At 47.5% G+C, this 57,671-nt stretch carries 53 protein-coding genes (2 of these 53 cut by a window edge); 44 read left to right on the top strand and 9 right to left on the bottom strand.

Going from position 1 to position 57,671, the window contains the following annotated elements; genetic code table 11:
* The 11 genes from AWB54_RS16690 to AWB54_RS08555 all read left to right on the top strand — a co-directional run.
* Nucleotides 1-383, top strand: partial view of a response regulator gene (locus AWB54_RS16690; RefSeq protein WP_082736105.1) — the 3' portion only. It extends 322 nt beyond the left edge of the window; the window shows 383 of its 705 coding nt (coding positions 323-705); its start codon lies off the left edge, out of view; it ends in the stop codon at nucleotides 381-383.
* 16 nt (nucleotides 384-399) lie between these two features.
* Nucleotides 400-963, top strand: coding sequence for a cob(I)yrinic acid a,c-diamide adenosyltransferase (locus AWB54_RS08600; RefSeq protein ID WP_061214201.1), 564 nt, complete (start codon nucleotides 400-402; stop codon nucleotides 961-963).
* 121 nt (nucleotides 964-1,084) lie between these two features.
* Nucleotides 1,085-1,375 carry a hypothetical protein gene (locus AWB54_RS08595; protein WP_061214200.1) on the top strand — a complete coding sequence of 97 codons (291 nt, stop codon included), beginning with the start codon at nucleotides 1,085-1,087 and terminating at the stop codon, nucleotides 1,373-1,375.
* Between the two features lie 205 nt (nucleotides 1,376-1,580).
* Complete coding sequence (trpD, locus tag AWB54_RS08590) at nucleotides 1,581-2,603, top strand: anthranilate phosphoribosyltransferase (RefSeq protein WP_061214199.1); 1,023 nt, start codon at nucleotides 1,581-1,583, stop codon at nucleotides 2,601-2,603.
* Nucleotides 2,597-3,379 carry an indole-3-glycerol phosphate synthase TrpC gene (gene trpC / locus AWB54_RS08585; RefSeq protein WP_061214198.1) on the top strand — a complete coding sequence of 261 codons (783 nt, stop codon included), beginning with the start codon at nucleotides 2,597-2,599 and terminating at the stop codon, nucleotides 3,377-3,379. Before trpD ends, trpC begins: the two co-directional genes overlap by 7 nt.
* Nucleotides 3,376-3,999, top strand: a complete 624-nt coding sequence (locus AWB54_RS08580; protein WP_061214197.1) for a phosphoribosylanthranilate isomerase — start codon at nucleotides 3,376-3,378, stop codon at nucleotides 3,997-3,999. The genes trpC and AWB54_RS08580 overlap by 4 nt, the downstream gene beginning before the upstream one ends.
* Nucleotides 4,000-4,358: 359 nt before the next feature.
* Entirely contained in the window at nucleotides 4,359-5,552 is a 1,194-nt protein-coding gene (trpB, locus tag AWB54_RS08575) for a tryptophan synthase subunit beta (RefSeq protein WP_061214209.1), read from the top strand.
* On the top strand, nucleotides 5,542-6,321 hold the full coding sequence (gene trpA, locus AWB54_RS08570; RefSeq protein WP_061214196.1) for a tryptophan synthase subunit alpha: 780 nt from the start codon (nucleotides 5,542-5,544) through the stop codon (nucleotides 6,319-6,321). The genes trpB and trpA overlap by 11 nt, the downstream gene beginning before the upstream one ends.
* A 111-nt stretch (nucleotides 6,322-6,432) precedes the next feature.
* Nucleotides 6,433-7,245: a 3-deoxy-7-phosphoheptulonate synthase gene (gene aroF / locus AWB54_RS08565; protein WP_061214195.1), complete on the top strand. Its 813-nt coding sequence runs from the start codon at nucleotides 6,433-6,435 to the stop codon at nucleotides 7,243-7,245.
* A 71-nt stretch (nucleotides 7,246-7,316) separates the two neighbouring features.
* Nucleotides 7,317-9,566 carry an anthranilate synthase component I gene (locus AWB54_RS08560; protein ID WP_061214194.1) on the top strand — a complete coding sequence of 750 codons (2,250 nt, stop codon included), beginning with the start codon at nucleotides 7,317-7,319 and terminating at the stop codon, nucleotides 9,564-9,566.
* 110 nt (nucleotides 9,567-9,676) lie between these two features.
* Entirely contained in the window at nucleotides 9,677-10,084 is a 408-nt protein-coding gene (locus AWB54_RS08555; RefSeq protein WP_061214208.1) for a putative ABC transporter permease, read from the top strand.
* Nucleotides 10,085-10,109: 25 nt separating this feature from the next.
* Here AWB54_RS08555 and AWB54_RS08550 read toward each other — a convergent pair whose 3' ends face one another.
* Nucleotides 10,110-10,508, bottom strand: coding sequence for a Smr/MutS family protein (locus tag AWB54_RS08550; protein WP_061214193.1), 399 nt, complete (start codon nucleotides 10,506-10,508; stop codon nucleotides 10,110-10,112).
* Between the two features lie 181 nt (nucleotides 10,509-10,689).
* Here AWB54_RS08550 and AWB54_RS08545 point away from each other — a divergent pair, with 181 nt between their 5' ends.
* From AWB54_RS08545 to metF, 11 genes are all read left to right on the top strand, one after another.
* Nucleotides 10,690-12,780 (top strand): ATP-dependent helicase, encoded by a 2,091-nt coding sequence (locus AWB54_RS08545; protein WP_061214192.1) that lies wholly within the window; start codon nucleotides 10,690-10,692, stop codon nucleotides 12,778-12,780.
* 173 nt (nucleotides 12,781-12,953) lie between these two features.
* Nucleotides 12,954-14,939 (top strand): NAD-dependent DNA ligase LigA, encoded by a 1,986-nt coding sequence (gene ligA, locus AWB54_RS08540; RefSeq protein ID WP_061214191.1) that lies wholly within the window; start codon nucleotides 12,954-12,956, stop codon nucleotides 14,937-14,939.
* 314 nt (nucleotides 14,940-15,253) lie between these two features.
* Nucleotides 15,254-15,961, top strand: coding sequence for a DUF554 domain-containing protein (locus AWB54_RS08535; RefSeq protein WP_235811134.1), 708 nt, complete (start codon nucleotides 15,254-15,256; stop codon nucleotides 15,959-15,961).
* Between the two features lie 109 nt (nucleotides 15,962-16,070).
* Entirely contained in the window at nucleotides 16,071-16,355 is a 285-nt protein-coding gene (gatC, locus tag AWB54_RS08530; RefSeq protein WP_061214189.1) for an Asp-tRNA(Asn)/Glu-tRNA(Gln) amidotransferase subunit GatC, read from the top strand.
* Between the two features lie 14 nt (nucleotides 16,356-16,369).
* A complete protein-coding gene (gene gatA / locus AWB54_RS08525) occupies nucleotides 16,370-17,833 on the top strand; it encodes an Asp-tRNA(Asn)/Glu-tRNA(Gln) amidotransferase subunit GatA (protein ID WP_061214188.1) in 1,464 nt (487 codons plus the stop codon).
* Nucleotides 17,826-19,268 carry an Asp-tRNA(Asn)/Glu-tRNA(Gln) amidotransferase subunit GatB gene (gatB, locus tag AWB54_RS08520; RefSeq protein ID WP_061214187.1) on the top strand — a complete coding sequence of 481 codons (1,443 nt, stop codon included), beginning with the start codon at nucleotides 17,826-17,828 and terminating at the stop codon, nucleotides 19,266-19,268. Before gatA ends, gatB begins: the two co-directional genes overlap by 8 nt.
* A 313-nt stretch (nucleotides 19,269-19,581) precedes the next feature.
* Nucleotides 19,582-20,754 carry a homocitrate synthase gene (gene nifV / locus AWB54_RS08515; RefSeq protein ID WP_082736102.1) on the top strand — a complete coding sequence of 391 codons (1,173 nt, stop codon included), beginning with the start codon at nucleotides 19,582-19,584 and terminating at the stop codon, nucleotides 20,752-20,754.
* Nucleotides 20,755-20,805: 51 nt separating this feature from the next.
* Entirely contained in the window at nucleotides 20,806-22,056 is a 1,251-nt protein-coding gene (locus AWB54_RS08510; protein ID WP_061214206.1) for a 3-isopropylmalate dehydratase large subunit, read from the top strand.
* Nucleotides 22,057-22,150: 94 nt separating this feature from the next.
* Entirely contained in the window at nucleotides 22,151-22,651 is a 501-nt protein-coding gene (locus tag AWB54_RS08505; protein ID WP_061214186.1) for a 3-isopropylmalate dehydratase small subunit, read from the top strand.
* Nucleotides 22,652-22,828: 177 nt separating this feature from the next.
* Nucleotides 22,829-24,097 carry an NADP-dependent isocitrate dehydrogenase gene (gene icd / locus AWB54_RS08500; protein WP_061214185.1) on the top strand — a complete coding sequence of 423 codons (1,269 nt, stop codon included), beginning with the start codon at nucleotides 22,829-22,831 and terminating at the stop codon, nucleotides 24,095-24,097.
* A 386-nt stretch (nucleotides 24,098-24,483) separates the two neighbouring features.
* Nucleotides 24,484-25,371, top strand: coding sequence for a methylenetetrahydrofolate reductase [NAD(P)H] (gene metF / locus AWB54_RS08495; RefSeq protein ID WP_061214184.1), 888 nt, complete (start codon nucleotides 24,484-24,486; stop codon nucleotides 25,369-25,371).
* Here metF and AWB54_RS08490 read toward each other — a convergent pair.
* A complete protein-coding gene (locus AWB54_RS08490) occupies nucleotides 25,368-26,861 on the bottom strand; it encodes an ATP-binding protein (RefSeq protein ID WP_061214183.1) in 1,494 nt (497 codons plus the stop codon). The genes metF and AWB54_RS08490 overlap by 4 nt on opposite strands.
* Nucleotides 26,862-27,166: 305 nt before the next feature.
* On the opposite strand from AWB54_RS08490, the gene AWB54_RS08485 reads away from it, so the two are divergent.
* Nucleotides 27,167-28,342 carry a stalk domain-containing protein gene (locus tag AWB54_RS08485; RefSeq protein ID WP_061214182.1) on the top strand — a complete coding sequence of 392 codons (1,176 nt, stop codon included), beginning with the start codon at nucleotides 27,167-27,169 and terminating at the stop codon, nucleotides 28,340-28,342.
* Nucleotides 28,343-28,462: 120 nt separating this feature from the next.
* On the opposite strand, the gene AWB54_RS08480 is transcribed toward AWB54_RS08485, so the two are convergent.
* Entirely contained in the window at nucleotides 28,463-29,113 is a 651-nt protein-coding gene (locus AWB54_RS08480; RefSeq protein WP_153014693.1) for an acetate uptake transporter, read from the bottom strand.
* A 629-nt stretch (nucleotides 29,114-29,742) separates the two neighbouring features.
* On the opposite strand from AWB54_RS08480, the gene AWB54_RS08475 reads away from it, so the two are divergent.
* Nucleotides 29,743-31,581: an acyl-CoA dehydrogenase gene (locus tag AWB54_RS08475; RefSeq protein WP_061214181.1), complete on the top strand. Its 1,839-nt coding sequence runs from the start codon at nucleotides 29,743-29,745 to the stop codon at nucleotides 31,579-31,581.
* Between the two features lie 420 nt (nucleotides 31,582-32,001).
* A complete protein-coding gene (locus tag AWB54_RS08470) occupies nucleotides 32,002-32,490 on the top strand; it encodes a MerR family transcriptional regulator (protein WP_061214180.1) in 489 nt (162 codons plus the stop codon).
* Between the two features lie 378 nt (nucleotides 32,491-32,868).
* On the opposite strand, the gene AWB54_RS08465 is transcribed toward AWB54_RS08470, so the two are convergent.
* From AWB54_RS08465 to AWB54_RS08450, 4 genes are all read right to left on the bottom strand, one after another.
* A complete protein-coding gene (locus AWB54_RS08465; protein WP_061214179.1) occupies nucleotides 32,869-34,590 on the bottom strand; it encodes an Hsp70 family protein in 1,722 nt (573 codons plus the stop codon).
* An 89-nt stretch (nucleotides 34,591-34,679) separates the two neighbouring features.
* Nucleotides 34,680-36,293, bottom strand: a complete 1,614-nt coding sequence (locus AWB54_RS08460; RefSeq protein WP_061214178.1) for a hypothetical protein — start codon at nucleotides 36,291-36,293, stop codon at nucleotides 34,680-34,682.
* A complete protein-coding gene (locus tag AWB54_RS08455; protein WP_153014692.1) occupies nucleotides 36,293-37,795 on the bottom strand; it encodes a hypothetical protein in 1,503 nt (500 codons plus the stop codon). The genes AWB54_RS08460 and AWB54_RS08455 overlap by 1 nt, the downstream gene beginning before the upstream one ends.
* A complete protein-coding gene (locus tag AWB54_RS08450) occupies nucleotides 37,792-38,475 on the bottom strand; it encodes a hypothetical protein (protein ID WP_160328933.1) in 684 nt (227 codons plus the stop codon). The genes AWB54_RS08455 and AWB54_RS08450 overlap by 4 nt, the downstream gene beginning before the upstream one ends.
* A gap of 317 nt (nucleotides 38,476-38,792) precedes the next feature.
* Here AWB54_RS08450 and AWB54_RS08440 point away from each other — a divergent pair, with 317 nt between their 5' ends.
* Nucleotides 38,793-39,422 (top strand): YiiX/YebB-like N1pC/P60 family cysteine hydrolase, encoded by a 630-nt coding sequence (locus tag AWB54_RS08440; RefSeq protein ID WP_061214174.1) that lies wholly within the window; start codon nucleotides 38,793-38,795, stop codon nucleotides 39,420-39,422.
* On the top strand, nucleotides 39,410-39,868 hold the full coding sequence (locus AWB54_RS08435) for a hypothetical protein (RefSeq protein WP_061214173.1): 459 nt from the start codon (nucleotides 39,410-39,412) through the stop codon (nucleotides 39,866-39,868). The genes AWB54_RS08440 and AWB54_RS08435 overlap by 13 nt, the downstream gene beginning before the upstream one ends.
* A gap of 256 nt (nucleotides 39,869-40,124) precedes the next feature.
* On the opposite strand, the gene AWB54_RS08430 is transcribed toward AWB54_RS08435, so the two are convergent.
* Both AWB54_RS08430 and AWB54_RS08425 read right to left on the bottom strand, forming a co-directional pair.
* Entirely contained in the window at nucleotides 40,125-40,391 is a 267-nt protein-coding gene (locus AWB54_RS08430; protein WP_061214172.1) for a Txe/YoeB family addiction module toxin, read from the bottom strand.
* Nucleotides 40,388-40,660, bottom strand: a complete 273-nt coding sequence (locus AWB54_RS08425) for a type II toxin-antitoxin system RelB/DinJ family antitoxin (protein ID WP_061214171.1) — start codon at nucleotides 40,658-40,660, stop codon at nucleotides 40,388-40,390. The genes AWB54_RS08430 and AWB54_RS08425 overlap by 4 nt, the downstream gene beginning before the upstream one ends.
* Nucleotides 40,661-41,087: 427 nt before the next feature.
* On the opposite strand from AWB54_RS08425, the gene AWB54_RS08420 reads away from it, so the two are divergent.
* The 17 genes from AWB54_RS08420 to AWB54_RS08335 form a co-directional block, all read left to right on the top strand.
* On the top strand, nucleotides 41,088-41,657 hold the full coding sequence (locus AWB54_RS08420) for a 4Fe-4S dicluster domain-containing protein (RefSeq protein ID WP_011639840.1): 570 nt from the start codon (nucleotides 41,088-41,090) through the stop codon (nucleotides 41,655-41,657).
* Between the two features lies 1 nt (nucleotide 41,658).
* Nucleotides 41,659-43,095 (top strand): CoB--CoM heterodisulfide reductase iron-sulfur subunit B family protein, encoded by a 1,437-nt coding sequence (locus tag AWB54_RS08415; RefSeq protein WP_061214170.1) that lies wholly within the window; start codon nucleotides 41,659-41,661, stop codon nucleotides 43,093-43,095.
* A gap of 24 nt (nucleotides 43,096-43,119) precedes the next feature.
* Nucleotides 43,120-45,105 carry a CoB--CoM heterodisulfide reductase iron-sulfur subunit A family protein gene (locus tag AWB54_RS08405; RefSeq protein ID WP_082736101.1) on the top strand — a complete coding sequence of 662 codons (1,986 nt, stop codon included), beginning with the start codon at nucleotides 43,120-43,122 and terminating at the stop codon, nucleotides 45,103-45,105.
* Nucleotides 45,096-45,527 carry a hydrogenase iron-sulfur subunit gene (locus AWB54_RS15330; protein WP_153014691.1) on the top strand — a complete coding sequence of 144 codons (432 nt, stop codon included), beginning with the start codon at nucleotides 45,096-45,098 and terminating at the stop codon, nucleotides 45,525-45,527. Before AWB54_RS08405 ends, AWB54_RS15330 begins: the two co-directional genes overlap by 10 nt.
* The gene (locus AWB54_RS08390; protein ID WP_235811133.1) at nucleotides 45,524-46,429 is read left to right on the top strand and encodes a 4Fe-4S dicluster domain-containing protein; all 906 of its coding nucleotides are present in this window, start codon (nucleotides 45,524-45,526) and stop codon (nucleotides 46,427-46,429) included. Before AWB54_RS15330 ends, AWB54_RS08390 begins: the two co-directional genes overlap by 4 nt.
* A gap of 12 nt (nucleotides 46,430-46,441) precedes the next feature.
* Nucleotides 46,442-47,461 carry a 4Fe-4S dicluster domain-containing protein gene (locus AWB54_RS08385; RefSeq protein ID WP_061214165.1) on the top strand — a complete coding sequence of 340 codons (1,020 nt, stop codon included), beginning with the start codon at nucleotides 46,442-46,444 and terminating at the stop codon, nucleotides 47,459-47,461.
* Nucleotides 47,454-48,287 (top strand): FAD/NAD(P)-binding protein, encoded by an 834-nt coding sequence (locus tag AWB54_RS08380; RefSeq protein WP_061214164.1) that lies wholly within the window; start codon nucleotides 47,454-47,456, stop codon nucleotides 48,285-48,287. The genes AWB54_RS08385 and AWB54_RS08380 overlap by 8 nt, the downstream gene beginning before the upstream one ends.
* 442 nt (nucleotides 48,288-48,729) lie before the next feature.
* The gene (locus AWB54_RS08375) at nucleotides 48,730-49,881 is read left to right on the top strand and encodes a DUF3798 domain-containing protein (protein WP_061214163.1); all 1,152 of its coding nucleotides are present in this window, start codon (nucleotides 48,730-48,732) and stop codon (nucleotides 49,879-49,881) included.
* Between the two features lie 97 nt (nucleotides 49,882-49,978).
* Nucleotides 49,979-51,565, top strand: coding sequence for a sugar ABC transporter ATP-binding protein (locus AWB54_RS08370; protein ID WP_061214162.1), 1,587 nt, complete (start codon nucleotides 49,979-49,981; stop codon nucleotides 51,563-51,565).
* Entirely contained in the window at nucleotides 51,552-52,583 is a 1,032-nt protein-coding gene (locus AWB54_RS08365; protein WP_061214161.1) for an ABC transporter permease subunit, read from the top strand. The genes AWB54_RS08370 and AWB54_RS08365 overlap by 14 nt, the downstream gene beginning before the upstream one ends.
* Complete coding sequence (locus AWB54_RS08360; RefSeq protein WP_235811132.1) at nucleotides 52,580-53,641, top strand: ABC transporter permease subunit; 1,062 nt, start codon at nucleotides 52,580-52,582, stop codon at nucleotides 53,639-53,641. The genes AWB54_RS08365 and AWB54_RS08360 overlap by 4 nt, the downstream gene beginning before the upstream one ends.
* A gap of 300 nt (nucleotides 53,642-53,941) precedes the next feature.
* Nucleotides 53,942-54,301, top strand: coding sequence for a BlaI/MecI/CopY family transcriptional regulator (locus tag AWB54_RS08355; RefSeq protein ID WP_061214160.1), 360 nt, complete (start codon nucleotides 53,942-53,944; stop codon nucleotides 54,299-54,301).
* A 10-nt stretch (nucleotides 54,302-54,311) separates the two neighbouring features.
* On the top strand, nucleotides 54,312-55,859 hold the full coding sequence (locus AWB54_RS08350; RefSeq protein WP_061214159.1) for a M56 family metallopeptidase: 1,548 nt from the start codon (nucleotides 54,312-54,314) through the stop codon (nucleotides 55,857-55,859).
* The gene (locus AWB54_RS15925; RefSeq protein ID WP_160328932.1) at nucleotides 55,847-56,002 is read left to right on the top strand and encodes a hypothetical protein; all 156 of its coding nucleotides are present in this window, start codon (nucleotides 55,847-55,849) and stop codon (nucleotides 56,000-56,002) included. The genes AWB54_RS08350 and AWB54_RS15925 overlap by 13 nt, the downstream gene beginning before the upstream one ends.
* Before the next feature lie 111 nt (nucleotides 56,003-56,113).
* Complete coding sequence (locus tag AWB54_RS08345; RefSeq protein WP_061214158.1) at nucleotides 56,114-56,320, top strand: type II toxin-antitoxin system HicB family antitoxin; 207 nt, start codon at nucleotides 56,114-56,116, stop codon at nucleotides 56,318-56,320.
* Entirely contained in the window at nucleotides 56,320-56,574 is a 255-nt protein-coding gene (locus tag AWB54_RS08340; RefSeq protein WP_061214157.1) for a type II toxin-antitoxin system HicA family toxin, read from the top strand. Before AWB54_RS08345 ends, AWB54_RS08340 begins: the two co-directional genes overlap by 1 nt.
* Before the next feature lie 538 nt (nucleotides 56,575-57,112).
* On the top strand, nucleotides 57,113-57,671 hold the 5' portion of the coding sequence (locus tag AWB54_RS08335) for a 3-hydroxyacyl-CoA dehydrogenase family protein (RefSeq protein WP_061214156.1). It continues 293 nt past the right edge of the window; 559 of the gene's 852 nt are visible here — the first part of the coding sequence; the start codon lies at nucleotides 57,113-57,115; the stop codon falls past the right edge of the window.

The following is a 57,671-nucleotide window of genomic DNA, read 5'->3' as shown; positions in this document are numbered from 1 at the left end:
ATAAGGTTGTTGCTGTTGTAAATGCGGCCCTGACCACTGGGGGCAAGGCTGTCGCGGCATCCCCGCAGCATTCTGCTCTGGAGGACAAACAGGTCTTGTATCCTTTTTATATAGAGGCTCATGATGCTAATGTTCGGGTAACCATAAAACAGAGTTTTGCCAGTGGTCATGTTAAACCTTTGCTAGACGCTCTACAGAGTTTTTTCAACAAAAAACCTTTACAAGTAACCTTTGATTTTGCTTCAGTCCAAATATATGAATACAGCTTGATTGACCAGTTGCTGGAGATAATGCAAATTATTAAAGATAACGAAGGAAAATTACGGGTAATGGCTGAAGATAAAAAAATAACCCGCTATCTGAAGAGCAAGGGGATAATGTAACAGGGGATGTCAGATTGTGCTGCAAATATATACCGGCGAAGGGAAAGGGAAAAGTACTGCCGCCTTCGGGTTGGCTATGCGCGCGGCCGGTCACGGTTGCCGGATTCGTGTTATTCAATTTTTAAAGGGTAATAGTTTTGCCGGCGAACTTCGCTCAGCTAAAAAATTGGGTATAGAGGTCTTTTCTTTCGGAAGAAGCTGTCCCCACGCTACTCTTATTAATGGCGGTTTTATGGAATGCGATGAATGTGCTGAATGCTGGGTTAATCCGGAGAAATTGACGGATAGCGATCGAAAAAAGGCAAGCATGGCCTGGCAACTGGCGCAGAACACAGTTCGGGAGGGCAGTATTGATATTCTCATTCTGGACGAAGTATTTGCTGCTCTGGAATTGGGGTTGCTTCCTTTTGAGGATTTCCTGAAATGGCTGGGAAACGCATCGAGCGGTATGGAAATAGTCTTAACCGGTAGAAACGCTCCGCCGGAAGTTATTGCCATGGCCCACTTGGTTTCCCGCATCGAAAAAATCAAACATCCTTTTGATATTAATGGCCACCCGCGGCGTGGAATTGAGTATTAAGCTAAGGAAGATGAGCTCTCGGTTCCAAAATTTACTTGACAAATTCTTGCCATTGAGCTGATAATATTATTTAGTGAAATCAATGAGATGAGATTAGATTAGTTGAGAAGAGAGTGACGAGATGAGCCGGTATAAGAATCTCTATGCCAGCACATTGTTCGGTGCTGGTTTTTATTTTCCTTTCTTAAAAACTATGAACAAAGGCAGAAGAAAAAACCGGGAATTTAGTTATTGCCGCAAGAGTTTCCGGGCTGCTTTTGCTCGTTCTTCCACCTTATCTCCAAGCGTATTTATGGCGGACAGCCTTCGCCTGCCTCAAGCATCCAGCATTTTGCCATTAGCCCTGCTTCCAATTATCTTTTGGCTGGCCAAGGATGGGCAGTATTGGCCTTCGGGCCATAAACTTGCTTGATCCGGTCAAACTAAAACCATTCATTTCATTCATTATCAGAATAGAATCAATCCCCTATGCCTTGTACTCGGCTATCTAATAAAGCATAAACAACTATGATGTAGAAATGCTAATGCTTGTGGGAATGGGGCAATAAGACGTAATAATAGCAGAGTAATGTAATAAAAGGGCAAAAGAAGAGAAGAGATGAGAGGAGAAGAGAATAATGTTTGATCGTTATTTGAAAAGCGTAGTGGAGGGGGATTATCTCAATAGCGAGGAGGCTTATTTAACCGCCAGGATGCTGTTGCATGAAGATATTCCCGAGATAAAGGCGGCAGCCTTTTTGAGTGCTCTGCGCACCCGTAAGGAGAGCCAGGAGGAATTGACGGGCTTTGTGCAGGCCCTCTATGAAGAAGCCAAAATAGTTGACTGTGAGATGGAAGTACTGGATACCTGCGGAACCGGGGGCGATGGGCTCGGCACTTTTAATATTTCTACGGCCAGCGCTCTGGTGGTGGCCTCCTGCGGAGTGGCGGTGGCCAAACACGGCAACCGGGCGGTTACAGGCAAGGTGGGCAGTGCTGATGTTTTGGAGGCACTGGGGGTAGAGGTACAGTTGGAACCGGATGAAGCCCGGCAGTTGCTGGACAAGGCAGGAATCACCTTCCTTTTTGCCCCGCATTACCATCCCATTCTCAAACAGGTGGGGGGCTTGCGGCGCGGTCTGGGCATTGCTACCATTTTCAACTTTTTGGGGCCATTGTTAAATCCCTGTCGCCCCCCTTACCAGGTTTTAGGAATATCTGACTCGAACCTACAGGAAGCAGTGGCCGGCACCCTTCAGCGGCTAGGGCGGAAGCGGGCTTTGGTGCTTCATGCTTTTAATGGGATGGATGAAATCAGCCCGGAAGGAAAAACCCGGGTATTTGATGTGGGTGAACATGGGTTGGAGGTTTTTGACATAGACCCGGATGAATTGGGAATAGGAGGCTTTTCATTGGATGCCATTCAGGGTGGCGATGCTGCTGCCAGTGCCCACCTACTTATGAGAGTTCTGCAGGGTGAGCCGGGGCCATATCGCGATACAGTAATCCTTAATACGGCAGCGGCTTTACTGACAGCAGGCCGGGCGAAAAATATGCAGGAGGGAATGCAAATGGCCGCCGAAGCCATTGATGCCGGAAAGAGTATGGAGACCCTGCAGAAGATGATTAGCTTCAGCCGGGATCGGGTCCTGGCATGCTAAAGACCATTGCTGAGGCGAAATTAAAGGAAGTGAAGCGGCTGCGGGAGTCCCTGGATATAGCGCAGGTAGAGGCCAGGTGTGAAACAAGCCGGCAAATCAGTTTAAGCCGGGACCCCGGGGGGAAGCTGCAGCTAATTGCGGAGATAAAAAAGACTTCACCCCTCAAAGGTCTCCTGTGCAGGGAATTCTCACCTCTGGAAATAGCCCGTTCTTATGAGGCCAATGGGGCTGCGGTGATATCGGTAATCACGGAGCAGGAATTCTTCGATGGCAGGAAAGAGTACCTGCCGCTGGTAAAAACCGGGGTGAAGCTGCCGCTCTTGCGCAAGGATTTTATAATCGATGAAGTGCAAGTTTATGAATCTTGGCAAATGGGAGCCGATTTATTGCTTTTAATAGCCGCCCTGCATGACTACGATAGCCTGCTGGCTCTGGTGGAAAAATGCTCAGCTCTGGACATGGAACCCCTGCTGGAAACCCATGGGCGGGATGAGATAAAAATGGCGTTGGACCTGCCGGTAAAAATTATTGGCATTAATAATCGCAATCTGCGGGACTTTTCCGTGGATATCAGAAGCAGTTTGGATTTGCTTCCCTTGATACCCGATTCATACCTGAAGGTGAGTGAAAGCGGCATCAAGGAAGCTGGCGACCTGCGCTTGCTGGAAAGTGCCGGCTGTGATTTTGCCCTGGTGGGGGAGGCCCTGGTAACGGCAGCGGATCCCGGAGCCAAACTGCGCGAACTTTTATCTTACCGGCAGGAGCAAGGTTTATGACCCGGGTTAAGATTTGCGGAATCCGCTGCTTGGAGGAGGCGATTGCGGCCAGAGAGGCTGGAGCCTGGGCCATAGGCCAGGTTTTTGCCCCTTCCCCCCGCAGGCTGGAAGTAGATGTGGCTGCAGCTATTAACCGGAAATTAGGGAGAACTATCCTGAAAATAGGGGTCTTTGTAAATGAGGAAGTAGAGGACCTGCGCCGTATTGCAGCCAGCTGCCGCCTGGATATGGTGCAGTTGCATGGAGATGAAGAACCCGCTTACCTGGAAGAGGTGAGCGTACCGGTTATTAAGTCTTTTCGCATGCGGGGCAGCTTGGAGCTAGAGCAGCTCAGGCGATGGCGTCCTTGGGCTTATCTCTTTGACAGCTATCGCCCCGGTGTTTACGGGGGTACGGGAGAGAGTTTCGACTGGTCTTTTTTGCAGGAAATAGCCAGGCAGGAAAGGATTATTCTGGCCGGGGGCCTGAATACGGAAAATGTAGGCCGGGCCATCCACCAGCTGCGACCCATGGCGGTGGATGTCTCCAGCGGGGTGGAATACCCCGGCGGGGGCAAAGATCCGGCTAAAATAAGGGAGTTTATAAATATAGTCCAGGAGCAAGCTGCTGAATATTTATAACCTTTTGCAGAAGCAAACATGACTCCACTGCAAAAACCCCTTTTTTTGCATAGGGTTGCATAAATATGCAAAGCGAGCGTTGGCGAAGCATGGATGCAACACCAGGCGAAGGCGAGCAGGCGAAAGGGGGCGAGCGACAGGACGTCGCGAGAACGCTACCTGACCATGGACGGGAGATTAGCGCGTACCCCTTGAGCCGCGAGATAAGCCGTTGGTGTTGCCCATGCATAGACTGCGAGCGGAATATTTATGCAAGCAAATGCATAATTATTACTTTTTGCAGTGACATCAAACATAAATTTTATTACTTTTTGTAGTGATAACACATGGGTAATTTAACTGAAGGAGGACTTGGAATGATGTACCCAGATGAACGGGGTTATTTTGGCCGCTACGGGGGAAGATTCGTACCGGAAACCCTGATACCGGCCTTGATGGAAACAGAACAGGCTTACCGGGAATTGGCCGGAGATGAGAAGTTCCGGCAAGAGCTGCAATTATATCTTAAGGACTATGCGGGCCGGGAGTCGCCCCTGTATTTTGCCTCCCGCCTGAGCGAAAACGCAGGGAAAGCCCGGATTTTTCTTAAGCGGGAGGATCTCAACCATACCGGGTCCCACAAGATTAATAATACCCTGGGGCAGGCCCTGCTAGCCCGCAAAATGGGCAAAAAAAGGCTGATAGCCGAGACCGGAGCCGGGCAGCATGGAGTGGCAACGGCAACGGCAGCGGCGGTTTTCGGCCTGGAATGTACGGTATATATGGGCAGCAAAGATATGGAAAGGCAAAGGCTGAATGTCTTTCGTATGCAGATGCTGGGAGCGGAGGTCCGGGGAGTAAAAAAAGGCAGTGAAACCCTGAAGGATGCTACCAATGAGGCTTTTCGCGATTTCATCCGTAGTTTTGAATATTCCCATATGGTAATAGGTTCGGTAGTAGGTCCTCATCCCTATCCCATGATGGTCCGGGATTTTCAAGCGGTGATTGGCCGGGAGCTGCGGCGGCAGTTCCAGGAACAGGAGGGGGGGCTTCCCGACTGCATTATAGCCTGTGTGGGCGGGGGCAGCAATGCCATGGGGATTTTTTATCCTTTCCTGGAGGACCCGGTAAAACTGCTGGGGGTGGAAGCCGGAGGCTGCGGTACGGCACCGGGTCAGCACTGCGCCACCCTTTCCCGGGGCAATGACGGGGTATTGCACGGGGCTTTCAGCCGTCTCCTGCAGGATGAATACGGGCAGGTGATGGACACCCATTCCATATCCGCCGGCCTGGATTACCCCGGGGTGGGGCCGGAACACGCCTCTTTGCGGGAAAGAGGAAGGGTGGACTATGTTCAGGTAAGCGACCGGGAGGCTCTGGATGCCTTTATGCAGCTCTGCCGGATGGAAGGAATAATCCCGGCATTGGAGAGTGCCCACGCGGTGGCTTATGCTTTGAAAATAGCAGCTGCCCTGGAAGAAGAAAAAAGCCTGGTCATAAATCTATCCGGCCGGGGAGACAAGGATGTGGAAGAAGTGGCTCGTTTGCTGGGAGGTGTTGGGAGTGAAAATTAGAAATAGATGGGATGAATTGAAAAAAAAGGAAGAGATGGCCCTGATAGCTTTTATTATGGCGGCGGTCCCTGATGAAGATTTATGCCTGGAATGTATCCGGGCCCTGGAGCAAGGGGGCTGTGATTTGCTGGAGTTGGGGGTACCTTTCACGGACCCGCTGGCTGATGGTGAAGTGATAGAAAGATTTCATCACCGGGGGGTAAGGCGGGGACTGAACCTGAAACGGGGGCTGGATTTTGCCGCCCGGGTGCGGGATGCCTGCCAGCTGCCTCTTATCCTTTTTTCCTATTACAACCCCATATTGCAGATGGGTTTGGACAAATTTGCCGGGGATTGCCGCTCAGCGGGGGTAGAGGCGGTTATAGTACCGGATCTGCCTTTGGATGAGTTAGGAAGACTGGCCGGCCAGGGCCTGGAGCTGATTCCTATGCTGGCTCCCAGCAGTACCTTATCGCGGGTACAGATGGCGGCGGAGTTAGACCCTGCTTTTATATATTGCGTTTCGGTGCGCGGAGTGACCGGGCTCAGGTCCCTGCCGGAGATGGAAATCAAGGATTACCTGCAAAAGGTAAGAAGAGTAAGCACGGCTCCCCTGGCCCTGGGTTTTGGCATATCCCAGCCCGAGCAGGTCAGGGCTTTCCGCGAGCAGGCAGACGGAGTAGTAATCGGGAGCGCCCTGGCCCAGATTATTGAAGAGTACGAGTCCCGCCCCGCCCTTCTGCCCGGAATATTGGAGAAGAGGTGCCAGGCACTTAAGTTGTTAAGTTAATGAAAAGTGAGGAGTGGGGGTAAGGGGCGGAAGATGGAAGACGGAAGGTGATTTCATTGCTGCTTGTTAGGAGTTAATGAGAGGTGCCGGGCACCTGGAAGGAGGATTATCATGCTGGCTTGTAAACTAGCGTCCCGTAGTCCTGATAGCAATAATAATACCATTATTAAAATCAAAACCGCCGGCAAGGAAATAAGTATAGGCGATGGAAACTGCACCATAATTGCCGGTCCCTGTTCGGTAGAGTCCCGGGAGCAATACCTGGAAATTGCCCTGATTTTAAAAGAAATGGGTGTGGATATACTGCGCGGGGGAGCCTTCAAGCCCCGCAGCTCCCCGTATTCTTTTGCTGGCCTGGGGACAGAGGGGCTAAAGATTCTGGCCCAAGCCCGGGAGCTCACCGGCTTGCCGGTGGTTTCAGAAGTTATGGATCCGCGCGATCTGGATCAGGTAGCTGCCCATTGTGACCTTATCCAAATCGGCAGCCGCAACATGCAGAATTTTTCCCTGCTTAAAGAGGCCGGGCGGGTAGACAAACCGGTGCTGCTTAAACGCGGTCTGGCCGCTACCATTGAGGAATGGCTCCTGGCCTGTGAGTATATAATGGATGCCGGTAACGAAAAAGTCATACTTTGCGAGCGGGGAATACGCACCTTTGAGCCTTTGACCCGAAATACGGTAGATATAGGGGCGGTGGCTCTGGTCAAGGAATTGTCTCACTTGCCGGTAATAGTGGATCCCAGCCATGCTACCGGGCGGCGCTCGCTGGTGGCTCCCGTAGCCCGGGCGGCGATGGCAGCCGGTGCCGATGGCCTGATGATTGAGGTACACCAGCATCCTGAAGAGGCTTTGTCCGATGGAGAACAATCCCTCACCCCGGAGCAATTTGCGGCTCTGACTGAGAGGATAAGAGCTATGGCTTGATTAGCTTTTTTTACCATGCAAAAGCTACCAAGATAAGACATTTCCTTGATACGAGAGAGGATGAAAGCTGAATGAATAATATCTCCCAGCATCTGGCGGGTTTTCGCTCCCTGCGCTACTCAAGCGAGGGGGGAGTCGATATAGAGCGCCGGGTGCGCAGCATTGAACTTAACGAGGCTACTGAGCCCATAATCCAGCAAATTGACCGGCAAAAGGGAGCCCTTTTTTCCAGCAGTTATGATTATCCCGGCAGGTATAGCCAGTGGGACATCGGATTTCTCAATCCTTGTCTGGAACTGCGCGCTCAGGGTAGGGATTTTTGCATTGAGGCTTTGAAAAGCAGTGGTCTGAAGTTGCTCTTTGGCTTGTATGCAGAGCTTCGCGGCCGGGAAGAATTTACTGCGTTGCTTCTTAAGCAGAATAAAATAGAGGGCAATATTAAAAAAAGTCCTGAGCTTTGCTGGGAAGAGGAGCGCAGCCGGCAGGCCAGTATTTTCTCGCTTATAAGGGTGATGCGAAGATACCTTTTTTATCCGGATGATTGTTTCCTTGGACTGTACGGGGCTTTTGGCTATGATCTGGTTTACCAGTTCGAACCCATGGAATTAAAGCGGCCCCGCCCCGAGGGGCAGTGCGATTTGCTGCTTTACCTGCCTGATGAGCTGACGGTGGTGGATCATCGTATGGCCCGGGCTTACCAGCTAAGCTACAGCTTTAGAAGCAGTGGGGAATCAATAAATATTCCGCAATACAGCCGGGAGGGTATTTACCCCTATGAAGTATTGAGCAGACAGCAGGAGCGGTCGCTGCCAGGCCATTACACCGCTCTGGTGAAAAAGGCTAAACAATCTTTCCAGCGGGGGGATTTGTTTGAAGTGGTGCCCTCCTATTCCCTGTTGGAGCCTTGCCCGATAGCCCCTTCGGAAGTGTTTAAAAACTTAAAAAGTATCAATCCCAGCCCTTATGGTTTTATCATAAATTTGGGCGATGAACAACTGGTGGGTGCCTCCCCGGAAATGTATCTGCGGGTGGAGGGAAAGCGGGTGGAAACCTGTCCCATTTCCGGTACTATCAAAAGGGGAAAAGATGCCATTGAAGATGCGCTGCAGATCAGAAAACTCCTCAATTCCGGCAAGGATGAAGCCGAGCTTACCATGTGCACGGATGTGGATCGTAACGATAAGTCCAGGATCTGTGAGCCAGGTTCGGTCAAGGTTATCGGACGGCGCCAGATAGAGCTTTACTCGCATTTAATCCATACCGTTGATCATGTTGAAGGAATACTGCGCCCGGATTTTGATGCCCTGGATGCTTTCCTTACCCATATGTGGGCGGTTACCGTAACCGGAGCCCCCAAGCGGGCTGCGATAAAGTGGCTGGAGGAAAATGAAGGGTCGCCGCGTGGCTGGTACGGGGGAGCGGTGGGCTACCTTTCCTTTAATGGTGATCTAAATACGGGGCTGACTTTACGTAGCATAAGGATTAAGAATAAGCTGGCGGAGATCCGAGTGGGGGCTACCCTCTTGATGGATTCGATACCGGAGGAGGAAGAGGCGGAAACTCTGGTCAAGGCGGCGGCCATGCTCAAGGCCATTCAGGGAGCTTCTGCTGACCGGCGGCCTTTAATTGTGCCGGATTTACAGCTGGAAAAACAAGCACCCCGGGTATTGCTGGTGGATCATGAAGACTCTTTTGTTCACACTCTGAGCAATTATTTAAAACAACTGGGGGCTGAGGTTTGGGTTACCCGGGCTCCTCTGGCCCGGGAACGCCTGCGCCAAGGGCAGGATTTCGACCTGCTGTTCCTATCCCCCGGCCCCGGCCGCCCGGATGATTTCCAGTTGCCAGAAACGATTGACCTGGCGATTAAACGATCTATTCCGGTTTTTGGGGTTTGTCTCGGGTTGCAGGGGGTAGTGGAGTATTTTGGGGGGAGGGTGGAGGAATTGCCTTATCCCTGCCATGGCCATGCTTCACTGCTGACGGTTTCGCAGTCTTCGCCCCTTTGGAGATCTTTGCCCCGGCAGTTCCGGGTGGGGCGTTACCACTCTCTTTATGCGGCCGTCTTGCCGGATTGTTTACAAGTAAGCGCAGTCAGTGAAGATGGGGTGGCAATGGCGGTTGAACATCGAGAAATGCCGGTGGCGGCAATCCAATTCCACCCGGAATCAATACTTACTGCCGACAATGGGAATGGGCTGCAAGTGCTGAAAAATGTACTGAATTACCTGGCCTTACCCCAAAAGCAGGCGGTTGCAGGCCGGGTTTTTTTGACTGACGGTGAAGAGCTCAAAGGCCGGTTGCCTTCGATTGCGCCATAAAGCACAAAAGCATCCTGTCTTTATTTGCTAGTTATAAGGGGTGGGCTTAATACGATATAATTTTGCATTGCAATTATCATAGTTCATTTTCAATTTCACATACTATAAACATGTTAAAGAGATTTTTGCTTTATGGAACCCTGGGATGGACTACGGAAATATTATTTACGGGAATGGGCTCTCTCTTGAACGCTTCATGGCGCTTGGGTGCCCATACCTACCTGTGGATGTTTCCCATATATGGACTGGCCGTTTTCCTGGAGCCTTTTCATGATCGTATTCGTTCTGCCCCCTGGCCGGTACGGGGCTTTATTTGGGCCTCCCTCATAATTGGGATTGAATACCTCTGTGGCTGGCTCTTGAAAATATCCCTGGGGTTTTGCCCCTGGGACTATAGCGGTGCTTCGTTTTTCAGCCTGGATGGCTTTGTGCGCCTGGATTATACTCCGTTTTGGTTTATTGCCGGACTGGCTTTTGAACAGATCCATGATTATATGGATAGAATAGGTATATCGTAGGGACCTACCCCTCACTTTCTCAATCTTATTTACTTCTTTTTTTCCGTTGTTTTCTTTCCTGCCGCCCTTCCGGTGAAAAAATCCGCTGCTTCTTCTCCTGCTCTTTCCAACCGCCGATATATTCCTTTTCTTTTCCGCGAGCAACTATCAGGGTGTGGCCTTCATCATAAGCCAGGGCTACCGGCAGGTTGGATTCCCCGTACACTACCTTGTAACCGAATTCCTTCAAGGAGGGTTCGGATTTAAGCATTCTCCTCAGTTCTTGTTTGAGTACGGAAAAGTTGCGGCTGCTATGATATCCTTTACCATGGTTTAAATCCAGCACATCCACCCCGTTTTGCATGCACCAGATCAAGTTTTGCCTGGTTTTTTGCCGGGCTTCTTCCAGGCTCAGACCGTGAAGATTAAGGCTTTGAACTTTCATTGGCTTACTCCCTCCCTTGCCGGTTAAAAATAATCACTTTTAATCTAGTATAGCTTCTCTTTCAAAAGATAGAGTAGTTTTGTGTTATTATTTAAAATATGGTTAGGAGTGGGGATACAAAAGAATGTGTTGAAACTGCTTAAGCAGTTTCTTCCGATACTTAAAAGGTGGTTTTTATTCTATGCAAAATATTTTCGCTGATCTTAATGAACAACAAAAAGAAGCCGTAGCTCATGTAGATGGTCCCTGTATGGTTTTAGCTGGTGCCGGTAGTGGCAAGACCAGGGTTCTAACCCGCCGTATTGTCCACCTGGTAAAGCAGGGAATTCCTCCTCACCGGATTATGGCCATTACTTTTACCAATAAGGCCGCTCAGGAGATGCGTTCCCGGGTGATTTCGATGCTTCCCGATTTTAACAGCCAGTGGATTCAAACTTTTCACTCCACCTGCAATCGCATATTGAGAATGGATATTCAGGAATTGGGTTTTGACAAATACTTCAGCATTATTGATGATACGGAAGCTAAATCACTTATCAAAACCCTACTTAGAGAAGAAAACGACTATGAAACCAAACCGGAAGAACTGCTCTATATCTTCAAACAGGCAAAAAACAGCTTGGAAAAACCGGAGAAGTATTTTTACAGCTTTGCTGTTCCCGATTTCATAAAGGAAAGGAATTGTAGGGTCTTCAGCCTTTATAATTCCCGCCTTAAAAACTTGAATGTGCTGGATTTTGAAGACCTTATTGTGCTCTGTATCCGCCTTTTCCAACAGAATCCGGCCATATTGGAAAAATACCAGGGATGGTTTCAATATATTATGGTTGATGAATACCAGGACACCAATTACTCGCAGTATTTCTGGGCCCGTTTGCTGGCTTCACGGCACCACAATATTTTCGTGGTTGGAGATCCCGACCAGTCCATATATAGCTGGAGGGGGGCCGAGCCCTATAATATCAAGCGTTTTCTCGGCGATTACCCGGATAGCCGGCTGATCAAGCTGGAAATGAACTACCGCTCCAGCGGCAATATTTTAAGCGCGGCCAATGCGGTGATTTGCAACAACGAGGAGCGGGAGGAAAAACAGCTATATACCCAAAAGGGGCAGGGAGAAAAGCTAGTACACTTCTGTGCCGGTGATAGTTTTCAGGAGTCCCGTTTCATAGCTGATGAAATAAACCAGCTGCTTCGAAGCGAAAATATGAATTTCCGGGACTTTGCCGTTTTTTACCGTACTCACGCACAATCCCGAGTTTTAGAAGAGGCTTTGCTCTATCGCAATATACCTTACCATATTGTGGGAGCGCGCAAGTTCTACGAACGCAAGGAGATAAAAGATATTCTGGCCTATTTACGCCTGGTTTCCAATAATAATGACCTCTTGAGTTTCGAACGGGTTATAAATGTTCCCCGCCGGGGGATAGGAGAAAAAACCCTGGGTAGGATTAAGGCTTATTCGGAGGAACGGGGGATTTCTTTGTTGGATGTACTGGCTGAGGCGGAATCCATTCCCGGAATTGGGCGGAAGATGCTGGCGGCTATGGAGGATTTTCATGGCATACTGAAGTATCTAACGGATTTGGTCTCATCAAGGGCTTCGTTGATGGAGCTTCTGGAGCAGGTAATTGAAGTTACGGGATATATCGAGGAGCTTAAGAAAAGCAAAGCGGCTGATGCTGAGGCGCGAATTGAGAATTTGCAGGAGTTGCGCTCCCTGGTAGTGGAATTTGAAAGAGAAGGGGGTCAGGGACTGGAGGAATTTCTGTCTCAGACGGCCCTGGTGCAGGAGAGCGACGAGCTTGACAATTCCGACCATGTCCTGCTCATGACCCTTCACGGGGCCAAAGGCCTGGAGTTCCCGGTGGTCTTTATTACCGGTCTGGAAGAAGGGGTTTTCCCTTCGTATCGCAGCCAGACGGTTGATGAGATGGAGGAAGAAAGAAGACTATGCTATGTGGGCATAACCCGGGCTCAGGAAAGGCTTTATCTTAGCCATGCTTTGAACCGCTTGCTCTATGGCTATGAACGCAGCAACCCTCCTTCGCGTTTTCTCTACGAAATTCCGGAAGAGCTCTTGCTCTCTCCCCAGCAAAAAAAGGTTGCCAAACCGGTATTTGGAGCCGGTGACCGGGTCCTGCATGCCAAATTCGGTATGGGAATAATAAGCGAACTGAATGAAGAGGAGCAGATTGCGGTGGTTGAATTTGTTCAGGCGGGAACCAGGATGCTGCGATTGGATATCGCTCCGCTGGAGAAAATAGATTAGAGACGGAAGACAGAAGACGGAGGACGGAAGACGGAAGGGTCGTTCGGTGATTATAAGGGGGTATTCCCCGCCACATCATACTTTCTAACTTATGGGTAAAAACGATTAGCAACCGTTCAACTATTGTTCAACTACCGTTCAACCATTGTTCAAAAAGGAAGGGGGGTAAAGGAATGGAGGTCAGTTCCCGGATAAAGGAGCTGAGGGAAGAGATTCAAAAGCATGATTACCACTATTATATTTTGGATGCCCCGCTAATAAGTGACGCCAGCTATGATCGCCTGATGCAGGAACTGAAAAAGCTGGAGGAGGAATGCCCGCAGTATATAACCGCTGATTCACCTACGCAGCGGGTGGCGGGTAAGGCTTCGGAAAAGTTCTCCCCGGTAAGGCACCGCTTTCCCCTCTTAAGCCTGGATAATGCCTTTTCCTATCAGGATTTACTGGAGTTTGACCGCCGGGTAGGCCGGGTCACCCGGACGCTGTCATATATGGCAGAACTTAAAATAGATGGGGTTTCTATTGCATTGGTTTATGAAAACGGGGTTTTACTGAATGCTGCCACCAGAGGGGATGGGCTGGTGGGAGAGGATGTAACAGCCAATATCAGGACAATAAAGACTATCCCGCTTCGCTTGCGCTATTCCCTGCCCCGGCTGGAAGTGCGCGGTGAAATATTTATGCCCAAACAGGAGTTTATTCGTCTCAATGAGGAAAAAGAAGAAAAAGGGGAAAGGGTTTTTGCCAATCCCCGCAATGCCGCTGCCGGTTCCCTGCGGCAGCTCGATCCCCGTATAACTGCCGGACGGGCTCTGTCTGCTTTCGTTTATGACATCATTTATATGGAAGGACAAAATCTAGCGGAACAGCAAGAGGCCTGGCATTTTATGCAGGAACTGGGCTTGCCGGTCAATCCGGAGGTACGCTTCTGCGCGGATATAAATGCTGTTCTGGCTTTTACCGAGGAATATGCGGAAAAGCGACATGAGCTTCCCTATGAGATTGATGGGGTGGTGGTCAAGCTCAATACCCTGGCCGAACGGGAGGAGTTGGGGGCAACCGCCAGGAGTCCCCGTTGGGCCATGGCCTACAAATTCCCCGCCGAAGAAAAGGAAACCCGGCTCCTGGGCGTAGAAATAAATGTGGGGCGTACCGGAATCATCGCTCCCACTGCTTTGCTGGAACCGGTATTCCTGGCTGGAACTACAGTTAGCCGGGCCAGTATGCACAACTTTGACCTGGTCAAGGAAAAGGATCTGCGTATCGGCGATATGGTTTTGCTGCATAAGGCGGGAGATATAATTCCTGAAATCATCGCTTCTCTCCCCGAAAAAAGAAGCGGGGAGGAGCGGGTGATAATGCCCCCGGAAAACTGTCCCGCTTGTGACAGCAAGGTGGCGCGTTTTGCCGGAGAAGTGGCTTATCGCTGCGAAAACATCAATTGCCCGGCCCGGCTCAAGGAAAGCCTTATCTTTTTTGCCTCACGCGGGGCCATGGATATAGATGGATTGGGTTCAGCTGTAATCGAACAGTTGGTAGACAAAGAGATGGTAAAACGAATTGACGACTTGTATCGCTTACGGGAAGAGGAGATCACTGCTTTGGAAAGAATGGGGCCAAAATCCGCCGCCAATTTAATCAAAGCCATTGATGAGAGCAAATCCCGTCCCCCCTCCCGCCTGCTTACCGCCTTGGGAATAAGGCATATAGGAGCCAGGAGCGCTAAAATTCTCAGCCGTCATATCCATGATATAGATGATTTTTATAAGCTGGGGGTAGAGAATCTAACCAGCATTCCGGAAATCGGACCCAAGATGGCCGAGTCTATTGTTAATTTTTTTGCTGAGCCCCGAAACCGGGAGACCATAGAAAATCTAAAAGCCCTGGGGGTCAATACCCGGGAGGAGGCCATCGAGGCCGGAGAGCAACTGCTGCAGGGAAAGACCTTCGTGCTTACCGGTACCCTGCCCAGCCTGACCCGCCAGCAGGCCAGCGAGATGATTGAAAGCCGGGGAGGAAAAGTGAGCAACAGTGTCAGCAAGAAAACCTCCTATGTAGTGGCTGGCGATGATCCGGGCAGCAAGCTGGACAAAGCACAGCAACTAGGTTTGACCATACTGGACGAGGCAGGTTTTTTAAACCTCTTGGGATTATCTTAGGCGCACCGGGAAAAGAAAAGTGAGGAGTGAGGGGTTCCACTACAAAAATCTCTTTTGTTGCATAAGGGTTGCATAAATATACAAAGCGAGCGTTGGCGAAGCATGGATGCAACACCCGGCGAAGGCGAGCAGGCGAAAGGGGGCGAGCGACAGGACGTCGCGAGAGCGCTATACGACCATGGACGGGAGGTTAGCGCGTACCCCTTGAGCCGCGAGACAAGCCGCAGGTGTTGCCCATGCGAAGACTGCGAGCGGTATATTTATACAAACCAATGAATATTTGTAACTTATTGCAGTAGAGTCAGTTTAATGTTGTGACGGGAGGAATTGCAGGTGAAGAAGCGGTGACCGGTACCTTAATAAATGCCGGGGCCATTGTAGCGGCGGGAGCTGTTGGTCTGCTGCTGCGCCGGGGAATACCGGAAAACATTTCCCGCTCCCTGCAGGATGCCATGGGCCTTCTAATCCTCATAATTGGGATTCAGTATGGGCTCAAGACCGAGAACCTGGTAGTTGTTGGTCTCAGCCTGGCTCTGGGGACGGTTTTCGGGGAATGGAGGAATTGGGAGGGCAAGCTGGAGAATACCGGGAAAAGGCTGGAAAGGCTGCTGGGGCAGGAAGAAAATCTCTTTGTAAAGGGCTTCGTTTCCGCCACCCTGGTCTTTTGTGTCGGCGCCATGGCCATCCTGGGAGCTTTGCAGGATGGTTTGACCCATAATTATGATATACTGCTGGTAAAATCCATGCTGGACGGGATAATGGCTATGATATTTGCGGCCAGTATGGGTGTAGGGGTACTTTTCTCCGCTCTTCCCCTCCTGCTTTATCAAGGAGCCATCAGCCTGGGAGCAGGGTTTTTGAAGCCTTTACTTACTGATCCCGTCATAAATAACCTGACCGGTCTGGGGGGAATTATCATAGCTGGGATAGGGCTCAACACCCTGGGCCTGGCCCGCATCCGTTTGGCGAACCTGCTACCCGGTCTTCTGCTGGTTCCGCTGCTGATGTTCTTGTTTAAATGAGGAGTATCCTTGTATACATGCCCTTTTACCAGTAAAATTATTAGGTTTAGACCAGGGCATTTGATATAATATTGAACATAAATGTTTTAAGCGACAAGGGGGTAGCTTGATGGCGCTTTCACCTGAAGAAGTAAATCATGTGGCTATGCTGGCTCGTCTGGCCTTAAGCGAAGATGAGAAAACCGCCTTTGCGGAGCAATTAAGTTTGATATTGGATTATGTGGAAAGACTGAACGAGCTTGACACCGGGGAGGTAGAGCCATTGATTCATATATTGCCTGTCTTTAATGTCCTGCGCCCGGATGAGGCCCTTCCCGGCTCCTCCCAGGAAGAAATTCTATCTAATGCTCCCCTGGTAGAAGATGGCCAGTACAAAGTCCCCAGGATAATATAGGGAGGTTTTCGCCAGTGGATTTATACAAGCTTACGGTACATGAATTGCAGGATAAACTGCTCGCCGGGGAAATATCTTCCGAGGATATTGTAAAGTCCCTTTTTTCCCGGATTGCTGTCGTGGAGGAAAAAGCGCAGGCTTTTATTACTTTATGTGAAGAAACGGCCTGGGAAAGCGCGCGCAGGATTGACCAGCAGGGTGAATATGGTGGAATTAAAGGTATTCCCTATGGGTTAAAAGACCTTTTCTGCACTCGGGGCATTAAAACCACCTGTGCTTCCAGGATGTTGGAAAATTTCGTACCCAGCTATGAATCAACCGCCAGCAAGCTCCTCAATGAAAAGGGCGGGATACTCTTGGGTAAATTGAATTTAGATGAGTTCGCCATGGGCTCTTCTACTGAGCAATCGGCCTTTTTCCCCAGTCGTAATCCCTGGGACTGGGAAAGGGTCCCTGGAGGCTCTTCCGGTGGTTGTGCCGCCGCCGTAGCTGCCGGGGAAATACCTTTTGCCCTGGCTAGCGATACCGGAGGCTCCATTCGCCAACCGGCGTCCTATTGCGGTATAGTTGGACTAAAACCGACCTATGGACGGGTTTCCCGCTGGGGGGTAGCGGCCTTTGCTTCTTCCCTGGACCAGGTAGGTATATTATCTCGTAATGTACGCGATTGCGCTTTAATACTTAAAATTATTGCCGGCAAGGATCTACTTGATGCTAGCAGCGCCGATATCGAAGTTCCCGATTACAGCGCTTTTTTGGATGGGGAAGTAAAGGGGATGAGAATAGCCTATCCCCGGGAGTACTTCCGGCAGGGGGTGACGGAAAGTATCCGGACAGCGGTGATGAAAGCCCTGCGGAAATTTGAAGAACTGGGGGCTATAGTGGAAGAAGTATCGCTCCCGCATAGCGAATATGCTCTGCCGGCCTATTTTATTGTGGCTCCGGCCGAGGCCAGCACCAACCTGGCCCGCTTTGATGGAGTCAGATACGGCTGGCGCGATGGTGAAGCCGCTAATGTGGCAGATATGTTTTCTCTATCCCGGGCCCAGGGCTTCGGGCCGGAAGTAAAAAGAAGGATAATGCTGGGAACTTATGCTTTGAGTTCAGGCTATTATGATGCCTATTACCTTAAAGCCATGAAAGTAAGAAGATTGATAGCCGCGGATTTTGCCGAGGTTTTCCGGGATTTTGACCTCATAGTATCACCAACTACTCCGACTACAGCTTTCCAATTGGGAGAGCAGATTGATGATACCCTGACCCTTTATATGAATGATGCTCTTACCGTTCCGGTAAACATGGCCGGACTACCCGGCATTTCGATTCCCTGTGCTTTGGATGATGGTTTGCCGGTGGGTATGCAGCTTATTGGCCGGGCCTTTGATGAGGCCACCCTGTTAAAAGCCGCCTATGCCTTTGAGCAAAACACTGATTATCACCGGCTTACACCGGTTCCGGGGGGTGGAATTAATGAGTAAGGAATTCGAGACGGTAATTGGACTGGAAGTACATGCGGAATTAAAGACCGAGTCCAAGATTTTTTGTTCCTGTTCCACAGCTTTCGGGGCGGAACCCAATAGCCAGGTTTGCCCGTTTTGTGCAGGTTTTCCCGGTGCTTTGCCGGTGCTGAATGAAAAGGTGTTGGAGCTGGCCATTAGAACGGGGATAGCTTTAAATTGTGAAATACCGGAATATTGCAAGTTTGACCGCAAGAACTATTTTTATCCCGATTTACCGGCGGCTTATCAGATTTCCCAGTTTGACCAGCCTGTTTGTAAAAACGGTTATCTGGAAATTGACCTGGATGGAGAAATCAAGAGAATAAGAATAAACCGGGCCCATATGGAAGAGGATGCGGGGAAACTGGTGCACCAGGGTGATATAACTACCACTCCCTTTTCCCTGGTGGATCTCAACCGTTGTGGCATAGGCCTGCTGGAGATAGTATCGGAACCGGATATGCGCAGTGCCCGTGAAGCCAGGGCCTACCTGGAAAAACTGCGGTCGATTTTATTATTTGCTGGGGTATCCGATTGCAAGATGCAGGAAGGTTCCCTGCGTTGTGACGCCAATATATCGGTACGACCGGCAGGACAAGAGGAACTTGGTACCAGAACCGAAATCAAGAATCTGAATTCCTTCCGTTCGCTGGAACGGGCTATTGAATATGAAGCCAGGAGGCATGTGGAAGCCATTGAAGATGGTGAGGAACTGCTGCAGGAAACCAGAACCTGGGATGAGGAGAAACAGCTCACCCGCTCCATGCGCAGCAAAGAGGAAGCCGATGACTACAGGTATTTTCCGGACCCCGATTTGCCCCCGCTTAGAATCAGCCGGGAAAGGATAGAAGAGATACGGCGACAAATGCCGGAACTGCCGGATGCGGCTCAGGAAAGACTGGTGGAGACTTATGGCCTCCCCCATTATGATGCGGCTATACTTACGACCACTCCTGATTACCTGGAATTCTTCGACCGGGTAATAAAAATCTATCCCGATGCCAAAGTGGTGTCCAACTGGATGATGAGCGAATTGAACAAGTATTTAAACCAGAGCAACCTGGAAATATCCGATTGTTTGCTTAAACCGGAGAAACTGGCGGAAATGCTCCAGCTTATTGATGACGGGACTATAAGCGGCAAGATGGCCAAAACTGTATTTGCAGAAATGTTTAATAGCGGCAAGAGCGCTCCGGAAGTGGTAAAGGAAAAGGGTATGGTACAGATATCGGATGAGAAGGCCCTTTCCGCTATTATTGAGAGTATTGTCAACGGCAACCCGAAAGTAGTGGAGGATTACCGCAACGGCAAGGAAAAAGCTTTTGGCTTTTTTGTCGGTCAGGTTATGAAGGCTACCCGGGGGCAGGCCAACCCCGCTGTGGTTAATAAATTATTGAAAGAAAAGTTAAAGTGACGAATTTCTTAACATAAATAAGCGCGATTCTATGGCAAAAACTCTTTTTGTTGCATGGGATTGCATAAATATGCAAAGCGAGCGTTGGCGAAGCATGGATGCTTCACCCTTCGGGTACCCCTTGAGCCGCGAGACAAGCCGTTGGTGTTGCCCATGCGTAGCGCCCTGTCGGGCACAACGGATGCTCCCTTCGGTTGCTATTAAGGACGCTGCGAGCGGAATATTTATGCAAGCTAATGCATAATTATTACTTTTTGCAGTGGAATCACAGTTACATTATATTTTTAATAGTGAATTCTGGGGAGGGGAATAAATGACGCGTTCAAGCATGAATAAAGATTGGTTCCTGGAGGAAGGCGCCCGGGTTAATATTGTGGATACCACCCTGCGGGATGGAGAACAGACAGCTGGTGTGGTTTTTACTAACGATGAAAAAGTTCAGATTGCCCGGTACCTGGATCAGATTGGAGTAGACCAGATAGAAGCCGGTATACCGGTTATGGGCGGGTTTGAGAAGGACTGCATCAAAGAGATAGTTGCTCTGGGTTTAAAATCCAGCATAATGGCCTGGAACCGGGCCGTAATCGCCGATATTAAAGAGTCTCTGGACTGCGGGGTGGATGCCGTGGCCATATCCATATCTACCTCGGATATTCATATCGAGCACAAGCTGCAAACCACGCGCCAGGATGTATTGAACCGGATGTCCGACGCCGTCAAATTCGCCAAGGATAAAGGGCTCTATATATCCGTAAATGCTGAGGATGCATCTCGTTCCGATATTGATTTCCTGACCGAGTTTGCCCTGCTGGCCAAACGATCAGGTGCTGACCGCCTGCGTTTTTGCGATACCGTAGGGACCTTGACCCCCCTTTCCGCATTTCGCTATATCAAAACCTTGATTGACGCCGTAGGTATCAACATAGAGATGCATACGCATAATGATTTTGGGATGGCTACCGCCAATGCCCTGGCCGGGGTTTATGCCGGTGCCAACTATGTCGGCGTTACTATCAATGGACTGGGAGAGAGAGCGGGTAATGCCTGCTTGCAGGAAACTATTATGGGACTCAAATACCTGATGAATGTAAATCTTCCCTATAACACCACCTTATTCCGGGAAGTAGCCGAATATGTAGCCCAGGCTTCAGGCCGGGCTTTATCCGTTAGCAAACCCATAGTGGGTTCCGGCATCTTCGCCCATGAATCTGGTATTCACGGTGATGGGGTATTGAAAAACCCGCTTACTTATGAAGTATTCAGCCCCGAAGAGGTTGGGCTGGAAAGACAGATTGTAATTGGCAAGCATTCAGGTACAGCCGCCGTCCGCTCGAAATTCACCCGTGAATACAGTATTGAGCTGGACGATACAGAGGCATCCCAAATTTTGGCCCGGGTTCGGGAAATGTCTATTGAATTGAAACGCTCCCTTTTTGACAAAGAGTTGATGTATATATACGAAGAGCTGCATGGGAAAACCAGATAGCACAGTGACATCTCAATTGTATATCAATAAATTTAGGAGGATTTGATTGCTTTGGGAAAAACAATTGCGGAAAAGATTTTATCCACCAGGAGCGGCCGGGATGTTAAAGCCAATGACATCGTAGTAGCCGAACTCGATTTCATCATGGGGCAGGATGGAACCTCGCCTCTGGCCATACAGGCTTTTCAAGAAATGCAGGCCAGGAGGGTATTTGACCCGGCCCGCATTGCCATGGTTATCGACCACAGCGCACCCAGTCCCCTGGAAGGCGTCTCCGAACTGCATCAGCAGATGCGGAGTTTTGCCGGTGAACAGGGGATATGTTTTTACGATATAGGAGACGGAGTATGCCACCAGCTCTTGCCTGAACAGGGACATGTAGTCCCCGGCGACCTGGTAATTGGGGCCGACTCCCACACCTGTACCTATGGAGCCATCAATGTCTTTTCTACCGGAGTAGGCTCCACTGACCTGGCTGCCGGCCTGATTTCCGGCAAGCTCTGGTTCAAGGTTCCTGAAACCTTCAAGTTTGTTTTAAACGGCCAGCTTCCTGCCGGCGTCTATTCCAAGGACCTTATTCTCCACCTGATTGGAGATGTTACGGCTGATGGCGCCACTTATATGGCGGCGGAATATGTCGGAGAAGCTATTGCCGGCTTGTCGGTGGAGGCCCGCTTTACTATCAGCAATATGGCTATCGAGATGGGAGCCAAAGCCGGCCTTATGGAAGCCGACCAGAAAACCCTGGATTGGGTCAAACAGCATAGTACAAAAAGTTTCACCCCGGTTAAAGCGGATGCTGATGCGGTCTATGCCCGGATAAAAGAATACGATGTTTCCCGGCTGGAACCGCAGGTGGCCAGGCCCCACACGGTGGATAATGTTGCCCCGATCGGGGAAGTGGCAGGTACTCCCATACAACAGGGAGTAATCGGCACCTGTACCAACGGCCGCATAGAAGACCTGCGTATTGCCGCGTCTATACTAAAGGGAAGAAAAGTCAAGAGCCGCTTGATAGTTGCCCCTTCTTCCCGGCAGGTAATGCTTCAGGCCATACGGGAGGGGCTTATAGAAATATTCCTCGAATCCGGGGCGGCAGTGGTAACCCCTGGTTGTGGACCCTGCGTAGGCACCCATAACGGTGTTCCCTCTGACGGGGAAAATGTAATATCCACTGCCAACCGCAATTTCAAAGGCCGGATGGGAAATAATCGTGCTTTTATTTACCTGGGCTCACCGGCTACAGTTGCCGCATCGGTAATTAAGGGAGAAATCGGCGACCCACGGGAATTTCTACGCTAACAGTCTGTGCTATAGTATTATCAAAAACAAAGGCTGGCGCATCAAAGTGGGTATAGAAATAGGCAACAAGGAGATTAGAAGGAGATGGAGAAGCATGGATTTAAAAGGACAGGTACACAAATTCGGAGATGATGTCAACACCGACTATATTATATCAGGCCGCCACAAGTTTAAAACCCTGGACATGAAGGAACTGGCCAAATATGTGATGGAAGACCTGGACCCCGAATTCTATAGTAAAGTTAAAGCCGGAGATTTCATAGTAGCCGGGAGCAATTTCGGTTGCGGCTCCTCACGGGAACAGGCGCCTTTGGCAATAATCAACGCTAATATCAGTGCGGTAGTGGCCAAATCCTTCGCCCGCATTTTTTACCGCAATTGTATCAACACCGGATTACCCCTGATTGAATGCGACACCGAGCAGATTGATGAAGGGGATGAGCTCGAAGTCGACCTGCAAAAAGGGGTCTTGTATAATCGCAGCAAAGGCATAGAGATTGCTGTTACCCCTTTGCCGGATGTAATGCTGAAAATCCTGTCTGATGGGGGCCTGGTAGAGCATTTTAAAAAATACGGAACCTTTAATTTTGACTAACCCCGCATGGCCGCAACCTTAATAGTGACACCCGCATGGTGAGGGCCATAACCAGCATGAAAAGTGATTTAGTAGGGGCTTGAATGGTAAGATGTAGCAGCAAATAAACTAAACTCCTCACTCCTCACTTTTCTTATTAATGAATTTTTACTATAAAATTAGGAGGAGATTCGAAAGATGCCAGTAGGAGAAAAAATCAGAGTTGAAGACGGAGTATTAAAGGTACCGGATCACCCTATTATTCCTTTTATTGAAGGTGATGGAACCGGTCCTGACATATGGGCGGCCGCTTCCCGGGTTTTGGTGGCAGCGGTGGAAAAGGCCTATAAGGGACAGAAAAGCATTGTATGGAAAGAGGTGCTGGCCGGGGAGAAGGCCTTCCAGCAGACCGGAGAATGGCTGCCTCAGGAGACTATCGATACTATAAGGGAGTATATTATTGCCATCAAAGGTCCTTTGACCACCCCGATAGGAGGAGGCATTCGTTCCCTTAATGTGGCTCTACGACAGGAATTGGATTTATATACCTGCCTTCGGCCTGTACGCTATTTCGAGGGAGTACCTTCACCGGTCAAACGCCCCGAGGATACCGATATGGTCATATTCCGGGAGAATACCGAGGATATTTATGCCGGAATTGAGTACCCCCGCGGTTCTGAGGAAAGCGATAAACTCTTGAAGTTTCTACAGGAGGAATTGGGGGTCAAAAATATCCGTTTCCCCGGCAGCTCCGGTATCGGCATAAAACCAGTGTCAGAAGAAGGAAGCAAGCGTCTGGTTCGGGCTGCCATCAATTACGCCTTGAGTGAAGGGCGGCGCAATGTTACCCTGGTGCACAAGGGAAATATCATGAAATATACCGAAGGAGCCTTTAAACAGTGGGGTTATGACCTGGCTGAAAGCGAGTTTGGGAATAAAGTATTTACCTGGGATGAATATGACCGGATAAAAGAAGAAAAAGGGACGGCTGCTGCCGACCAGGCTCAGAAAGAGGCGGAGGAAGACGGTAAATTGATTATAAAAGATGCCATAGCCGATATTTTCCTGCAGCAAATCCTGACCCGCCCGAATGAATTTGATGTGGTGGCCACCCTTAATCTCAACGGTGATTATATATCAGATGCCCTGGCGGCCCAGGTAGGAGGAATCGGTATTGCTCCGGGGGCCAATATCAATTATGTTACCGGCCATGCCATTTTTGAGGCGACTCATGGCACCGCCCCCAAATATGCCGGCCTGGACAAGGTCAATCCCTCTTCCGTGATATTGTCGGGCGAACTTATGCTGCGGCATCTGGGATGGAATGAAGCTGCCGACCTGATTATTGCGGCCATGGGCAAGACTATCGCCAGTAAAGTGGTAACCTATGATTTTGCCCGTCTCATGGAGGATGCTCAGGAAGTCAAGTGTTCCGGATTCGCCGATGCGCTGATAGCGAATATGTAAATACGGAGGACGGAAGGCGGAGGCAGAATGGTACCCCTTGAGCTGCGAGACAAGCCGCAGGTGTTGTCCATGCGAAGCGCCCTGCGGGCACAACTGATGCTCCCTACGGTCGTAATTAAGGGAGCTAAGCGGTATATTTATACAAGCCAATGAATATTAATAACTTTTTACAGTAGAAACACTTAGCGGACTACTGGTTGAGTGATGGCCACAGTAATCTTAATAGCAACCAAAGGTTTCAAGTATGTCAATATGTCAACAACCCCGTCCCCGTGACATTGCGTCCCCGTGACACTGGGGAGCTAGTAAGAAAAGTGAGGAGTAAGGGATAAAGGGCAGGGGTTACGGTGTCAAAAGGACCGTCCCCTTGACACCCCGGGTTTGATATGAGAATTATTGAATTATACCGGCAGAAGGTTCCGCTTTTGTCTCTGGAGATATTTCCGCCCCGGATGGCCTATCCCCTGGAAAGTGTTTTTGACACGGTGCAGGAGTTAAAAAAACTGAACCCGGCTTATATAAGCGTTACCTACGGAGCTGGAGGCAGCAACCGGGAACGAACGGTGGAAATCGCTGCCCGGGTAAAAAAGGAATATGGTATTGAAGCCCAGGCGCATTTGACCTGCATAGGCCATCGCCAGGAGGATATCAAAAATATACTTGCCCGGCTTAATAGGGAAGGAATTTGTAACATTATGGCCCTGCGCGGAGATATCCCGGAAGATGAGCCGGAGTTTGATTCCAGCCGGCAGGAATACCATTATGCCTTTGAGCTTATTCGTGATATAAGGGCCGCCTATGGTGACAGTTTTGGAATTGCCGCCGCCGCTCATCCGGAAGGACATCCCGAATGTCCCCGTTTAAAGGATGATATCTTCCACCTGAAGAATAAGGCGGACAACGGGGTGGATTTCCTAATCACCCAGCTATTTTTCGACAACCGAATTTTTTTTGATTTTTGGGAGCGCTGTCAGGCTACGGGTATAAACTGCCCGGTCATTCCTGGGATTATGCCGGTACTGAACGCCGGGCAAATTAAAAGAATGATCTATCTCTGCGGTGCCTCCATGCCAGCCAGACTCTTGAAACTGGTGGACAAATACGAAAAAGAGCCGGCGGATATGGAAAAAGCAGGTATTGACTATGCCAGCCAGCAGATTAAAGAACTCCTGGAAAATGCAGTAGCCGGTGTGCATCTATACAGTATGAACAAACCCCGGCAGATAAGCGAAATCGTATATAATATAGGCCTGGCCTATCCAGGAAAGGACTAGGATACCTGTATCTTAACTTTTTCAACCTCCTGGTAAAGCTCAGAAAATATCTGCTTTACTTTTGTCAGGTCTTTTATTCGGGAGGCTTGTTCAATGGCTGCAGCCAGTTTGGAAAAATCCATAAATCCATACATACCAGCCGTACCCTTGATATCATGGCTTATCGCCTGAATCTTATCTATATTACGACTATTAATCGCTGCCTCCAAATCGTCGATCATTTCATCCAGTAGTATGAGAAATTCTGGCAGGAGTTCGGCGATCAAGCGCTGGGAAGATACGGATTCCTTGAGATCCCGTTTAATGTATTCTTTCATCAGTTGTACTAACTCATGGGCTTTGAAGGGTTTGGCAATATAGGAGGTACAGCCGCAAGCCAGGCATTTTTCCCGATCTCCCGGCAAAGAATGAGCAGTTATGGCTATTATGGGAATATCCCTCCATTTACTATGCTGGCGGATAAACTGGGTGGCCTCATAGCCATCCATAACCGGCATTTGCATATCCATTAAAACTATATTGACCGGCTTATCTTGAAGAATTTTCAAGGCTTCCAGTCCATTGGGAGCCATAATTACTTCAAAGCCGTAATTGTATAGCATCTGGCCCACGATTTTTTGGTTGAGGGGGTTGTCCTCAACCAGCAGTACCCGAATAGGGATAAAATCCAGTAGGGAATCGTCTCTGTTTCCCAGCTGTTCTCTATCTAATTCATGCGGAGCTTCAATTTCAGTCTCATCTACTTCTATTAGAGGGATGCTAAAACTAACCGTTGTACCGACACCGGGCATGCTGTTTAAACTTATTTTCCCCTCCATTATTTCCAGCAATTTTTTGCAGATGAAAAGGCCCAGGCCGGCTCCTCCATACTGGCGGGAGTTAGAATTGTCAGCCTGAGTGAAGGGCTCGAATACTTTTTCCAGAAAGCCCGAGGGGATACCTATCCCGGTATCGCTGATGGAAAAAAGCAAGCGGGATGAATTACCCGGGTGAATCTTTGCCTTTAACTCTACTCTTCCTTCCGGGGTATATTTAATGGAGTTATAAAGGAGATTGAGCATAACCTGTTGCAGCTTGGTCCTATCCAGCATAATCATTGCAGGTATCCGGCTATCAATATTCAACTTGGATTCAAGCCCTTTTCTTTTTAGCAATGCATCAACCCTGTCGACAGTAGCCATAATTAACTCGCCCAAATTACATGGTTCCAAATTGGGAGCGACCAGATCCGATTCAATTTTTGATACATCCAGGATATTATCAATTAATTGCAAAAGCTGTTCCCCACATTCGCGGATAACGGAAATGTTAGCGGCCTGTTGGTGATTCAAATCGCTTTGTTCGAGCAAATCGAGCGAGCCCAGTATGCCGATAATGGGAGTCCGTATTTCGTGGCTCATGTTCGCCAAAAACTGACTCTTAACCATATCAGCAGGATTACCATTTCCCTGGACAATTGATGATTCAGCCCACCATATTCTCCCTGACATAGTTTGCCACCTCCTACAATAAAACACGCTAACTCCGTTTCGTCCATCTGCTCAGAGCTTCCAGGTCAGGGGGAGAGCCCTGGCCCAACTCCCTACTTTCCTCATTAAAAGGGGATAGTATAAATACGATACTACAAGTTAGCTGAAAAACATGTCAATTTATCAAGAAGGAAATAAATATTTTCTGCAAAAAGTTGATGTTTTATGTAAATCCTGCTTGCTTTTTCAGTCTTGTGGCAGGATTTTGCCGATAGAAATGGAATTATTAAAATAAATTCGGGGAATTATTCTGGAGGTGCGATTATATGAAAAGCAAGTCGTTTTTGTTTACTTTGTTGCTGGCATTGTTATTTGGCCTGGCAGGTTCGGGCATTATTCTCCCTGCGTTGGCTGCGGAGACTCAGCCGGTAAAGATTTTCGTGGATGGCCGGCAGGTGGATCCGGGAGAGGCTGCTCCCTTTATCAAGAATGACCGGGTTATGGTCCCGCTGCGGGTAATTAGCGAGGGACTGGGGCTCAAAGTGGACTGGGATGCGGAAAACTACCGGGTATTAATCAGCAGTTCATCATCGGCGAATCTGTCCTCGTTGCCGGCAGACGGCAAAGGCCAGTTTGTCCAGATTTATTTTGATGGCCGGGAGATTAAACCGGATGATGTATCACCTCTTATAGTAAATGACCGGACCATGGTGCCCTTGAGGTCCACTTTTGAAGGAATGGGTATGAAGGTTGATTGGGACGATACCAACTACCAGGTAATAGTCATGACACCCCAGGCCCGGCCGGTTGACTCCAGTATTACGCCAGTAACACCGGTAAACGATCCACCGGCACCGCTTGCGGATGGTTCCCCCCAGCCGGCAGCAGTTAATAACGATTATGAAATAAGTATAATGGGTGATTCCAGCGCCACACCGGAGCAGTTGAAAGCCCTCTTGCAGGAGAACAACCCGCTGGCACCGGATCTGGTTGAACTCTACCTGCAGATGGGAAGGGAATACGGGGTAAGAGGAGATATTGCCTTCTGCCAGGCAGCCAAGGAAACCGGTTGGTGGAAATTCGGGGGACTGGCCTTGCCCGAGCAGAATAATTATTGCGGCTTAAGCGTTACCGGTAAGGCAGCTACAGCCACGGAAGATTTGCGCGGAGCCAATCCCCAAAAGGTGCGTTTTATTGAAGGTAAGCATGGGGCTTTTTTTGACAGCCCGGCCAACGGAGTGGAAGCACATATTCAACACCTTTATGCTTATGCAACCGCCGCGCCCCTGCCGGCAGGGAAAGAGCTTTTAGACCCCCGTTTTATCCTGGTGAACAGAGGCTGTGCCCCTCGCTGGATAGACCTGGGAGGCAAGTGGGCCACACCAGGCTTTGACCGCAATAAATATAGCGGTTTTGCCGAAGCCTTTGCTGCGGAGGATACCTATGGCCACAGCATTCTGGCGAATTACTATTGGAAGGCGCTTCCCCCTGCCACCATATAACGAGGCAAAATATATATCCCACTTTTTTGGGCTTTACTATCAGCTTGGGAGTAAATAAAAAAGGCAGGTTCTTCACCTGCCTTTTTGAGCTATTTAAAGTAAGATGTAGTAGGATACCGTTTATTTTTTAAGCTGGGCGGCTTTTCTGGCCAGGGAGCCAAAGGGTGCCCCCACCGGCAGTACGGTAAAGCCGTAATGAGAATTTAGCACTGTTGCGGCAGAGCCGTAAAAAGACATTATTGCTATACCCATTTCAGAATAGGCGGCCAACTCATGCCAGGCTTCCCCACCTAATCCCAGGGTGTTCATAAATAACCCCAGGAAAAGCAGGTCAATCAGGAAGAATATTATAAACAGAACCTTGTTGGCACCTGCAGCTCCAACGGTCATGTACACGGTAAAAATGAAGTAACCCAGGAAGGCAAATCCCAGTTGGTGAATATCCGGAGTGATATCTGCGCTCATGCCTATGGTTCCGTTGGCCATCATCCAGGTCATAGCTACGCCAAACCAGAAGAAGCCATATCCACAGAAGGCGGTTGCTCCAAAAGTATTATTGTGCTTATAGTCCATGAGCCCGGCCACAAACTGGGCAGTGGCACCTAAAAAAATAGCCCAGGGAATAATGAAGGCCGTGCCAGTGGTAATACCGAGCTTTTGGGAAGATGCTACCAGGGTTACCATCGCCAGTCCCAATAGCCCCAGTGGTGACGGGTTGGCAACCAGTTCTTGAATGTGCCCGCTTACATGCATTTCGTTTGAATTTGACATAACTACCTCCTCGTGTTTTTAGCAAATTTTTAGTCTCATCCTAAATTATTGGCTTGTATCCCCCTTTCCTTCATAATTAGACTGCAAAAAGACAACATTTTAAAATATTCAACACAAGTTGCTAAAATCCTGTTAGCTTTGTGACCTTTTTCTTTAATTACTTCTTCATTTTGTATTCCCGGAATAGAGCATAATTTTTTTGAGGAATTCCCACTACGACATATTTCTTTGGAAAAAGAGACAGGATTTCCTGGATGCTATAGTTAATAAAAAATTATTGCTAAAAAAAAGGGATTTAGCACAAGAGATTAGAATATAAAAGATAACTAAGTTTGTCCTATTTTTTATGCAATATTTCTTCAGCTCCTCCATTGGGAATTACTGGAGTGTTGTATTTAGCTGTGTATAAGGTTTTTTCTTGGGCCATATAAACAGTGTCCAGTGAATAAAAATGGAGGGCTTATTTTAAGGATAGGGGGAGGTGATGGGAAGTCGTCTTGTTGCCCAAGGACTGTAATGGGGGTTATTTTCTAGAAAAGAAGCTGGGTTAGTAAGGAAGATATCTATAAGGGGGAAAACTAAAAACTAGAACCCTCTTGAAATTATTAGAAAATGGAGGGAATATAAACATGGCTGCTAATTTTGCGATTAATAATATTAGAGACTTTGAATTTATTATAGGCGAATGGTTGCCTACTGAACGCGTTTTCAATTACCCGCAGTTTGCCGATTATTATTCCAAAGATGACATCAAATCGGTTCTGGGACCGATTCTTAAGATGTGTAAAGAAGTAATTGAACCTACCAACGATGATGGCGAGAACCACCCGATTAAATTTGAAAATGGAAAGGTAACCACACCGCCCACCTTTGGGCCCCTTTTCCACCAACTGCAGAGTGAAGGCTGGGGAACCAGCAACATAGACAAAGCCCCGGATGCCATGGTAATGCCGGAAATGCTGCATATGGCGGTTTGGGAACTGATTGGAGCCGCCAACCCCACCTTTATGCCTTATGTACTGCTAACCACTGGTGCTGCAGATCTGATCCAGAGCTTTGGCGATGAGAAGTTAAAACAGATGTTCCTGCCCAAGATGATGGATGGAACCTGGTCGGGGACCATGTGTTTGACCGAGCCCAGCGCCGGTTCCGATGTCGGTGATATTCTTTCCCGGGCTTACCCCACCGATGACCCGCGCATCTTCAAAATCAAAGGAAACAAGATATTCATAACTGCCGGAGACAATGACTTTACTGAAAACATCATCCATCTCTACCTGGCCCGTATCGAAGGAGCCAGACCGGGAACGGGTGGAATCTCTCTCTTTGTTGTGCCCAAATACTGGGTAAACGAAGATGGCAGTTTCTCCGACAATGATTTCCAGACTACTGGTGTAGAGCACAAGATGGGTCAAGCCGGTTCCGTTACCGCTGCTCTGGCCGCTGGTGAAAATGATGGCTGCCGCGGCTGGTTGCTGGGCAATGACCCGCGGGAACATGAGGGTAAAGGCCAGGGTATGGCGCAGATGTTCCAGATGATGAACCTGGCTCGTATGGAAACCGGTCATATGGCCTTGTCCTGTATCATCAACGCCTTTTGCAATGCCCGGGACAATGCCAAGGAAAGGGTACAGGGCCGTCTCTTGACCAATCCCAAGGCTGGACGCGTAGCCATAATCAATCATGAAGATATAAAGCGTACCCTGTTGATGGGTAAAGCACATATTGAAGCTATCCGGGCCATGATGTACCGGGTTTACCTGGCTTTTGACCAGAGAGAGCGCGATCCCGATCCAGAAGTCAGAAAAGCTGCCAGCGATCTGATTGAAATGACCACCCCGCTCTGTAAAGCCTATCCTTCTGATGAAGGTTGGTGGCTTATCAGTGAGGCCATTCAGTCTTATGGCGGATATGGCTACTGTGAAGAATATCCCGTAGCTCAGATAGCCCGCGACATGAAGATCTACTCCATTTGGGAAGGTACCAACTACATCCAGTCCATGGACCTGGTGGGCCGCAAGATGCAAATGAAGGGCGGATCCCTGTTCGGTGCCTGGGTGAAGGAAATGGTAGACTTCTGTGAGGCTAACAAGGGCAACGAAGCCCTGGCCAAGGAATTTGCCATACTGGATAAGGCTTTGAAGGCTTACCAGGAAATGCTGAAAGTTTATGCCGGCTATGCCAAGACCAACTTCAGCCTGGTTCCCCTTTATTCCCGCCGGGTACTCACCATAACCTCGCAGCTGTACTGCGGACGCCAGATTCTTGACCAGGCCGTCCTGGCAGATAAGAAGGCCAAGGAACTGGGAGCCGATCACTATGATTACAACTTCTATAGTGGTAAAGTAGCTTCCGCCAAGTACTATCTGCATAATGTGGTGCCCAATGTATGGAGCGTTTGCGAAATCATTGCGGATGGAGATTCCTCAGCACTTGAGGTTCCCCTGGAAGCATTTGAGTATATGTAAGCCAGGAAGCGGGCAAACCCTGCTTAAATGAATATTCTTTAGGAGTATTCAAAATAGCAAGAATAACCAAGAATAAGTAGAACAAGAAAAAGTTTAAAAGACCCCCGCATTAGCGGGGGTACTTTTCTTACTACGCTAAAAAAGAAGCCGTCCTTATAAAGGGACGGCTTTGCTCATATACGGGTTATTAATGGTCGTTTATGAGCATATAAATTGGGAAGGGAAAGTAAAGCTTCACAATAAAGTTCACAATGTTTAAGAATGAAGTTGACTATCAAGTTAACAATTATGCTGGCTTGAACTGTTCTTGGATGCTGCTTAACAAATACTTCTTAGGATGAAAAGGCTAGTATTTCAATGTTTCCGCTTTATTGTTCAGGCTAATAACAATTTATGAAGTAAGGGGAGGAAAGGTTACAAGTGCAGGAGATATATTATAAGATTAGTGAGATTTCAGAAATACTGGGAGTAGAGCAATATACCCTGCGTTACCTGGAAAATAGCCTGGGTCTTAAAATCAAGCGCAATGAGCGGGGCGACCGGCTTTATAGCGAATCTGACCTGGAAACCCTGAAGTTGGTATTGCAGCTAAAAAACAAGGGACTTAATACCACCGCTATCAAAATGGCCTTGGAGAATATTGAAGAGAGCGAAGAAAAGGCGATAAGTCCGCTGGAGAATAAAGGGCAGGGTATGATGGAAGTAGTTTCCATGGCTAAAAAGATCGTGGAGCAAAACCAGACCCTGCTGGAACAGAACCGTAAACTGGAGCAGCGTATGGAAAAGCTGGAACAGAAGATAGATAAGCGTAATCTGGAACGGGAAAGAAAGATAGATGAATTTCTTGAGCTCTGGAAAGCGGAACAAGCCCGGGGCAAATCCTGGCTATCCCGGATTTTAAGTAAATAGGAAAACGGAGGAGGGGAGAGGGAGAACCGGGAATATGGTATTTAAATATGACTCCACTGCAAAAACCCCTTTTGTTGCATAAGGCTTGCATAAATATACAAGCGAGTGTTGGCGAAGCATGGATGCAACACCCGGCGAAGGCGAGCAGGCGAAAGGGGGCGAGCGACAGGAAGTCGCGAGAGCGCTACCTCCCATGGACGGGAGATTAGCGCGGTACCCCTTGAGCCGCGAGACAAGCCGTAGGTGTTGCCCATGCGAAGCGCCCTGTCGGGCACAACTGATGCTCCCTGCGGTCGCTATTAAGGACGCTGGAGCGGTATATTTATACAAGCCAATGAATATTAACTTTTTATAGTAGAATCAATAGCTGGCCTTAGCTTAGTTGCCGGGGCGGGTAAAAAAATCGAGGAGGTATAATAATTTATAGAGGGTGGTTTCACTATGGTTGCTATACGGCTTATTAACTTTCTCCAGCCTGCTTAAATGTTCCCCGAAATCTTCTGCCAGGCGGGGGTTAGAATGGCTATCAGCCATTAATTTCTGTATTTCTTTTTGTCGGGCCAGCAGTCCTGATAAAATGTTGGAGTCAAGCGGGCGGGTTCTGGTAGCTGATAAGGCCTCCCCGCTTTCAATCCGGGACTTTTTTAAATCCAGGTATAGCTCCAAATAATTGTGAAGTTCTTGGCGCGGACCTTCCCATTGCCAGACCATCTCCTGTCCGCTGAACCTTTCCAGGTTAACCTGATTATCTTCTTCCTCCACTTCATAAATGCGGAATAAAATCGAGTCCGGATCTGGTGCCAGGTTATAAACAGAATCAAGCGGCAGGGAGAAAATAGGATAGCGTTTTTGTAAATCCAGCTCTAAATTAGCCGTATCAAAAGGAATCTTCTCCAGTAAATGACTGCTGCCATCGGGACTTATTCGTTCGATATAAAAGTTAAAGGGATAAATACTTTTAATACTGGTTGCACCCGAATTACCATCATTTTCCCAGTGGCAGAGTCCCCGCAAAACGTAGAAGGACGGGTCTTCAGGGCATATAACTTTAAGATCGGGAAAGATGCCGGCTATTAAGTCCTTGAGCCCCCTGGTCTGCGAGGCTCCGCCCAGGAGGAGGACGGCGTCTATATGCCATTTATCAGCGGAAAAAAGCTGCAGAGCCTTTGCTCGTAATTTAACCTGTTCTTCAATGTAGCTTTTTAAGCGTTCGAAAACCGGCTCCAGCCTGGCTGCCAGCATCTCTGCCGTAAGCTCCAGGTTTAGCGAATACCCGGCATGGAAATCAGGGAAATCCAGGTGGTAGTATTCCTCCCGGCTCAATTCGATTTTTATCTTCTCGGCCAGTTGCCGGAGGCGATTATATTGAAATTTATTACGCGAGGAGGTAAATTTTCCACTATAAAATTCTCGCGGAAGCCTGAGCCCGGTCTGCATGGTAAAGGCTGGAAAAAGCAAGCGCTGTAGAATAGCCTGGTCGATTTCCGAACCGGAGAAGGCATCGTGGCCGATTTGAAATTGGGTTTCTACCAGCATTTCCCTCTTATCATGAGCCAGGGTTAAAAAACTGAAGTCACTGGTTCCTCCGCCGATATCGATGCTCAGGATGTCTCCTTGCAGAGGAAAGAGAGGATGAAGCAAGTTGTATCCCAGGGCGGCTGCCAGCGGTTCTGGCAACAGAAAAACCTTTTTCACGCCAAAGGCCTGGCGAGCTGCTTCCAGGAGAATACGGCGAGAATTCAGACCAAAATAGTTGGGAACCGAGATATTTAGAGATTCTGCTTTTATGCCCCTGCTCTCCAGGTATTCCTGTTGCAGGAAGCGAAAAAAAGCCAGTAACAAATCGGGCAGGCTGTAGGAACCCAGGGTCAGGGAAGCCTGTCTTTTTAAAGCCAGCTTGAAAAAAAAGGCGGTCTCTGCTCCGGCTTCATCTATCCTCAAGGCCAGGGGACCAAAGCAAAGTCTGCGCTGCGAGGGAAGGTAAGCAGCCACCGTAGGGATCTGCCCCTCGTCCTCGTTTCCCAAGAGATTAATAAACTCCCCATTATGCTGCAGGCCCAGCTTGGTATATGAAGTTCCGAAATCCAGCCCCAGTTGCATTACTTATGCTCTCCATTTCTAAATCATGCTTTGGCTCTATTGCAAATATTTTGCTTGTGGCTCTACTGCAAAAACTCCTGGCTAATTCATTATTCCGAGCCTGAATCTACCGGCCCGGCACTTACCACAAAAAAGGGGATAAGCTCTTCCTGCAGATCATCAACCTTAAATATGAAGATGTCACCTTCCTCTTCGAGTATAAGATTAGGCCGTTCTGGCGAAACTCTGCTGGCAATCTGGTACTTGTCCAACAGGTAGAGAAATTCCTCGGGGAATTCCCGGCCTTTTTGCAGGTTTATCTTTTCCACACGGAGGGAGAGGTCTTTCCAGGAACGGGAGAGATTGCGTGGTGCCAGGAGCCTCTCCAGGTCAGATCTGAAATTAGCAATCCACTCCTTATGTTGGGAAAGCAAGGCAGCAAGCTGTAAATAGCTTTGTTGTATAGCCTTGCCATAGTGCTGTTTTTCCTTCAAGAGCTCAATATGGGCTTTTGAAGAGGATAGTTCCAGTGTGGCCCGGTAGAGGGCAGAGGCCAGAGCAGTATTCTGACGGGAGCCCAGGCTGCTTTTAGCCGTAGAAACAGCCGGATAGCTGTCGCTGATAATCTCCTGGAAACGCTCCAGAAAATAATCCATGTCCATCTCCCCCCGGGCAGGAAATTCTTTAATAAGGTGGTCCAAGTTTTGCCAGTTCTTAGAAATTATCTCTTCCAGTTCTTTAAGATTAGGATTTAGTGTTTTTATGTGGCAATAATCCATCATAGCTAAAGCTCCGGTCCCAATGTTCTTGTTTTCGCCTTCGGATGCCAGGGCTTTTGTCATGAAAAGCAAGGTATCGCTCAAGAACAGCTGCAGAGCTTTAACAACCCGGAGGACTCCGCCGTTCTTCAGGGATGTCAGGTACAAATCAAAAAACTCCAGTTCTTGGGTATGCCAATAGGCGGGATAGGGTTCCATAAAGCTAAAGGAAGGGAGAGCCCGTTCTTTGAGCTCCCGGTACTCCTTGGAAAATTTCGCGATAAACTTGGCGGCCTTCCTGGGCAGGCTTTCTTGATTTTCCAGTAAATCCAGGAGAACATTGTTCCAGTGGTGAATGCTCTTCATCCACTGGTAAAAATAATCCAACTCTTCTGGGTTATCCCGGTCAAGTTTAAGAATATTTATTAGAATAATGGAGCTGCTTTCCCGATTCAATGCGGCCATAGCTTCCTTATCCTGCTCTAGCTGCTTTATCTGGTAAAGGAGCTCATTCACATAGCTGATGGCGTCCCGCGTCTTTTGCAGGCGGTAATAAAGCTCAATACCCCTTTCTTTCTCTTTCTCATCAATAGATTCCCGGGCCAGTAAACAATTTTCCTGGGCCTGCTGCAGGGAAAAGTTGAGGTTTTTTACCTGATTATAAAGCCTTGCATAGCGCTGCAGGTTGGCCATTATATCCCTTTTTATCGAATCCTGCTGGCGTTTGAGTTTTAGTAAGCCGGCCAATTCCTCTTTAAGCTCACTACGATAAGCTGGGAAAAAATGCTCATTAAAACTGCGATAATAGAAAGAATTGATCTCATACAGATGGTTCTCCATTTTTTCCAGCTCGCCCTCTTTCCAGGTCCGCGCTCCGCTTACGGTATTTATCTCCTGGAATAATTGTTGGAGGAAGGACTCCAGTTTATCCAGAAAAAAGTCAAGATTGATTTCCAGTTCTTTCATTACCATACCCCCGCAAATTGACCTATTAATATTTCTCTTAGTGTCGATTTTGCCTTATTGTGAAAAAGTTCAGGACGGGAATCGAGCTCATTATTTAAGCTCTGCTTATCGTGGTCATCTAGAAAAGTGAGTATTTTTTGGGCTTCTGTGCGTTCACTGGCCGGAAGCAGTGGCCCCAATTGTTCCAGCAGGGAAGGATTTATAAATAATGGGGAGGGCAGCCATTTCCATAAAGCGAGATATCCGGCCATAAGTCTTTGTGCAAGTTGCTGTTCCCTATCCGGGGTAAAATGCAACTGCAAGAAGCGCAGGTATTCCAGAGTAATAAAAGCTTCATGGGGCAGGGAAGCCATTTTTTGCTCAATAAGTTCCTGGAGTTCTATCCATCGCCGGGGGGAAAGTCCGGAACCTACTTCGCTTGGTAGTAAAAGGGGGGGCTCGCTTGGCCGCTGTTTTTGTATAGGACTTATCTTGATTATTATTTCCCATTGGGGATGCTGCAGGACAGCGTTTAGACCTGCGAGCACGGATTCATAGACAGCAAGATACTGCAGGGATGCGCTGTCCGGTAGAATACGAGGGAAAGCATGCTGGTATATGCTTTTGGCTCTATTCAGGCAGTCCGGTAAGCCAAATAAAAGAGAATATACCGGTATAACGCGTCGCAGTACTTTATAAAACTGACGGTAAATGTTCTCATCATCCAGTATTTTAACCAGGCGGTTTTTTTGCTGGTAGTCTTCATATACATCCAATAATATAGCCAGGCTATCTTCCGGCCAACCACATTGAAAAACCAGTTCTGCACTTTCTAACAAACTTAAAAAACGCGGGGCCCCATAGGGCTCCGTAAAATGCTCGGGGAAAGTGGCTTCAATACTATCAATCGCTTGTACAAATAGCTCTATTTTATCACCAAAGATACTGGGATAAAGATTATTTTTATAAGCTTCCCGCTTAATAGCATAATAGTTTTCCTTCCGGCTTTGTTCTAACTCTTCCTCTCTTAGCTTGATAAGTTCCCGCAGCTCGGGACTGGCCGTACGGGCGGCAATATAGCCGCAGGCCTCAGCGTCTAAAGTGTTGATTATAGCTCTAAACTTATCCTTAAAGCTCTCCTGATAAATTTGGATCAGGAAAAGCAGATTTCTCTTATTAATTCTGGAACTGCTAAGATACCAGGGCAGGTAATCTAAAAAGGCCTCCAGGACATAGCGTGGTGAGTCCAACAACCATTGCAAAACAAAAGTAAGATGCATATTCTGCAGTAGTATATTGAAGAATTGCGGTTGCTGCCCGGAAAAATACATAGAGCGTAATAGAAAATCAAGCTCCTCTGCCTGCTTCACCAGTACCTTTTGTGGGCTTTTCTCCAGATTCCTCCCCAGTTGACGCAGCCGCAGTTCTTCCTGCCAGAAGAAGAATAGATCTGGAGAGTCCTGAACGCTTCTATAATTATCGAGAATCAAAGGCCAATCATTATAAGCCATTAAGCTCATCATTTACCTCCATAGAAAACCATATTCAATAAACGGCAGGCGTTTCTGGCCTTGATTTCATCGGCCTCGCTTAAGAATATAAAATAATAAATGGATTTTTCCCGGTTAGTAAAAATACCTCCCAGCCGGTCGGCGGCCAGGAATTCAATCCGGTCGGAAGCCGCTTTCGCAGCGCTTAAATAGCGGTAGCTCTGTAAGCGGGTAATAAATGAGTAGCGGCTGAGGCGGTCAAAATGAGTTTTAAGTCCTACTTCTTTATAAGGGTTGCCCTCTTCAAATTTACAGACCACCTCGTTTTTCCGTGCTGCCGGGAGTTGATTTACCAGCTCCTGGTTATTATCCAGGAAATTAAACAGAATTGATAGGGAGAGGCTATCTGCCGGCTGAGTAAAGCTATACTGCAGATAAGGATGAAGTTCCGGTGGAAAAAGCTCCATAGCCAGCTGATGTTCCTTTAATTTGGGCAATAATTCAGGCTTTTCCATAAGCAAGTTGAGTAAATGGTCAATTCCCTGGACAAAACGTGGCAGATATGTGGAGTAGTCCTGATAAAGCAAGAGGGCATAGCGTTCATAAAAAAGCCCATATGACTCCGGTGATTTGTCCCGCAGCTCTTCAATATATTCCATCAAACGATGGTATTCATCTTCACCCAGCTTTTGCCCCTGATCCAGTTTGCGCAATATCCCTCTCATTTTAACCTACCATTTCGCTTTTTAAGCATCGGAAGAAACTGCTTAAGCATTTTCAACACAGCGCTGCAACGAGGTGGGGAATTAGAACCCGCCGCCTGTTTTGTTAATAGGCGACCGCTTAGCACCCTGCGGGCACCACTGATGTTCGCTTCGCTCACTATTAAAGAAGCAGGGGACATATTTCACCTCATTATATTATTCTATCTTAAAGCGGGATTGACATAAAGGGAAGCGGCGTTTTTCCTTCCGCTAGAAATTTATGATAGGCTATAGTTGTTGCTATTTTATCTTTACGGAGGTTAAAGGTGTCCAAGAAAATCCGATTTCAGAGTTGGATTAGCTTATTAATATTTCCCAGCTTGACCATCATCCTGGTTTTAAGTATTGTGGCGCAAAACCAGGCGGTTTTCAGCAATAGTGATGCGGTCATGTACACTTATCTGAAAAACGCCTGCCAGGGCCATGCCGGATATGCTTATATGAGCAATTGCGGAAATAATATCTCTTTTGCCGAACTGGAACCGGGTGATATTTTGCTGGGAGGCTACCCGGATTGCGCGTATGGCCGTTTTTCCCATGCCGGCATTTATCTGGGAAAGGGACGGGTAGCAGAAGGCTATGTTGACCTGGGGATTACTATCCAGACCCTGGATCATTATAATAATTATAGTGATATTTGCCTGCTAAAAGTTAAGGCCCCTCAGGATGTCAAGTTGAAAGCCGTTGACTATGTTCTAGAACAGGAAGGTAAAATATTTTATCCGCTAGCATTCAAGCCTGGAGACAGGTGGTGGAATTGCAGTAAAATAATGTGGAAGGCCTATTATGAACAAGGAATCAATCTTACTCCGGAAGCTGATTTTTGGATAGCGCCCGACGCCTTTTACCAAAGCCCGCTGCTTGATGTTATTGCTGAAGAGGGATGGTTCAAATAATACTTCGAGTTTCTCGCCTATATATTATACAGCTCTTTGCTTTTCCGGCTATTTGGTTAAGCTCTTACTACCCGGGAATGGATATCTTTCTTTCAATCCTTTATTTCCTGTTGATTGCCCTGGAGGCCCGCTCCGCCCAAAATCTCAAAAAACGGGATATCCTTATCAGCATTATTCTCTGGCAAGGGCCGGCGACAGTATTGAGCTTGATGCTGCTGAGCGGCATAAATGCAGGCTTTTGGAGCCTGAATGCCCCGTTCCTTTTAGAGTTTTGGGCAACACCGCTTATGGCCCTGCTATCTTCTTTTAAAGGACCGCTACTGGCGGGGAAGCCCCTCTACTATTATTGCATAATAACCATACCTGTACTCTTAGGCTTTTATTATTATCTCTTATCCATTCCATTATTGTTAAAACAGAAAAATTCAATCCGCTGGCCGTTTTAAGAGCATTGGAAATCGGATCTACCGACAACAATGTCGAAAAAACAACCAGCGGATTTTTTAAAGAAACCGAAAGATGTAAATCAAAATTTAGACTTACTACTGCGAAGATTTATCCTTTATCAGGGACTTGGCAGTCTGACTTCTTCCGGTTTCTGATATTATAATCTCCTCATCCTCTATTTTTTATTCATGAAAGTTCATGAAAGTTAAGCAAAAACTTCTCTATGATTATAGAGATTAACTTATAATAACTTTATCACTTATTACTATAGTGTCCTCGACACTGGCCAATTTCCCAAGAATCATCACGCAGACGATAAACAAGGCGGTTGGTATCATCTATCCTGCGTGAGCACCACCCGGTCAAATTCCCCTTTAAAGGTTCAGGTCTGCCTATCCCATTTAAGCCGCCATTACGCTCTATATCCTTTATTAGCTGATTTATCCGTTTCATTGTTTTTTTACCTTGCATTTGCCAATAAAGATAATCCGCCCATCCGATTTCCGTAAAGTTTATTTTCATTTTTCCATTGCCAGGAGTTCATCCAATGTTTTTGTAACAAACTTCCCTTCCTCCGCCTCTTGAATAGATTGATGAAGTGCGTTCATGTTTCTTTCACTATAAAATGGGTCGGCATAAATTTCAAAAGGGATTTTGCCTTGACGTAGAGTTTGGCGAACGAAGATGTTAAAAGCTGTTGTCATGTTCATCCCCATTTCATTAAACACTGCGTCTGCCCTTTCTTTCAGATCTTTATCCATGCGGATGCTGATGTTTGTGGTTTTAGCCATATAATGCAACTCCTTTCGCGTACATTGTATTATTATACTAGTGCATTGTCAATCGTTTGCCCAGGCATATATTATGGGTGACAGGGGAGGAGTGTGGTGTCAAAAGGACCGTCCCTTTGACACCCTTTTCTTACTAATCATATTTCAATTAGCATATACTTTTTACTCTCTAAACCGTTATTATATGATTATTAACATATTATTAACATAAATATGACGCATATTTGTATTATAATAAAGTATCATGCTGACCCAGGGAATTGCTTAAAGTGAACTATATATCCAGATTAAGTGTGTTGAATTCTCTAAATAATTCCTATATTATGAGGCATGGAGTAATGAAAAAAAGCTAAAAAGCTAGTATTTTGTATCCAAAGTGCTATTTTCGCTTAAAGAAGCTAATTTTACCAGTGAGGGGGAGACAATAATGGGGAATGCGTTGCAATTGCTTCCCGCTACTCAATCAGATAGAGCATTGCTAAAACACTTGGAAGAAGAGGCGGGGACGGAAGTTAACCTCTGCTACCAGTGCGGCAAATGTTCCGCCGGCTGCCCGGTGGGCTTTGCCATGGATCAGACACCGCGCCAGGTGATACGCTTGCTGCAGCTGGGCTTGCTGGAGGAGGCCTTGTCGACCGAAAGCATATGGATATGTGCCAGCTGTGAAACCTGTTCGGCCCGTTGTCCCCGGGGCGTGGACATTGCTTCCCTGATGGATGCCCTGCGCCGGGAGGCCCTGAAACAGGGCAGAATTACCGACCGGAAAGTAGCGGTGTTCAACCGGGCTTTCTTAAGCGGGGTAAAGAATTTCGGCCGGACCTACGAAGCCGGTTTATTATTGCAGCATAATCTATTTACCGGGCAGTTGTTCAAAGATGCGGAACTGGGCCTGCCCATGATGCAAAAAGGCAAGTTGAGTTTCTTCCCGGAGAAGATTAAGGGAAGAGAAGCGATTAAGAAAATATTTGAGCGGGCTGAGAACCCGGGAGGTGAGTAGGATGAAACTGGCTTATTATCCTGGCTGCTCCCTGGATGGCAGCGCCATTGAATACGGGCTTTCCACCAAAAGAACGGCGGAATTGCTGGGAGTGGAACTCTTGGAGATAGAAGATTGGAATTGCTGTGGGGCTACTTCGGGTCATAATACCAACAAGCTTCTTTCCCTGGCCCTGCCCGCCCGGAATCTGGCCCTGGCAGAAAAGACCGGTTTGGATGTACTGGCGCCCTGTGCAGCCTGTTATAATCGTTTTCGTAATACGGAACATGTGGTGCGCCATGACCGCAAGATGCAGGAAAAAATCACGGCAGTGATTGAAATGGATTACGCGGCCAGCAACCAGACTCTATCCATATTGGAGCTGATAGTAAATAAAGTGGGGCTGGAAAAGCTCCGGGAAAAAGTGAGCCAGCCGCTGAAAGCCATGAAAGCTGCTTGTTATTATGGCTGTCTCTTGGTAAGGCCGCAGGAGCATACCGGTTTTGATGATAATGAAGACCCCCGCTCCATGGATCTGATTATGCAGGCCCTGGGGGCGGAAAGTGTGGAATGGTCTTTTAAAACAGAGTGTTGTGGTGCCGCCCTGGCTACTTCCCGGCCTGATGTGGGTTATCGCATGATTTATGAAGTAATAAGAAATGCCCGCGAAGCTGGAGCAGAGTGCCTGGTCACCGCTTGCCCCTTGTGCATGATGAACCTGGATATGCGCCGGCGTGGGGTGGAAAAGGCTTTTAACCAGCGTTTGGATATACCGGTTTATTATATTACCGAACTCCTGGCTATTGCCTGTGGTGATTCACCCCGGGATGTAGGAGTTCACCGTCATTTCGTGGAGGCGGAAAGCTACCTGGCCTCCTTGCCGGAGAAGGCCGCCCGGATAGAAGCTGAAGAGGCGGCGCGTTTGGAAGCGGAGCAGGCTAAAAAGGCTGCGCGGGCTGCACAGGCAAAGAAGGCGGCCCAGGATAAGGCCAAAAAGAAAGAGGCTTCAGAAGCAGAAGCCATGGCGAAAGCCGGAGACGAAAAGAAAGCGGCTCCAGCAGCGGAAGCAGCAGCAAAAGCTGAAACCAAAGAGAAAGCGGCTCCAGCTGTAGAAGCAGCAGCAACGCTGGCTGAAGTAGGGGATAAGGGAAGCAAGGCTGCTCCAACTCAGGCCCAGGCGGCCGCCCCGGCTGCAGCCGAGGCGGTTGATGATGGAGCCCTGCAGAAGAAGATAACGGCCATGATAAAGGCCTGGGAAAAGAGCCCGGAAAAGGTAGCCGCCCGCCTGATTGAGGATGAAGAGAGAGCGGCCATACTGGCCCAGGTGGTAAGCGGGGATGAGAAAAAAACCGCGCGCCTGGCAGAGCTTATGATTACAGATAAAGACAAGGCCGCCAAAGCTGCCGAAGCTTTTGTCACCGGCGAGCTGAAAAAACGCCAGAAAGCGCAAGAATCATAATTAGAACCTAAGGGGGGACGGAGAGTGAAAAAACGAGTAGGCGTATTTGTTTGCGATTGTGGAACCAATATTGCATCGGTGGTGGATACAGAAAAAGTAGCCGCAGCCGCACGGCAGTTTCCCGGGGTGGTTTTTGCCACTACCTACAAATACATGTGCTCCGATCCAGGGCAGGAATTGGTGAGAAACGCCATTAAGGAGCAGGAATTGGAACAGGTAGTGATAGCTTCCTGTTCGCCGCGCATGCATGAGAAGACCTTCCGCAAAGCCGTGGAAGACGGAGGCATCAATGCTTATATGTTTGAAATGGTAAACATCCGGGAGCAGGATTCCTGGGTTCACCACGACCGGGAGCAGGCCACTCAAAAGGCGATAGCTCTGGTGCGGATGGCGGTGAGCAAGGTTCTGCGCAACCAGCCTTTACAGGTTTCCACCATCCCGGTTACCCGGAAAGCCCTGGTCATCGGAGGCGGAATCGCCGGGATGCAGGCGGCTTTGGATATAGCCGAGGCCGGACACCAGGTGATTCTGGTGGAAAAGGAGGCCAGTATCGGGGGCAAGATGACCCAGCTGGACAAAACCTTCCCCACTATGGACTGCGCCGCCTGAATTGGCACCCCCAAGATGGTTGCTGTGGCACAGCATCCTAACATTGAAATGATAACTTATGCCGAGGTCACCCAGGTAAAAGGCTATATCGGCAATTTTAAAGCAACTATAAAGAAGAAACCCAAATATGTGGATTGGGATCTCTGTACCGGTTGCGGTACCTGTGCGGAGAAATGCCCCACTAAAAAGCTAAAGGATGAGTTTGACCTGGGCCTGGGACTGAGAACCGCCATTCACAAGGTTTATCCCCAGGCGGTACCGGGCAAGTTTTACATCGATGCCCAGAATTGCACCAAGCTTACCAGCGGCAAATGCGGGGTTTGCGAAAAATTATGCCCGGCCCAGGCCATCAGGTTTGATGATAAGGAAGAATACCAGGAGGTAGAAGTCGGGGCTATTGTCATGGCTACCGGTTATGACCTTTTCAAGTGGGAAGAAGCATACGGCGAATATGGTTATGGCAAATACCCGGATGTAATCAGCAGCCTGCATTTTGAAAGACTGGTCAGCGCCGGGGGGCCTACCGGGGGCAAGGTTCAACGCCCTTCGGATGGCAAAGAGCCTAAGAGCGTGGCTTTTATCAAATGCGTGGGTTCGCGTGATGATACCAAGGGCAAATCCTATTGCTCACGGGCCTGTTGCATGTATACGGCCAAACATGCCTACCAGGTAAAGGATAAGATAGAAGACAGTGAAGCCTATGTATTCTATATGGATGTGCGGACGGCCGGAAAGAACTATGAAGAATTCTACCAGCGTTCCCTGAATGCTGGAGCCAAGTATATCCGGGGGCGGGTCAGCAAGATCTATCCCCGGGGAGAGCGGCTGGTGCTTAAATCCGAGGACACCCTTTTAGGGCGGCCTCTGGAAGTGGAAGCGGATTTGGTGGTATTGGCTACCGCCATGGTGCCTTCCGAGGGAGCGGGAGCCCTGGCCAAAGCCATCGGCTTTTCCAGCGACAAGGATGGCTTCTACCAGGAAGCCCATCCCAAGCTGCAGCCGGTGGAAACCTTTGCCGCCGGGGTATACCTGGCCGGTTGCTGCCAGGGTCCCAAGGATATCCCGGATACGGTAGCCCAGGCCAGTGCGGCTGCGGTAAAGATCTGCGGGCTCTTTTCCAAAAACGAGCTGGCCACCGAACCCATGGTGACCCAGGTGGATGTCAGCAAGTGTTCAGGCTGCGGCTTCTGTGTTCCTATTTGTCCCTATAATGCAATTTCCCTGGAGCCCATACAGGAACGGGGTCATCATGGTCCCTTTACCCGCAATGCAGCCCAGGTGAACAGCAGCCTGTGTCAGGGCTGCGGGGCCTGTTTGCCGGCCTGCCGTACCCTGGCGCTCAACCTGAAAGGATTTACCAATGATCAACTGGTAGCGGAGGTGGATGCCCTGTGTCTATAGATAAAAGTCAATGGCAGCCTAAAATAATCGTGTTTGCCTGCAACTGGTGCAGTTATGCGGCGGCAGATTTGGCCGGTTTGAATCACCTGGAGTACCCGGCTGATGTCCGCATCATCAGAACCCCCTGCTCCGGCCGCATGGACCCCTTGCTGGTTTTGCGGGCCTTCAACCGGGGAGCTGATGGGGTCTTGCTATCCGGCTGACACCCGGGCGAATGCCACTATGGTAGTGGCAATTACTATAACCGCCGCCGGCACACCATAATGAAGAGCCTTATGGAATACCTGGGTATTGAAGCGGGTCGATACCAGACCGCCTGGATATCCGGTGCTGAGGGCATCAAATTTCAGCAGACCATGCAAAAACTGGTGGAAGATGTGAAAAAGCTGGGGCCCAATTACAAGCTAAGGGAGGCAAAATGATGGATATTACCGGTAAAATAAGAGAAATTGCCGCCCGGCTCCTGCAAAACGGGGAAGTAGATTTATTTATGGCCTGGGAGAAAGGGGACTTGCCCTTTCAAAGCAAGCCGTTTTTTGCCCGCCGGGTAGAGGATGTAGAGCGGATTATTTTTGATGAATATTCTATTCACAACCTGTCCAATGCCCTGCTCAAGTTCCGGGACCGGCAGGAGAAAATCGGGCTGGTGGTTAAGGGCTGCGATTCCCGGGGAGTGGTAAGACTTTTAGAGGACGGGCAGATAGAGCGGGACCGGCTTTATATCGTGGGGGTGTGCTGCCCGGGGATGAAAGACCCGCTGCAGGCTATGCGCGACTACTCCGGCTTCAACCGGAATCCGGAGGCGGCTCCGCTGGCTGCCAAGTGCGAAAACTGCATCCAACCCAACCCGGTTATTTATGATGAACTATTGGGGGAAGAGCAGCCGCCACGGGTGCAAGGAGAGCGCTTTGCCCGGGTCAGGGAACTGGAACAGCTATCCCCGGATGAACGCTACCGCTTTTTTGAAGATATACTGTCCCGCTGCATACGCTGCTATGCTTGCCGCCAGGCCTGCGTAGCCTGCAACTGCCGCACTTGTATATTTGATGAAACCAAACCGCAGTGGGTAGGACGCGAGACCAGTATCAGCGATAATATGATGTATCATTTGGTGCGGGCTTCCCACATGGCGGGGCGCTGCATCGAATGCGGCGAATGCGAGCGGGTTTGCCCGGTGAATATCCCGCTGATGCTTATCAACCAAAAGCTTATTAAAGATGTGGATAATTTCTTCGGACCTTATGAGGCCGGGATGCAATATGTGGAAGGGGCTAAACCGCCCTTGAGCGTCTATCAGGAAAACGACCCGGATGACTTTATATAGGGGGTGAGTGGAGTGAAGGTTTTAAACAAGAACAAACTACCTGCGGTTTTCGATAAACTGGCGCAACAGTCGGAGCTCTTTGTTCCCCTGCAAAAAAAAGAGCAGAGCGGCTTTTATTCCTGGAAGAGCTTTGACCAGGCGAGTGACCAGCTGGCCCTGGACCTTTTGAATGTCTACCTGCCCCCCAAGCAAGTGCTTCTGCCCCAGACGGAGAAGATGTACAGCTTCCGGCAGGAGGAAGGCGGAGTAGCCATAAGCGAAGTCTATGAGGAAAGCCAAGCCCGGGTGATATTTGGCATCAGAGCCTGCGATTTGCAGGCCATAAACTGCCTGGATCAGGCTTTTCTGACCCGGGGCTTTGTCGATGAATTCTATAAAGCCCGGCGGGATAATACCACTATCGTAGCCAGCGCCTGCTATAAACCGGGGGCCAATTGCTTCTGCAGCTCCATGGGAGTCAACCCCCTGGAACCGGCCGGAGCCGATGCCATCATCCGCGACACGGGTACGGAATATTTTATTTGGGAGGCCAGGACCCCGGCCGGTGAGGAACTGAGCCGGCAGCTGGCGGAATTTCTGGAGGAAAAGGAGCTTCCTTTACCTCAGAGCCAGGCTTTCGAGCGGCAAGTAGATATGGAAGGGGTAGCGGAAAAGCTGAGCCAGGTTTTCTCTTCTCCTCTCTGGGAGGAGCTTTCCGATGCCTGCCAGACCTGTGGCATCTGTACCTATCTCTGCCCCAGCTGCTACTGTTTTGATATACAGGTCAAAAACCAGGGTGAGGCGGGTTACCGTTTTCGCTGCTGGGATTCCTGCATGTATGGTGAATATACCTTGATGGCCGGCGGTCATAATCCCCGGGCATCGGCTACAGAGAGATTCCGCAACCGCTTCCTGCACAAACTGGAATTTTTCAACGAGCGCTATGGCATGCCTCTCTGTACCGGCTGCGGGCGTTGTATAATTGCCTGCCCCGCCGGGATTGACATCAGCAAGATTATCACAGCGGCAAAGGAGGCGGAGTGGAGTGCATAATTGCAATTGTGAAAACCCTCTGGTTCCCCAAATCGTGGAAATAGTAAAAATAATTGATGAAACCCCGGATGTTAAGACCTTTCATGTCCGCAACGAAAACGGGGTTCCCTTTGATGTAAAGCCCGGGCAACTGGCCATGGTTTCTCTCTTGCCGGTAGGGGAAGGGATGTTCTCGGTCTCCTGGCAGGAGGAAAAAGAGCACTTGCAGTTTGCTATAAGAAGAGTAGGGCTGATGACCGATGAACTGCATAGCGTGGGGGTGGGCCATAAAATAGGCGTCCGCGGTCCCTATGGCAACGGTTTCCCGGTGGAAGCCTGCCAGGGCAAGGATATGCTCTTTATCGCCGGAGGTATTGGATTGGCTCCCTTGCGTTCCTTTATAAAATATTGCTTGAAACACCGCGCCGATTATGGCAAGATTCAGGTTCTATACGGGGCCCGGAGCTATGCCGACCTCTGCTTCAAGGATGAGCTCTTTGAGCTGTGGCCTAAAGAAAAGGATACCGAGGTTTTTACCACCCTGGATAGGCCGGAGGAGGGCTGGGATGGCCATGTAGGCTTGATTCCTTCCTACCTGGAAGAGTTGAAACCGGCTCCGGAGGGCAAGGTGGCAGTAATCTGCGGCCCCCCGATAATGATAAAGTTTGCTCTTAAGTCCCTGGAGAAGATGGGCTACAATGACGAACAGGTCATAACCACCCTGGAAATGCGCATGAAGTGCGGCATAGGCAAATGCGGGCGCTGCAATATCGGCAGCGAGTATATCTGTCTTGATGGGCCGGTCTTCAACCTGGCCCAGTTAAGAAAACTACCCCCTGAGTGGTAGAGAGATGGATGCAATTAAGCAAATACAGCAAAAAACAGGGCCGGCTCGTGAGCCGGCCCTGTTTTAGTTCAGATGTCAACACCTGCCCACCGCCAATGCATTGGGAAATTTTATTCTCCATGTAAAAAACCAATCAGACAATCTTCGCATAAGACGATTAGGCATTACCCTCCAATTTACATTTTTCCAATGACCGTAATATGTTTATGGTCGACTATTGACGCATATTCTCGTTTAGGCTACAATCATGTTAATTATAAAGGGGAATATAATACATAACTAATTGTTATTATCAAGGGGGTATGTATTTAAGGAAACTAAAATCGACCCTGGCAATTAACAAGGAATAAGGGCGTTTTAATTAGCTGATGATGGTATTTAGTCGATCGTTGTTTGGTTAAAGGTCAGGAAATCGAATATTTAACATGGGGAGGAAAGAGAATTGAAAAAAATCACTTCACTGCTGCTAGTTGTTTTATTGATGACAACCCTGATAACTGGGTGTACAAAGCAAACAACTACAACTAATAAAGAAGTTAAAAAGCTTGCTGATTACAAAATTGGAGTAGTTACGCCAACATTGTCAACCAGCGAAGATGAGTTTAGAGCAGCCGAACAAATGGCCAAAAAGTACCCAGACATGGTTAAGCATATTACTTTACCGGAAAATTTCTCTACTGAGATTGAGACAGGCTTAAGTCAAATTACCTCTCTGGCTGATGAGCCGAAAATGAAAGCCATCATTGTAATATCCGGACAAGCCGGTTTATTGCCAGCTCTGCAAAAGGTGGAAGAAAAAAGACCGGATATTATCACTATGACTGCTCCTATATGGGATGATCCCGCCTTGATGTCAAAATATGTAGACGTTAACCTGGATACGGATTGGGTAAGAAGAGGCGTCACTATTGCCCAAAAGGCTCATGAGATAGGTGACAAAACTATGATTCATTATTCATTCCCTACCCATCTGGCTAAAGAAGTAATCTCCCAAAGAAAAGATGCCATGGAGAAGACTTGCAAAGAATTAGGCATGCAGTGGGTCGAAGTTGCTACTCCCGATCCCCAAACCGGCAACGGCACCGGACCGATGCTTCAATTCCTGAGGGAAGATATTCCCCGGCAAATAGCTAAATATGGGCCGGACACCAATATATTTGGCAGTAATTGTCCTATGTATGATGTAATAATTGATGAAGCATTTAAACTGAAGTACACGGTAGTTGAGCAATGCTGCCCGACACCCCTGCAGGCCTACCCAACCGTATTGGGCTTGCAGATTTCGGAAGCCGATGCCTGGAATTTTTCCAAAGTCAATAGTATGATCTCGGAAAAAGCTGCTGCGGCCGGAATGACAGGCAGATTAGGCGGATGGCGAGTGCCGGCCACGGTATTCATGCCCCAGTTTGCAGTTGAGCTGGCCAAGAAAATGATAGAAGATCCCAGCTTTAATTACAAAGATGTCAATAACCTGAACCAGTTTGCCAAGGAAGTTATGGGCAGTGAAGTCAGCTTCAGCAAGTTCAAAGCTAAAGCCGATAGCCCTGAGCTTGACAATTACTTTGTTATGATTATGAAAACTATACTATACTAACTGCTAATACCATCGTTCAGGCTGTCTTATTATATACAGAGACAGCCTGACTTCTTTTTTATTTTAGTAAACTTTTATTAAAGCATCGGAGTAATCAATGGAAAACATTTTAGAAATAGTCAATCTAAATAAAAGCTATAATGGTATTCCTGCTTTGAGCAATATTAATTTATCTGTAAAAGCCGGGGAAATACACGGTATTGTAGGGGCTAACGGGTCAGGCAAGACTACCTTGATGAATATTTTGTTTGGGAACCCTATTATACGCGAAACCGGCGGATATCAAGGACAAATATCTTTTAGGGGAAATAAAGTAAACTTCAAAAATTGTGCAGAGGCAATTCGCCAGGGGATTGGCATGGTTCACCAGGAATTTGCCTTAATTCCCGATATGACGGTAGGGGAAAATATCAAGCTGGGCCGAGAAAATACACACTCTCTTACTGACCGGTTGTTTGGCAGGAAATATTCTTTTATTGACCGGAAACAAGATTATGAAAATGCCGGGCAGACTTTAAGAAGACTGGGAATAAGTGTAGATGTAGGCATTAAAATCATAAATCTATCCGTAAACATCAGACAGTTTATTGAGATAGCCCGGGAAATTGATCGCACCGACTTAAAACTCTTGATATTGGATGAGCCGACTGCGGTTCTTAATAAAAACGATGGTTTAAAGCTGATCGAAATTCTAAAGGATATGTCTGACCATAAAATCGGAATAATATTCATTTCACACCGATTGGAAGAAGTACAGTATGTATGTGATAAAGTAAGTGTTTTGCGGGATGGCAAACTGGTTTCCCAGTATGCAAAAGGCAATATCTATGTAAATAATTTAGCACAGGACATGATCGGACATACGATAAATAAAGCAGCAGCAGAAAAAAGAGAGATGGAAAATAAGCCGGTTATAACCTTTAAAGATTTTTCCGTAAAAATGCCGGGCGAAGAAGTAAAGAATCTTAATTTAAGTGTCTATAAAGGTGAAATACTGGGTTTGACCAGCTTGTCAGGACATGGCAAATTGGCTCTGGGTTATGGCATGATGGACATGTATCCTGTAGATGGAGAAGTATATTTTGAAGATAAAAAATTAGTGAAGATGAACGCCAGGACAAATATCATCAAAGGCATGTATGTATTGCCGGATGATAGACAAGGATTGGGTATTTTGGCTGATCAATCTCTGGAAAGCAATATAATCTTTACGGGCAATCAGATCAAAAATATGTTTATCAGGGATTCTGCCTTTAACTTTTTAGGTTTTATTGATCACCGCAAAACCAACCTTCATGTTTATAAAATGATGCTGGATCTTGATATAAAATGCACTTCCATTAAACAAAAAGTAAAAGAATTGAGCGGCGGCAACCAGCAAAAAGTCTGTATTGCCAGGGCATTGACTGTAGATCCGAAGCTGTTGTTTGTAGCAGAGCCAACACGAGGCATTGACATCTCGGCCAAGGAAAAAATATTGAATATGTTGATAGAGATCAATCGCAGCAGAAATACAACCATAATTATTGCCTCCAGTGAATTAGATGAATTGAAACGGGTATGTGATCGAATTGCGGTCATGGTTGAAGGAAAAATATTTAAAATATTATCCCCTGATTCCTCTGATGTAGATTTTGGATTAGTGTTGTCCGGGGAAGAAGGGGTAGACTGTGAAAAATTATAGATTAAAACCGCCCCAAATCATTATTTCTGCTTTTTTAATACTGTTAATTGGTCTTTCGTATATTTTGCATATGGATTTAGTTGTTCTGATGAACGAATCCATGGTCAAGCTTGTCATGAATGGTGTGCTGGTGCTTTCACTTATACCCATGCTTAATGTGGGAGCCGGGATGAATTTCGGTCTTCCGGTAGGCATTATTGGCGGTCTGGTAGGTATGTGCCTGGCAGTTAATTTTAGAATGACCGGATTTTACGGATTTTTTATGGCGATATTGTTTACTCTGATGATTTGTACACTGCTGGGTTGGATATACGGCTTGATTTTAAACAGAGTAAAAGGCAGGGAAGAAATAGCAGGTATCTTTATCGGATTCTCTTTTATTCCGCTTATGAACTATTTTTGGACACTGGCCCCCTTCCAAAACCGCGAAATGCTTTATCCCATAGGCGGACAAGGCCTAAGACCAAAAATCAGTCTGGAAAATTATTTTAACCACATTTTAGATAACTATGGCTTGATAAGCATTGGTAATATTGAAATACCGGTAGGTTTAATCGTTATTTTTGCAATTATTTGTTTGTTTTTATATTTGTATTTTCGGACTAAAATCGGCCGGGCAACTATTGCTGTGGGCGAAAACGAGGCGTTTGCAAAACTGTCCGGGATAAATATATCCCAAACCCGTCTGATTGCCATTATTATTTCCACAATTATTGCCGGTTTTGGGATTTGTATATATGCTCAAAGCTACGGCTTCATTCAACTTTACGATGAACCCCTGTCAATGGCTTTCCCTGCTGTTTCCGCAATACTGATAGGTGGCAGCACCGGCAAAAAAACTTTTATATTCGAAGCGATTTTAGGTACCTATTTGCTGCAGTCCATGTATTTACTGAGCGTTCCTATTGCCAATGAAATACTGGTGCCGGAGCTGACGGAAATTTTAAGAACTTTCATTACCTATGGCATTATTCTATATGCATTACTGGTAAGAGAAAGGCGGGGGATCTACAGTTGAGGATAAAAGAGGAAGCAAGCAGACTGTTAGATAGTGAGTATATGGTCCCGGCAATATTCATAATCCTTTCCTATTTTGCATGGCAATTTTCCGGGCTAACCGGTAGTTTTGTATTTAATCAGGTGGTAACCAGGTTTATCAGAGACGGCATATTGGTATTATCACTTATTATTCCGGTAGTGGCTGGTATGGGCCTTAACTTTGCCATTACTGTTGGTGCCATGGCCATTCAAACTGCATTATTAATAGTGATCGCTTATCAGGTAGAGGGTATAAAAGGGATATTGCTGGCAATTATTATCGGAGTATTATTATCGCTTGTATTGGGATATGTTATAGGTCGTATTTTAAATAGGGTAAAAGGAAAAGAAATGATCACTACGATTATTATAGGGTTTTTGTTTAACAGCATTTATCAATTAATTTTTTTGGTGGGCTTCGGGACATTTATTCCGGTAGCAAACAAAGAGATAATACTTACGCGGGGAATAGGGGTAAGAAATACAGTTGATTTGGGAATGTATCGCAATACCATTGACAAATTAGGACTGTTTAAAATTGGCGAACTGGAAATACCACTATTTATGATAATTATTGTGCTTTTGTTCGCTGCAATTATATTTTATATTTTACACACCCGTTTTGGGCAGGAAGTCAAAGCGGTAGGCTCCAATATGCAAACCAGTGAGATTCTGGGAATTAATACTGATATGATTAGAATAAAAGTAATGATCCTATCAACCATTCTGGCTGCATTCGGGCAACTGGCCTACCTACAGAATATTGGGATGTTTGATGTCTATACCGCTCATATGAATGCGGATATTATTTCCTGCGCAGCGCTTCTGGCCGGTGGAGCGAGTATCAAGAAGGCCAGAATCAGACATGCACTAATGGGGATTTTTTTATTTCACACTCTTTTTATTGTTTCGCCCCAGGCAGGACAGAATCTATTTAACAATGCTGCACTGGGCGAATACTTTCGGAGTTTTGTAGCTTATGGAACCATTGCTTTGGCTTTAATCATAAATATTAAGAATGAAAACAAATTTAGTTAAGCCATATCAGGAAGAATTGCCGGAAGCTGACGCATCTGCGGCAAGAGCCCGGTGTCTCTGGAAAAGCACGACTTTGCATGGTCGTATCCGATTGAGGCGAGTCCTAACCAAACCTATGGCCAGGCTATAGCAGAATTATTGAACAAATCAGAAGGATAATCTCAGTGAGTATGCCTTCTTGCTGAGTCAAGACTTTTTGCATATTTTCAGAAAAACTACTCTAGTAGTATTGACTATTCCGTACGACTACAGTAGTATGGATATATCGTGAAAAATACTAAAGCGCTGGGGGGTTCATTTATGGAAATAAAACTGTTCGATTCTGAATTAAAAATTATGGATGTCCTTTGGCGGGAAGGAGATACGACAGCCAAGAAAATTTCCGATATTCTTAACAAACAGGTTGGTTGGAATGTGAATACGACTTATACCCTTATTAAAAGGTGTATTGCCAAAGGCGCAATTAAGCGCAGCGAGCCTAATTTTATGTGTCATGCTTTGATCGCCAAGGAGGAGGTACAGGAACAGGAAACAACTGAACTGATCAACAAGGTGTTTGACGGTTCCGCCGACTTGCTTTTTGCTTCTCTTCTGAGCAGAAAAAACCTGTCCCCGGAGGAGATAGAGAGGCTGAAGCAAATCGTCAACAATTTGAAGTGAGGTGGCCTGAATGGATATATTTCAGATGAGTTTTTCCGCAGCGTTTCTGATTATTGCAGTGATTATTATCCGCGCGTTTGCCCTTCACCGGCTGCCTAAAAAGACGTTTCTGGTCCTATGGGGCGTTGTAATCTGTCGTCTGCTGATCCCATTTTCTATTCCGTCCCGTCTAAGCTTTTATACCGGCGTTGACATGCTGAGACGGGCGATTACTGCGGAAACGGCGTATATCCCTGCGCCTGCTGTTTTAACTGGCACGCCTGCTATGGAAATAGTTGATATGGGGAAACTTGCTGCTACTGGTGCTTCAACTATATCCATATCCATGTCGCCCCTGATCTCAATTTGGATAGCGGGCATTTGTATCTGCACTATATTTTTCTTGCTTAGCTATATCAAATGCCGCCGAGAATTTCAAACCGCCCTGCCGGTGGAGAACGATTTTATCAACCGCTGGCAGCAACGACATCCCTTGCGGCGGACTGTTCAAATCAGGCAAAGCGACAGAATAAAAGCTCCCCTAACTTATGGGGTACGGCATCCGGTGGTTCTATTACCCAAAGCAATGGATTGGACGGATGAAACGATACTGCAATATATACTGACCCACGAGTATGTACATATCAGACGTTTTGACGCGCTGGCAAAACTGCTGATTACATCCGCCGTATGCATCCATTGGTTTAATCCCCTGGTATGGGTAATGTATATGCTGGCAAACCGGGATATCGAACTCGCTTGTGACGAGTCCGTGGTGCGGGCGTTTGGGGATACTGCTAAATCAACTTATGCACTGGCGCTTATTGGACTTGAAGAAAAGAAAAGCCGATTGATCCCGTTGTGCAATAATTTCAGCAAAATTGCCATTGAAGAAAGGATAACTTCGATTATGAAAATCAAAAAGTATTCTTTACCGGTAATCATTGTTGCTGTTTTGCTTATAGCCGGCGTTACTGTCGGGTTTGCATGCTCAAAAGCAACGGTCGGCCAAAATTCTTATCTGCCAGAAAAATCTGAGGAATTGAACCCGGCATCTCCATCACCGGCGTCTGAAAAAACTCCGGTAAATGATGGCGAAACAATTGCTGAACCTGCTTCAAACAATGATGGTCATAGTTCTTCTTCTGAAATTAGAAAAGTTTATTATTCGGATGGGCAGCATAAAACAGAAATAGATGGTGTGCCGGTCCATCCGGTTCATTGTGTGGTTATCGGAAAATATTATTACAAACGAATTGATCGGGAAACCGGCAAAGATCAAGTGAGTTTCGATGATGGCTCAACCTGGTTGTGGACACGCAATAACCCGAAATCCAAGAAAATTGAAGTTAGCGCCGATGGAGTTACTTGGGAAGACCTTATTGCAACTATACAAGAGCCAAAATACTCGGAATTTTGCAATCATAAGTATTTTTACATGCGCAGCGATCCTGACACCGGTCAAGAACTGGCCAGTTTCGATGACGGAGTTACCTGGCTGTTCTATCGCGAGAATGTGGTAACTGGCAGGGCAGAAATCAGTAGCGATGGGGTGAAATGGCGGGAGTGGATAAGATAATGGACGATGATTTGAAAAAATTTATTCAGTTTTTCCGCCAGGCGGGTGCGGCGGTCAATATCCAGTTTTTGAAATATCGCCCTCAAAGGGGCATGCACCGTGCTTTCCGTTGTCACCCGGTTAAGGGCAAACAGAGCAAATAGGGGTAAACGGGGAGACATTGATTTTGTTTGAGGTTGCCTATTTATCGTATATTACTGGGCTGATTATAATATGCTATAATAATGCAAAAGTAAAGTGGGGTGTCAAACAAGATGAATATTAAAGTTACTGTGGTTGTTCAAAAAGAAGATTCATGGTATGTAGCCAAATGTTTGGAAAATAATGTTGCTTCACAAGGTAAGACAATTGACGAATCACTGCAAAATTTACGTGAGGCCCTGGAACTTTATTATGAAGATGAACAACCAGATATTGATTCACGCCAAACCTTTATTACAACTTTGGAGGTTGCCATCTAATGGGTTCAAAATATCCCCTGCTTCCTCCAAATGATATTATCAAGGTATTGACCGGCCTTGGCTTTCAAAAGGTTTCGCAAAAAGGAAGTCATGCAAAATATGTTAAACAAGGCAATCCGATTCGAACAACCATTATACCCATGCATCGGGAAGTTGCACGGGGAACATTAAAAAGCATATTGGAACAAGCAGATTTAACACTGGATGTTTTTCTTGAAAAATTGTACAGGAACAATTCCACACAATCCCGCTAAATTTGTTACCAGTCATTCTCGCTTCCTCTCCTTTGTTTTTTACTTAGTTTGCAATCAGGATAAATTCACTGCAACTTAACTCACCCCTTAATCACCCCAACAAAGCCACCTCCATCAATTCATTAACCGTTTTCATGTCTTAACGCTTCCGGTTTCCCGATACCCGTGTTTCCATTGCGTTCCGACTTCCCTATTGTCAGACTTTTTATTACGTAGAATAGCACATTAGGTTTTGGCCAAAGGGCCAAAACCCTTCCCCGAGGCATATTTTAGCATCATAAAGCCCCAACAGGAGGGTGAGTATTTGGCCGAAATTCCAAACGCTTACCCTCCTATTTTAATTTATACTACCTCGTAAACCCCCTGTTATTGCCGGTTTGTGTCGTTTATAAGATTATTGGCATGGTATTTGCTTATATAATTTGACAAGCAATAATCAAAGCGAATTTTCCAAAATATGCCAATAATAATAAAGGAGAGGAGGCGAAGAAAGCTCTAAGAAGCTCAATCGAATGCAATAAAGTAAGGGGGTAAAGTTATGGAAATTAAGAAAATTGGTGTCCTGGGAGCAGGTACCATGGGAGCTGGAATAGCTCAGGTCGCTGCTGAAGCGGGTTTTCCGGTAATTTTGGTGGATATTGAAACCGCGATAATTGAAAAGGCTTTGAAAGCTGTCAAGAAGGCCTGGAAAAAGGCGATGGAAAAAGGCAAATTGGACGAAAGCGAAATGCAAAAAAGAGAGGGATATCTGTCCACTGGCAATAGTATGGCTGATTTTAAAGATTGTGATGTGGTAATCGAGGCGATAGTAGAAAAGATCGAGGTTAAGAAGGCGGTATTCAAAGAACTGGATGAGATTTGTCCGAAAAACACTATCCTGGCTTCCAACACCTCGGCTCTTAGTATTACGGAAATAGCCGCTGCTACCGGCAGGCCGGATCGGGTTGTTGGCATGCATTTTTTCAACCCGGTTCCGGTTATGAAACTGGTGGAGGTAATACCCGGAGCTGAGAGCAGTGAAGCGGTATCGTCTGCCATAGTGGAGCTATGCAAGAAATTAAAGAAAGAGCCGGTTCTGGCGCGGGAGTTTCCCGGCT

This window comes from Syntrophomonas wolfei subsp. methylbutyratica, assembly GCF_001570625.1.
GTDB lineage: Bacteria > Bacillota > Syntrophomonadia > Syntrophomonadales > Syntrophomonadaceae > Syntrophomonas > Syntrophomonas methylbutyratica.
Note: the sequence above shows the minus strand (reverse complement) of the source record. Positions and strands in the feature narration are given on the sequence as shown.

Excerpts from the sequence above, each read along its gene's own strand:
- AWB54_RS08595 (WP_061214200.1), top strand. The coding sequence starts at position 1,085 with ATGAGCCGGTATAAGAATCTCTATGCCAGCACATTGTTCGGTGCTGGT.
- trpD (WP_061214199.1), top strand. The coding sequence starts at position 1,581 with ATGTTTGATCGTTATTTGAAAAGCGTAGTGGAGGGGGATTATCTCAAT.
- trpC (WP_061214198.1), top strand. The coding sequence starts at position 2,597 with ATGCTAAAGACCATTGCTGAGGCGAAATTAAAGGAAGTGAAGCGGCTG.
- AWB54_RS08580 (WP_061214197.1), top strand. The coding sequence starts at position 3,376 with ATGACCCGGGTTAAGATTTGCGGAATCCGCTGCTTGGAGGAGGCGATT.
- trpB (WP_061214209.1), top strand. The coding sequence starts at position 4,359 with ATGTACCCAGATGAACGGGGTTATTTTGGCCGCTACGGGGGAAGATTC.
- aroF (WP_061214195.1), top strand. The coding sequence starts at position 6,433 with ATGCTGGCTTGTAAACTAGCGTCCCGTAGTCCTGATAGCAATAATAAT.
- AWB54_RS08560 (WP_061214194.1), top strand. The coding sequence starts at position 7,317 with ATGAATAATATCTCCCAGCATCTGGCGGGTTTTCGCTCCCTGCGCTAC.
- AWB54_RS08555 (WP_061214208.1), top strand. The coding sequence starts at position 9,677 with ATGTTAAAGAGATTTTTGCTTTATGGAACCCTGGGATGGACTACGGAA.
- AWB54_RS08550 (WP_061214193.1), bottom strand. The coding sequence starts at position 10,508 with ATGAAAGTTCAAAGCCTTAATCTTCACGGTCTGAGCCTGGAAGAAGCC.
- AWB54_RS08545 (WP_061214192.1), top strand. The coding sequence starts at position 10,690 with ATGCAAAATATTTTCGCTGATCTTAATGAACAACAAAAAGAAGCCGTA.
- ligA (WP_061214191.1), top strand. The coding sequence starts at position 12,954 with ATGGAGGTCAGTTCCCGGATAAAGGAGCTGAGGGAAGAGATTCAAAAG.
- gatC (WP_061214189.1), top strand. The coding sequence starts at position 16,071 with ATGGCGCTTTCACCTGAAGAAGTAAATCATGTGGCTATGCTGGCTCGT.
- gatB (WP_061214187.1), top strand. The coding sequence starts at position 17,826 with ATGAGTAAGGAATTCGAGACGGTAATTGGACTGGAAGTACATGCGGAA.
- nifV (WP_082736102.1), top strand. The coding sequence starts at position 19,582 with ATGACGCGTTCAAGCATGAATAAAGATTGGTTCCTGGAGGAAGGCGCC.
- AWB54_RS08505 (WP_061214186.1), top strand. The coding sequence starts at position 22,151 with ATGGATTTAAAAGGACAGGTACACAAATTCGGAGATGATGTCAACACC.
- icd (WP_061214185.1), top strand. The coding sequence starts at position 22,829 with ATGCCAGTAGGAGAAAAAATCAGAGTTGAAGACGGAGTATTAAAGGTA.
- metF (WP_061214184.1), top strand. The coding sequence starts at position 24,484 with ATGAGAATTATTGAATTATACCGGCAGAAGGTTCCGCTTTTGTCTCTG.
- AWB54_RS08490 (WP_061214183.1), bottom strand. The coding sequence starts at position 26,861 with ATGTCAGGGAGAATATGGTGGGCTGAATCATCAATTGTCCAGGGAAAT.
- AWB54_RS08485 (WP_061214182.1), top strand. The coding sequence starts at position 27,167 with ATGAAAAGCAAGTCGTTTTTGTTTACTTTGTTGCTGGCATTGTTATTT.
- AWB54_RS08480 (WP_153014693.1), bottom strand. The coding sequence starts at position 29,113 with ATGTCAAATTCAAACGAAATGCATGTAAGCGGGCACATTCAAGAACTG.
- AWB54_RS08475 (WP_061214181.1), top strand. The coding sequence starts at position 29,743 with ATGGCTGCTAATTTTGCGATTAATAATATTAGAGACTTTGAATTTATT.
- AWB54_RS08465 (WP_061214179.1), bottom strand. The coding sequence starts at position 34,590 with ATGCAACTGGGGCTGGATTTCGGAACTTCATATACCAAGCTGGGCCTG.
- AWB54_RS08460 (WP_061214178.1), bottom strand. The coding sequence starts at position 36,293 with ATGAAAGAACTGGAAATCAATCTTGACTTTTTTCTGGATAAACTGGAG.
- AWB54_RS08455 (WP_153014692.1), bottom strand. The coding sequence starts at position 37,795 with ATGATGAGCTTAATGGCTTATAATGATTGGCCTTTGATTCTCGATAAT.
- AWB54_RS08435 (WP_061214173.1), top strand. The coding sequence starts at position 39,410 with ATGGTTCAAATAATACTTCGAGTTTCTCGCCTATATATTATACAGCTC.
- AWB54_RS08430 (WP_061214172.1), bottom strand. The coding sequence starts at position 40,391 with ATGAAAATAAACTTTACGGAAATCGGATGGGCGGATTATCTTTATTGG.
- AWB54_RS08425 (WP_061214171.1), bottom strand. The coding sequence starts at position 40,660 with ATGGCTAAAACCACAAACATCAGCATCCGCATGGATAAAGATCTGAAA.
- AWB54_RS08420 (WP_011639840.1), top strand. The coding sequence starts at position 41,088 with ATGGGGAATGCGTTGCAATTGCTTCCCGCTACTCAATCAGATAGAGCA.
- AWB54_RS08415 (WP_061214170.1), top strand. The coding sequence starts at position 41,659 with ATGAAACTGGCTTATTATCCTGGCTGCTCCCTGGATGGCAGCGCCATT.
- AWB54_RS08390 (WP_235811133.1), top strand. The coding sequence starts at position 45,524 with ATGATGGATATTACCGGTAAAATAAGAGAAATTGCCGCCCGGCTCCTG.
- AWB54_RS08370 (WP_061214162.1), top strand. The coding sequence starts at position 49,979 with ATGGAAAACATTTTAGAAATAGTCAATCTAAATAAAAGCTATAATGGT.
- AWB54_RS08355 (WP_061214160.1), top strand. The coding sequence starts at position 53,942 with ATGGAAATAAAACTGTTCGATTCTGAATTAAAAATTATGGATGTCCTT.
- AWB54_RS08350 (WP_061214159.1), top strand. The coding sequence starts at position 54,312 with ATGGATATATTTCAGATGAGTTTTTCCGCAGCGTTTCTGATTATTGCA.
- AWB54_RS08345 (WP_061214158.1), top strand. The coding sequence starts at position 56,114 with ATGAATATTAAAGTTACTGTGGTTGTTCAAAAAGAAGATTCATGGTAT.
- AWB54_RS08340 (WP_061214157.1), top strand. The coding sequence starts at position 56,320 with ATGGGTTCAAAATATCCCCTGCTTCCTCCAAATGATATTATCAAGGTA.